The organism is Burkholderia vietnamiensis LMG 10929, from assembly GCF_000959445.1.
GTDB classification, from domain to species: Bacteria; Pseudomonadota; Gammaproteobacteria; order Burkholderiales; family Burkholderiaceae; genus Burkholderia; species Burkholderia vietnamiensis.
The window spans coordinates 850470-906502 of the sequence record NZ_CP009632.1 but is presented as its reverse complement, the minus strand read 5'-3'; the positions used below and the strand labels follow the sequence as shown (position 1 = coordinate 906502).

Annotated in this window: 56 protein-coding genes (2 of these 56 cut by a window edge); 29 read left to right on the top strand and 27 right to left on the bottom strand. The window is 67.2% G+C overall.

Annotated features, from left to right (window positions below):
- Together AK36_RS28875 and AK36_RS28870 are read right to left on the bottom strand one after the other, a co-directional pair.
- Positions 1–629, bottom strand: the 5' end (the start) of a protein-coding gene (locus tag AK36_RS28875) for an efflux transporter outer membrane subunit (RefSeq protein ID WP_011880432.1). 805 nt of this gene lie to the left of the window's left edge; the window shows 629 of its 1434 coding nt (coding positions 1–629); the start codon lies at positions 627–629; its stop codon lies beyond the left edge, outside the window.
- Positions 626–1669, bottom strand: a complete 1044-nt coding sequence (locus AK36_RS28870) for an HlyD family secretion protein (protein WP_011880431.1) — start codon at positions 1667–1669, stop codon at positions 626–628. Before AK36_RS28870 ends, AK36_RS28875 begins: the two co-directional genes overlap by 4 nt.
- A gap of 83 nt (positions 1670–1752) precedes the next feature.
- Here AK36_RS28870 and AK36_RS28865 point away from each other — a divergent pair, with 83 nt between their 5' ends.
- Positions 1753–3330, top strand: coding sequence for an MFS transporter (locus tag AK36_RS28865; RefSeq protein ID WP_011880430.1), 1578 nt, complete (start codon positions 1753–1755; stop codon positions 3328–3330).
- Positions 3331–3422: 92 nt separating this feature from the next.
- Here the strand turns inward: AK36_RS28865 and AK36_RS28860 are convergent, their stop codons facing one another.
- Positions 3423–4403: an alpha/beta fold hydrolase gene (locus AK36_RS28860; protein ID WP_011880429.1), complete on the bottom strand. Its 981-nt coding sequence runs from the start codon at positions 4401–4403 to the stop codon at positions 3423–3425.
- A gap of 417 nt (positions 4404–4820) precedes the next feature.
- On the opposite strand from AK36_RS28860, the gene AK36_RS28855 reads away from it, so the two are divergent.
- The 3 genes from AK36_RS28855 to AK36_RS28845 all read left to right on the top strand — a co-directional run bounded on the left by AK36_RS28855 (position 4821) and on the right by AK36_RS28845 (position 7992).
- Complete coding sequence (locus tag AK36_RS28855; protein ID WP_011880428.1) at positions 4821–5246, top strand: DUF3331 domain-containing protein; 426 nt, start codon at positions 4821–4823, stop codon at positions 5244–5246.
- Positions 5247–5566: 320 nt separating this feature from the next.
- Positions 5567–7363 (top strand): ATP-binding protein, encoded by a 1797-nt coding sequence (locus AK36_RS28850; protein ID WP_045579817.1) that lies wholly within the window; start codon positions 5567–5569, stop codon positions 7361–7363.
- Between the two features lie 191 nt (positions 7364–7554).
- Positions 7555–7992, top strand: a complete 438-nt coding sequence (locus AK36_RS28845) for a DoxX family protein (protein WP_011880426.1) — start codon at positions 7555–7557, stop codon at positions 7990–7992.
- Between the two features lie 360 nt (positions 7993–8352).
- Here AK36_RS28845 and AK36_RS28840 read toward each other — a convergent pair whose 3' ends face one another.
- Positions 8353–9261 (bottom strand): LysR family transcriptional regulator, encoded by a 909-nt coding sequence (locus AK36_RS28840; protein ID WP_011880425.1) that lies wholly within the window; start codon positions 9259–9261, stop codon positions 8353–8355.
- A 328-nt stretch (positions 9262–9589) separates the two neighbouring features.
- Positions 9590–10405, bottom strand: coding sequence for a response regulator transcription factor (locus AK36_RS28835; protein ID WP_045579816.1), 816 nt, complete (start codon positions 10403–10405; stop codon positions 9590–9592).
- Positions 10406–11391: 986 nt separating this feature from the next.
- On the opposite strand from AK36_RS28835, the gene AK36_RS28830 reads away from it, so the two are divergent.
- Positions 11392–14769 carry a YadA family autotransporter adhesin gene (locus tag AK36_RS28830; RefSeq protein WP_011880423.1) on the top strand — a complete coding sequence of 1126 codons (3378 nt, stop codon included), beginning with the start codon at positions 11392–11394 and terminating at the stop codon, positions 14767–14769.
- Positions 14770–15076: 307 nt separating this feature from the next.
- Positions 15077–15967, top strand: coding sequence for an amino acid ABC transporter substrate-binding protein (locus AK36_RS28825; protein ID WP_045579815.1), 891 nt, complete (start codon positions 15077–15079; stop codon positions 15965–15967).
- Between the two features lie 85 nt (positions 15968–16052).
- Here AK36_RS28825 and AK36_RS28820 read toward each other — a convergent pair whose 3' ends face one another.
- Positions 16053–17444: a PAS domain-containing sensor histidine kinase gene (locus tag AK36_RS28820; RefSeq protein WP_014726061.1), complete on the bottom strand. Its 1392-nt coding sequence runs from the start codon at positions 17442–17444 to the stop codon at positions 16053–16055.
- A 103-nt stretch (positions 17445–17547) separates the two neighbouring features.
- Between AK36_RS28820 and AK36_RS28815 the strand changes: the two genes are divergently transcribed.
- Entirely contained in the window at positions 17548–17925 is a 378-nt protein-coding gene (locus tag AK36_RS28815) for a hypothetical protein (protein ID WP_224056605.1), read from the top strand.
- A 19-nt stretch (positions 17926–17944) separates the two neighbouring features.
- On the opposite strand, the gene AK36_RS28810 is transcribed toward AK36_RS28815, so the two are convergent.
- A complete protein-coding gene (locus AK36_RS28810; RefSeq protein ID WP_224383424.1) occupies positions 17945–19138 on the bottom strand; it encodes a Crp/Fnr family transcriptional regulator in 1194 nt (397 codons plus the stop codon).
- Between the two features lie 109 nt (positions 19139–19247).
- The gene (locus tag AK36_RS28805; RefSeq protein ID WP_045579814.1) at positions 19248–19463 is read right to left on the bottom strand and encodes a hypothetical protein; all 216 of its coding nucleotides are present in this window, start codon (positions 19461–19463) and stop codon (positions 19248–19250) included.
- Between the two features lie 560 nt (positions 19464–20023).
- On the opposite strand from AK36_RS28805, the gene AK36_RS28800 reads away from it, so the two are divergent.
- The 5 genes from AK36_RS28800 (at position 20024) to AK36_RS28785 (ending at position 22907) form a co-directional block, all read left to right on the top strand.
- Positions 20024–20473: a CBS domain-containing protein gene (locus tag AK36_RS28800; RefSeq protein WP_014726054.1), complete on the top strand. Its 450-nt coding sequence runs from the start codon at positions 20024–20026 to the stop codon at positions 20471–20473.
- Positions 20474–20539: 66 nt separating this feature from the next.
- A complete protein-coding gene (locus tag AK36_RS28795; protein ID WP_224023938.1) occupies positions 20540–21016 on the top strand; it encodes a hypothetical protein in 477 nt (158 codons plus the stop codon).
- Between the two features lie 48 nt (positions 21017–21064).
- Complete coding sequence (locus tag AK36_RS33555) at positions 21065–21247, top strand: hypothetical protein (RefSeq protein ID WP_131754558.1); 183 nt, start codon at positions 21065–21067, stop codon at positions 21245–21247.
- A 517-nt stretch (positions 21248–21764) separates the two neighbouring features.
- Positions 21765–22229, top strand: coding sequence for a hypothetical protein (locus tag AK36_RS28790; RefSeq protein ID WP_014726050.1), 465 nt, complete (start codon positions 21765–21767; stop codon positions 22227–22229).
- A gap of 228 nt (positions 22230–22457) precedes the next feature.
- The gene (locus AK36_RS28785) at positions 22458–22907 is read left to right on the top strand and encodes a CBS domain-containing protein (protein WP_011880413.1); all 450 of its coding nucleotides are present in this window, start codon (positions 22458–22460) and stop codon (positions 22905–22907) included.
- A 39-nt stretch (positions 22908–22946) separates the two neighbouring features.
- Here the strand turns inward: AK36_RS28785 and AK36_RS28780 are convergent, their stop codons facing one another.
- On the bottom strand, positions 22947–24548 hold the full coding sequence (locus AK36_RS28780) for a bifunctional aminoglycoside phosphotransferase/ATP-binding protein (RefSeq protein ID WP_045579988.1): 1602 nt from the start codon (positions 24546–24548) through the stop codon (positions 22947–22949).
- A gap of 373 nt (positions 24549–24921) precedes the next feature.
- On the opposite strand from AK36_RS28780, the gene AK36_RS28775 reads away from it, so the two are divergent.
- The 4 genes from AK36_RS28775 to AK36_RS28760 all read left to right on the top strand — a co-directional run bounded on the left by AK36_RS28775 (position 24922) and on the right by AK36_RS28760 (position 26897).
- Entirely contained in the window at positions 24922–25362 is a 441-nt protein-coding gene (locus tag AK36_RS28775) for a hypothetical protein (RefSeq protein WP_034193567.1), read from the top strand.
- A 131-nt stretch (positions 25363–25493) separates the two neighbouring features.
- Positions 25494–25964, top strand: coding sequence for a universal stress protein (locus tag AK36_RS28770; RefSeq protein WP_045579813.1), 471 nt, complete (start codon positions 25494–25496; stop codon positions 25962–25964).
- 41 nt (positions 25965–26005) lie between these two features.
- Entirely contained in the window at positions 26006–26281 is a 276-nt protein-coding gene (locus AK36_RS28765) for a DUF1488 family protein (RefSeq protein ID WP_045579812.1), read from the top strand.
- 181 nt (positions 26282–26462) lie between these two features.
- The gene (locus tag AK36_RS28760; protein WP_034193566.1) at positions 26463–26897 is read left to right on the top strand and encodes an Hsp20/alpha crystallin family protein; all 435 of its coding nucleotides are present in this window, start codon (positions 26463–26465) and stop codon (positions 26895–26897) included.
- 128 nt (positions 26898–27025) lie between these two features.
- Here the strand turns inward: AK36_RS28760 and AK36_RS28755 are convergent, their stop codons facing one another.
- Positions 27026–27691: a nitroreductase family protein gene (locus AK36_RS28755; protein ID WP_014726045.1), complete on the bottom strand. Its 666-nt coding sequence runs from the start codon at positions 27689–27691 to the stop codon at positions 27026–27028.
- A 229-nt stretch (positions 27692–27920) separates the two neighbouring features.
- On the opposite strand from AK36_RS28755, the gene AK36_RS28750 reads away from it, so the two are divergent.
- The 4 genes from AK36_RS28750 (at position 27921) to AK36_RS28735 (ending at position 30889) form a co-directional block, all read left to right on the top strand.
- Entirely contained in the window at positions 27921–28571 is a 651-nt protein-coding gene (locus AK36_RS28750) for a BON domain-containing protein (protein WP_045579811.1), read from the top strand.
- A gap of 227 nt (positions 28572–28798) precedes the next feature.
- Positions 28799–29476 (top strand): hypothetical protein, encoded by a 678-nt coding sequence (locus tag AK36_RS33550; protein WP_131754557.1) that lies wholly within the window; start codon positions 28799–28801, stop codon positions 29474–29476.
- Positions 29477–29775: 299 nt separating this feature from the next.
- On the top strand, positions 29776–30168 hold the full coding sequence (locus tag AK36_RS28740) for a DUF4304 domain-containing protein (protein ID WP_045579809.1): 393 nt from the start codon (positions 29776–29778) through the stop codon (positions 30166–30168).
- A gap of 202 nt (positions 30169–30370) precedes the next feature.
- Positions 30371–30889: an Abi-alpha family protein gene (locus AK36_RS28735; protein ID WP_059862385.1), complete on the top strand. Its 519-nt coding sequence runs from the start codon at positions 30371–30373 to the stop codon at positions 30887–30889.
- 146 nt (positions 30890–31035) lie between these two features.
- On the opposite strand, the gene AK36_RS28730 is transcribed toward AK36_RS28735, so the two are convergent.
- Positions 31036–32130 carry an IS5 family transposase gene (locus AK36_RS28730; protein ID WP_080938796.1) on the bottom strand — a complete coding sequence of 365 codons (1095 nt, stop codon included), beginning with the start codon at positions 32128–32130 and terminating at the stop codon, positions 31036–31038.
- Between the two features lie 197 nt (positions 32131–32327).
- Here AK36_RS28730 and AK36_RS28725 point away from each other — a divergent pair, with 197 nt between their 5' ends.
- Both AK36_RS28725 and AK36_RS33545 read left to right on the top strand, forming a co-directional pair.
- A complete protein-coding gene (locus AK36_RS28725; protein ID WP_233426605.1) occupies positions 32328–32573 on the top strand; it encodes an Abi-alpha family protein in 246 nt (81 codons plus the stop codon).
- 85 nt (positions 32574–32658) lie between these two features.
- Positions 32659–33462, top strand: a complete 804-nt coding sequence (locus AK36_RS33545; protein WP_131754556.1) for a hypothetical protein — start codon at positions 32659–32661, stop codon at positions 33460–33462.
- 412 nt (positions 33463–33874) lie between these two features.
- Here the strand turns inward: AK36_RS33545 and AK36_RS28710 are convergent, their stop codons facing one another.
- From AK36_RS28710 to AK36_RS28695, 4 genes are read right to left on the bottom strand one after another with little or no spacing between them, the layout of a single operon-like run.
- Positions 33875–34615 (bottom strand): SDR family oxidoreductase, encoded by a 741-nt coding sequence (locus AK36_RS28710; protein ID WP_034193952.1) that lies wholly within the window; start codon positions 34613–34615, stop codon positions 33875–33877.
- A complete protein-coding gene (locus AK36_RS28705; RefSeq protein WP_034193951.1) occupies positions 34612–35544 on the bottom strand; it encodes an SDR family oxidoreductase in 933 nt (310 codons plus the stop codon). Before AK36_RS28705 ends, AK36_RS28710 begins: the two co-directional genes overlap by 4 nt.
- Positions 35545–35559: 15 nt before the next feature.
- Positions 35560–36504, bottom strand: coding sequence for an NADP-dependent oxidoreductase (locus AK36_RS28700; protein WP_014726041.1), 945 nt, complete (start codon positions 36502–36504; stop codon positions 35560–35562).
- Positions 36505–36551: 47 nt separating this feature from the next.
- Entirely contained in the window at positions 36552–36998 is a 447-nt protein-coding gene (locus tag AK36_RS28695) for an ester cyclase (protein WP_045579804.1), read from the bottom strand.
- A gap of 112 nt (positions 36999–37110) precedes the next feature.
- On the opposite strand from AK36_RS28695, the gene AK36_RS28690 reads away from it, so the two are divergent.
- Positions 37111–38022: a LysR family transcriptional regulator gene (locus tag AK36_RS28690; RefSeq protein WP_045579803.1), complete on the top strand. Its 912-nt coding sequence runs from the start codon at positions 37111–37113 to the stop codon at positions 38020–38022.
- 140 nt (positions 38023–38162) lie between these two features.
- Here the strand turns inward: AK36_RS28690 and AK36_RS28685 are convergent, their stop codons facing one another.
- From AK36_RS28685 to AK36_RS28660, 6 genes are all read right to left on the bottom strand, one after another.
- Positions 38163–39326 carry a GGDEF domain-containing protein gene (locus AK36_RS28685; protein ID WP_045579802.1) on the bottom strand — a complete coding sequence of 388 codons (1164 nt, stop codon included), beginning with the start codon at positions 39324–39326 and terminating at the stop codon, positions 38163–38165.
- Positions 39327–39728: 402 nt separating this feature from the next.
- Positions 39729–41486: a SulP family inorganic anion transporter gene (locus AK36_RS28680; protein WP_045579801.1), complete on the bottom strand. Its 1758-nt coding sequence runs from the start codon at positions 41484–41486 to the stop codon at positions 39729–39731.
- Positions 41487–41687: 201 nt separating this feature from the next.
- Positions 41688–41909: a hypothetical protein gene (locus AK36_RS28675; protein ID WP_045579800.1), complete on the bottom strand. Its 222-nt coding sequence runs from the start codon at positions 41907–41909 to the stop codon at positions 41688–41690.
- A gap of 140 nt (positions 41910–42049) precedes the next feature.
- Positions 42050–43090 (bottom strand): LOG family protein, encoded by a 1041-nt coding sequence (locus AK36_RS28670; protein WP_106919355.1) that lies wholly within the window; start codon positions 43088–43090, stop codon positions 42050–42052.
- Between the two features lie 22 nt (positions 43091–43112).
- Positions 43113–43448 (bottom strand): c-type cytochrome, encoded by a 336-nt coding sequence (locus tag AK36_RS28665; RefSeq protein WP_014726033.1) that lies wholly within the window; start codon positions 43446–43448, stop codon positions 43113–43115.
- Positions 43449–43467: 19 nt separating this feature from the next.
- Positions 43468–44469, bottom strand: coding sequence for an Acg family FMN-binding oxidoreductase (locus AK36_RS28660; RefSeq protein WP_045579799.1), 1002 nt, complete (start codon positions 44467–44469; stop codon positions 43468–43470).
- 176 nt (positions 44470–44645) lie between these two features.
- On the opposite strand from AK36_RS28660, the gene AK36_RS28655 reads away from it, so the two are divergent.
- On the top strand, positions 44646–45635 hold the full coding sequence (locus AK36_RS28655) for a zinc-dependent alcohol dehydrogenase family protein (RefSeq protein WP_045579798.1): 990 nt from the start codon (positions 44646–44648) through the stop codon (positions 45633–45635).
- A 125-nt stretch (positions 45636–45760) separates the two neighbouring features.
- Here the strand turns inward: AK36_RS28655 and fnr are convergent, their stop codons facing one another.
- Together fnr and AK36_RS28645 are read right to left on the bottom strand one after the other, a co-directional pair.
- Positions 45761–46534 (bottom strand): fumarate/nitrate reduction transcriptional regulator Fnr, encoded by a 774-nt coding sequence (gene fnr, locus AK36_RS28650; protein WP_014726030.1) that lies wholly within the window; start codon positions 46532–46534, stop codon positions 45761–45763.
- Positions 46535–46915: 381 nt separating this feature from the next.
- On the bottom strand, positions 46916–47563 hold the full coding sequence (locus AK36_RS28645) for a response regulator (RefSeq protein WP_014726029.1): 648 nt from the start codon (positions 47561–47563) through the stop codon (positions 46916–46918).
- 612 nt (positions 47564–48175) lie between these two features.
- On the opposite strand from AK36_RS28645, the gene AK36_RS28640 reads away from it, so the two are divergent.
- Complete coding sequence (locus tag AK36_RS28640; protein ID WP_011880394.1) at positions 48176–48646, top strand: universal stress protein; 471 nt, start codon at positions 48176–48178, stop codon at positions 48644–48646.
- Between the two features lie 60 nt (positions 48647–48706).
- On the opposite strand, the gene AK36_RS28635 is transcribed toward AK36_RS28640, so the two are convergent.
- The 4 genes from AK36_RS28635 to AK36_RS28620 all read right to left on the bottom strand — a co-directional run bounded on the left by AK36_RS28635 (position 48707) and on the right by AK36_RS28620 (position 52157).
- A complete protein-coding gene (locus AK36_RS28635; protein WP_014726026.1) occupies positions 48707–49540 on the bottom strand; it encodes a universal stress protein in 834 nt (277 codons plus the stop codon).
- A complete protein-coding gene (locus AK36_RS28630) occupies positions 49537–50040 on the bottom strand; it encodes a universal stress protein (protein ID WP_011880392.1) in 504 nt (167 codons plus the stop codon). The genes AK36_RS28635 and AK36_RS28630 overlap by 4 nt, the downstream gene beginning before the upstream one ends.
- A gap of 69 nt (positions 50041–50109) precedes the next feature.
- Entirely contained in the window at positions 50110–51309 is a 1200-nt protein-coding gene (locus AK36_RS28625; RefSeq protein WP_045579797.1) for an acetate/propionate family kinase, read from the bottom strand.
- 8 nt (positions 51310–51317) lie between these two features.
- Positions 51318–52157 (bottom strand): universal stress protein, encoded by an 840-nt coding sequence (locus AK36_RS28620; RefSeq protein ID WP_011880390.1) that lies wholly within the window; start codon positions 52155–52157, stop codon positions 51318–51320.
- 188 nt (positions 52158–52345) lie between these two features.
- Here AK36_RS28620 and AK36_RS28615 point away from each other — a divergent pair, with 188 nt between their 5' ends.
- The 4 genes from AK36_RS28615 to AK36_RS28600 all read left to right on the top strand — a co-directional run.
- Positions 52346–52876, top strand: a complete 531-nt coding sequence (locus AK36_RS28615; RefSeq protein WP_045579796.1) for a hypothetical protein — start codon at positions 52346–52348, stop codon at positions 52874–52876.
- On the top strand, positions 52866–53612 hold the full coding sequence (gene phbB, locus AK36_RS28610) for an acetoacetyl-CoA reductase (protein WP_011880388.1): 747 nt from the start codon (positions 52866–52868) through the stop codon (positions 53610–53612). Before AK36_RS28615 ends, phbB begins: the two co-directional genes overlap by 11 nt.
- Positions 53613–53745: 133 nt before the next feature.
- Positions 53746–55560 (top strand): PHA/PHB synthase family protein, encoded by a 1815-nt coding sequence (locus tag AK36_RS28605; RefSeq protein ID WP_045579795.1) that lies wholly within the window; start codon positions 53746–53748, stop codon positions 55558–55560.
- A gap of 19 nt (positions 55561–55579) precedes the next feature.
- On the top strand, positions 55580–56033 hold the 5' portion of the coding sequence (locus tag AK36_RS28600) for a zinc-dependent alcohol dehydrogenase family protein (protein WP_014726021.1). It continues 587 nt past the right edge of the window; 454 of the gene's 1041 nt are visible here — the first part of the coding sequence; the start codon lies at positions 55580–55582; its stop codon lies off the right edge, out of view.

The window sequence follows — 56033 nt, the reverse complement described above, 5'->3', positions numbered from 1 at the left end:
CTCGCCGCGCCGGCCCGCACGCGGGCGGCGATCACGTCCAGCGCGGTGCGGCGCAGCCCGATTGCGCTGTCGAGCGTCGCGAGATCGTCGTCGACGTAGCGCAGCGTCAGGTAGTCGACGGCAACCTCGGTTGCCACCCGCAGCCGAACCGCATCGCGATCGGCCGCGGCTTGCAGCACATTCTGCGCACCGACATCCGCGTCGCCGCGCAGCCGGCCCCACAGATCGACTTCGTAACTCGCGGCGACGGGCACCGACCAGTTGTGCATGATGCGCTTCGGCAACGCGTTGTCGACGGTGCCTGATACGCGCGCGTGGCTGAACGACGGATCGACGCGCACGCTCGGCCACAGCGCGGCGTCGCGCATGCCGAGCAGCGCTTGCGCCTGCGCGACGCGCGCGGCGGCGGCGCGCACGTCGAAGTTGCGCGCGAGCGCGGCGTCGACGAGCGAGTGCAGTTGCGGGTCGCCGAACCATGCGGGCCATGCTTGCATCGATGGCGCATGCTCGGCCGACGCGTCGGCATGCTGAAACCCGTCGTGCCCGAGCGCCACCGGCGCGAGCGGCTGCGGTGCGATCGAGCACGCGCTCAACAGGCTCGCGGCGAGCAGGGCGGATGCGCGCTTCATCGTGCGTCAGGGCTGCGCTGCAGCGTGACGACGACCGACAGCCCGGGCCGGATGCGCGGCTCCGTCGCCGCCGGGCCGTCGAGCAGGATCTTCACCGGCACGCGTTGCGTGACCTTCGTGAAATTGCCGGTCGCGTTGTCGGGCGGCAGCAGCGCGAACTGCGCGCCGGTCGCCGGCGACAGGCTGTCGATGCGGCCGCTGAAGGTGCGCTGCGGCAGCGCGTCGAAGCGCAACTGCACGGCGTCGCCGGTGCGCACGTTGCGCAGCTGCGTCTCGCGGAAATTGGCGACGATCCACGGATGCGGTTCGACCAGCGTGAGCAGCGCCTGGCCGGGCGCGACGTGCTCGCCGGTCTCGACGGTCTTCTTGCCGACGTAGCCGTCCGACGGCGCGACGACGGTCGTATAGCCGAGCTGAAGCTGCGCGTCGCGCAGTTCGGCGTCGTTCTGGGCAGCCGCGGCATCGGCGGCCTGCGACGCGGCGAGGGCGCTGCGCCGTTGCGCGTCGGCCGCCGCGACGCGCGCCCGCGCGGACTTGCGCGCGGCATCGGCCGCGTCGAACTCCTGCTTCGACAAACCGCGCGGCGTCTCGTGGGCCAGCTCGCTGGCCCGCGCGTAATCGAGCTCGGCCTTCTCGGCATCGGCGCGCGCGGCAACGAGCGCCGCGTCGGCCTGCGCGATCAGCGCGACGGCGCGGCTCGCATCGGCGCGCGTCTGCGCGACGCGCGCGCGCTGCGCGGCGACGCGCACGTCGAAGTCGCGCCGATCGATCTGCACGAGCGCCTCGCCCGCGTGGACGAACTGGTTGTCGTCGACGAGCACACGCTCGACCGTGCCGGCCACGCGCGGCGAGATCACATGCAGGTGGCCGGTCACGTACGCATCGTCGGTGCCCAGGTCGCGCGTATCGAACGCGTACAGCAACGACCCGACGAGCAGCAGCGCGAGCACCGCGATCGCGACGATCGCCGGCGCGCGCGCACGCGACGGCGCAGGCGCAGACGATGCAACGGGCGGGGTGGGGGACGGGGGCGGCGTCATATTCGGCAAACTCCATCGTACGGGCAGGTTTCGGCGCATCGCGTTATGCTTGCGCCAGCTTGACAGGCGGGAGCCGCTCGACGATGAACACCACGTTCGCCCCCGGTAGTGCCGCGGCGCCGGCAGCCGGCCCCGCTTCCGACATTCCGACGTTTCGTTCGATCGCGGCGATCGCGGCCGTGCTGCTCGGCGCGATCATCGCGACGCTGACGTCGCGCATCACGTCGCTCGGCCTCGCCGACGTGCGCGGCGCGCTCGGCGCGGGCTTCGACGAAGGCGCGTGGATCAACACCGCATTCACCGCATCGCAGATGTTCGTCGGGCCGCTCGCGATCGCGGCCGCGTTCCTGTTCGGCACACGCCGCGTGCTGCTCGCAGGCGCCGCGGTGTTTCTGTGCGCGGAGACCGCGCTGCCGTTGTGCACGCAGTTCGGCGCGTTCATCGTGTGCCAGGCGATCGCCGGGCTCGCGTCGGGCGTGTTCGTCCCGCTGACGATCGGCTTCGTCGTGCGCACGCTGCCGCCGCGGCTGATTCCGTTCGGCATTGCCGCGTACGCGATGAATCTCGAGATGTCGCTGAACCTGTCGGCCACGCTCGAAGGCTGGTACAGCGAACACCTGAGCTGGCGCTGGCTGTTCTGGCAGAACGCGGCGCTGACCGTGCCGTTCATCGCGTGCCTGATGGTGTCGCTCGCCGACGAGCCGGTCCGCCGCTTCGCATCCGGCATCGACGCGCGCGGCATGCTGCTCGGCGCGGGCGGCTTCACGTGCCTGTGCATCGCGCTCGACCAGGGCGAGCGGCTGTTCTGGCTGCAGTCGCCGCTGATCGTCGCGCTGCTCGCGATCGGCACGCTGATGATCGCCGCGTTCCTGATTCACGAGCTGGTGTCGCCGCGCGCGGGCATCGATCTGAGCTATCTCGTGCGCCCCAACATCGCATTGCTGATCGTGCTGGTCGGCCTCGTGCGCTTCACCGTGCTGAACACGAGCTTCATCCCGTCGCTGTTCCTGGCCAGCACCTACGGGCTGCGTCCGCTGCAGATTGGCGATACGCTGCACTGGATCGCGATACCGCAACTGCTGTTCGCGCCGTGCGTCGCGCTGCTGCTGCAACGCGTCGATCCGCGCCGGCTGATCGTCGCGGGGTTCGTGACGGTGGCGATCGCGTTCGCGCTCGGCGCGCAGCTCACGCCGGTGTGGGCCGAGCCCGACTTCATTCCGTCGCAATTGCTGCAGGCGCTCGGGCAGACGATGGCGCTCACGTCGGTCATCGTGTTCTTCGGCCGGCACGTGATGGCCGAGCATGCGCTGACGTTCGGCGCGGTCGTGCAGACCACGCGCCTGCTGAGCGGTCAGCTCGGCACGACGGCCATTGCGGTGATCCAGCGTATCAGGGAGGCAACCCATTCGAATCTCGTCGGTCTGCACGTGTCGCTGTCCGATCCGGAGACGCTCGAGCGGCTGCGGGCCGGGGCGGCGTCGCTGGTGGCGCACGGCGCGACGTTCGCGACCGGCAACCAGGCCACCTACGCGCTCGTCGATCGCGCGGTGCGCGTGCAGGCCACCACGCTCGCACTCGCCGACAACTTCCGCGTCGCGATGGCGTTCGCGCTCGTCGGCGCGGCGATCGGCCTGGTGCTGCGCCCGGCGCGTGCGCCGTGAGCGCGCGGCCGCGCATCTGAAAATTCCTGGAAAAATCTGTGGCGGCGTGCGTCGTCGCGGCGGGTTCGCCGCCGCGACGACGCACGTCACGCTTACGCCTGCAGGAACGCGAGCAGCTCCGCGTTGATGCGATCGGCGTTGACGACGCACATCCCGTGGGCGCCGCCTTCGATCACCTTCAGCACCGCGTGCTTGACGATCTTCGACGACAGCCGGGCCGAATCGTCGATCGGCACGATCTGGTCGTCGTCGCCGTGCAGCACGAGCGTCGGCACGTCGAACTTCTTCAGGTCGTCCGTGTAGTCAACTTCGGAGAACTCCTTCACGCACAGGTACTGGCCGTGAATGCCGCCCATCATGCCCTGCGACCAGAACGCGTCGATCGTGCCTTGCGACACCTTCGCGTTCGGACGGTTGTAGCCGAAGAACGGCACCGCGAGATCCTTGTAGAACTGCGAGCGATTCTCCGCGACGTTCTTGCGGATGCCGTCGAACACGTCCATCGGCAGGCCGCCCGGATTGGTCGGCGACTTCACCATCTGCGGCGGCACCGCGCCGATCAGCACGGCCTTCGATACGCGCTTCGTGCCGTGGCGGCCGATGTAACGCGCGACTTCGCCGCCACCTGTGGAGTGGCCGACGAGCGTGGCTTCGCGCACGTCGAGCGCGTCGAGCAGCGCGGCGAGATCGTCCGCGTACGTGTTCATGTCGTTGCCGTGCGACGGCTGGCTCGACCGGCCGTGGCCGCGGCGGTCGTGCGCGATCACGCGATAGCCGTGCTGGACGAGGAACAGCATCTGCGCATCCCACGCGTCGGCGCACAACGGCCAGCCGTGCGAGAACACGACCGGGCGACCCGCGCCCCAGTCCTTGAAGTAAATCTGCGTGCCGTCTTTCGTGGTGATCGTGTTCATCGTATGAGCTCCTGGGTGGGCTGAAGAGGCGTTGCCGGCCGGCTTGCCGGCCGCGGCCGCCATCGTGGGCAGCGCGGCTGCCGCGACGGCCGTGGCCCCCGCAAGCAGCATGTCGCGGCGGCGCGCCGACGGTACGGCATCGGTTTGTTCGGGATGCATCTGGACTCCTGGGATATGCGGCGGCGGTGCCGCACGGGATGGTGAATCGGTGCGACCAGCCCCCGCCATCCCGTCGTGCGGCCGGTCTGCGCCGCCACGTGCCGGCCGAGGCGGCGCGGACGAGCGAATGCCGTCAGGAGCGTATCCCGGCGCCGCGAGCGCCGTACTGAAATCCGGCTGAATTTTCTTGAACGCGCCCGCGCGCGAGCGAGAGGCCGCGCTGCAGAACAATTCAGTCCGTCACCGAGACTCTTCAGCGGACGGCGACTATCGTCGACATCGGGCCGCCCGGCGCACGTCGCGTCGGCTGGCGTCAGCTGGCGTCGGCCGCAACCCGCGCCGCGCGACGCGAACGAGCCCGGATCGCCCGGATCACCGAATCGCGGGCCCGCCCGTTACTTGCCTGGATATGCCGCCATGGACGCGTTCACTCGTTGGGAGCTGATGATCACATCGCTCGGGCCGTCGCCCGTCGCAGGGCTGCGGCCGATGCCGCGCGCCGCGCAGACGGACGGCCGCAGCCGCCTTCATCGGGACGACCCGCCGATCCCGTCGAGCGGCGACGCGCGGCGCCGCAGCGCGATCATCGCCGCCGAACGGCAGACCGATTCGTCGGTGCTGGTGTCGTGGAGCGACTCGACCCACTGCCGCTACGACGAGCAGCGCTGGATCAGCGCGAAGGCACGCTCGCGCGGCCGCTGCGCGCTCACCGGGCTGCCGATCGCGACCGGCGACGCGATCTACAAGCCGCAATGGCGCGGCGCGAAGCGCCCGGCCAACTGCCGCGAGATGATCCTCGCGGCGGCGCTCGACCGCTTCGCCGTGCGGCAGCCGCACGCGTGACGCGACGCTGGGGAGCCGATCGACCGGTATTCGTTGGACGAATAAAAATCGGCATTCGGCCGAATGCCTTTTCATCGCATATTGGCCGATAAATTCATCGACGCAGCCCCGCTTTCATGCGTGAAACGCGCCTGCGCGAGGCGCTGGCCGATTCGGCGAATCCAATACCGGTATTTACCAATTTCCGGTCATTTCAAAAAATGCGATCGTTCCATTCGGATAATTTGAATCATTCGATCATGCAAATACCGTAGCATTGACGCCGGATACGCGCGCTGCCCCCGCGGCGCGCGGTTGACCGTCACCAACGCGAAATTCTCATGATCCGGATTGGAACACTTCACGTTTTTCTCGACAGACGTGAAATTCGTTCGAACGGCACGCTGCTGCGTATCGGCAGCCGCGCATTCGAAATTCTCGAATTATTGATTCGGGCGGACGGGGCGCTAGTATCGAAAGATGAAATCATGCAGCGCGTCTGGCCGCATACCGTGGTCGAAGAAAACAACCTGCAGGTGCATATCGCGTCGCTGCGCAAGGCGCTGGCCGCCGACCGCAACCTGATCGTGACGGTGCCGGGCCGCGGCTACCGGCTGGTGGTCGAGCGGGACGACGCCGAGCCGCCGGTGCGCACGGAGACGCTGCGCCCGGCCATGGTGCCCGGTGCGCTGTTCGGCCGCGAAACGATGCTGGCCGACGTGCAGGCCGCGCTGCAAGTCGCGCGCGTCGTCACGCTGGTGGGCGCCGGCGGGATCGGCAAGACGCGCGTCGCGATCGAGGCGGCCGCGCGTGCGCAAGAGCGGTTCCCGGAAGGGACGGTGTTCGTGTCGCTGGCCACGGTGGCCTGCTCGAACTTCGTGCCCGACGCGCTCGCCAGCGCGTTCGGCATCGCGCAGCCGGCCGGCTCGCTGACACTCGAAGCCGTGCTGGCCAGTGTCGCGCGGCGCCGGATGCTGCTCGTGCTCGACAATTGCGAACACCTGCTCGACGCCGCCGCCCGGATCGCGAGCGCGCTGACCGATGCCGACGACGGGCTGAGCGTGCTCGCGACCAGCCGCGAGGCGCTGCGCATCCATGGCGAGCGCGTGTGCCCGGTGCCGCCGCTCGACGTGCCCGCTGCCGACGCCGACCCGCGCGATGCGATGAACGCGAGCGCCGTGCAGTTGTTCGCGGCGCGCGCGCGTGCGGCCGATCCGCGCTTTCCGCTGGATGAACGCAGCCTCGCGCTGATGGCATCGGTGTGTCGCCGGCTCGACGGGCTGCCGCTCGCGATCGAGCTGGCGGCCGCGCGCGCCGCCGTGCTCGGCATCGACGTGCTGGCCGCGCATCTCGACGATCACTTCAGGCTGTTGACCGGCGGGTTTCGCACGGCGTTGCCGCGCCACCAGACGCTGCAGGCGATGTACGACTGGAGCTACCGGCTGCTCGGCGACGACGAGCAGCTGCTGTTGCGCTGGCTCGGCGTGTTCCGCGACAGCTTCACGATCGAGGCCGTGCGCGAGGTCGTCGGCGCGAACGGGCCGTCCGGCACCGATCTGCTCGATACGATCGCCGGCCTTGTGTCGAAGTCGCTGCTGATCCTCGAGACCTCGCAAGGCGGCCCGCGCTACCGGCTGCTCACGACCACCCGCGCCTATGCACGGCAGCAGCTCGAGGCGCACGGCGAGTATGCGGCAGCGGCGCGCTCGCATCTGTGCTACTTCCTGAAGTTGTTCAGGCACGCGCCCGGCGGGCGCGGCAACGGCGCGGGTGGCAGCGTGCGGCTCGAAGTCGTGCGGCGCGAGCTCGGCAACCTGCGCGCCGCGCTCGACTGGGCATTCTCGACGGGCGGTGACCGCGCGCTCGGCATCGACCTCGCCGCGGTGGCGGTGCCGTGCCTGTTCGACCTGTCGCTCGTCGACGAATGCCGCGAACGCGCACGCGTGGCGCTCGACGCGATGCAGGACGCCGACGTGACGCCGGCCTGCGCCGATGCGCGCGTGCGCTTGCTCGCCGCGTACGCGGCGGCGCTCGCTCATACCGGCGGCTCGACGCAGGCGGCACATCACGCATGGCTGCAGGTGCATCGCCTCGGCCACGATGCGCTCGACGCCGACGCGCAGTCGCGCGAACCGTAACGCCGCGCAGGCTTCAGGACGTTTCAGTCCGGCTACAGGACGGCGCCGGTTCGCGCGCGTAGATTGTGCGAACGGCGCACGCAGGCCGCATGTCGGCGTGCGTGCCGCGATCGCCCGCGTTCGCTCGCGGTGGCGTGACGCCACCGAACGGGCGCGTCGGCGCCTCATCCGCCCATCCGGACGACCGTTACATGAATCCTGCTCAATCCGCTCCCGCTCCCGCTCCCGCTCCCGCTCCCGCCCGCATGGCCGTCGATCTCGGCCTGCTGTTCCTGCGCGTCAGCGCAAGCCTGCTGTTGCTCGTCGTGCACGGCTTGCCGAAGCTCGTCCACTACACGGCCGAAGCGGCCGCGATCGAGGACCCGTTCCATCTCGGGCGCACGCTGTCGATCCTGTTCGCGATCTTCGCGGAAGTCGTGTGCCCGATCTTCATGATCGTCGGCCTGTGGCCGAGGCTCGCCGCGTTGCCGGTGATGATCATCACCGTCGTCGCGCTGGTGTTCGTGCATCCCGACTGGTCGCTGCGCGACGGGCAGTTCGCGTGGATGCTGCTGATCCTATTCGGCACGATCGCGATCGCCGGCGCCGGCCGCTATGCGCTGCCGCGCATCCCGCTTCGACGCGCGTAGCGCGAGCGCAGGCGCGGCTGCGAAACATAACGCTGCCGAGGAGAGGATGCTGGTTCCGCCGGCCGAGAAGCCCCACGCGTCGTTCAGCCTGATCGGGTGGCTCGAGAAGGAGATGAAGCGCCTGCACGATACGCTCGGCTGACGCCGGCAGGGTCGCGCGGCGCTGTCGGCCGGGCACACGCGGGAGCTGAGAGCAGCGTGATGCAGCTGGGGCAGAGGTCACGCCGATTAAAGCCCTGAGCGGCGTGTCAGACGATCGGCATGGGGCGCACGAGGCCGTGCGTGGAAGCGGGCGTGGTCGCGCATCATGCGTGCCCCGCAGGGCGAACGCGCCCGCGTGCGGGCCGTCGAACGGCAGCGTCAGTGCGGCGCCGTGAAGCAATCGACGAGGTGGGGTTTGTCGAGTTGCTCGACCCACCAGTGCAGTGCGCGTCCGGCTTCGTCGCCGCGCCATGCGAGATAGCAGTGCGTGGTATCGCGCATGCCGGTCACCTCGCGCGCGACGAGCTTGCCGCTGGCGATCGCGGGCGCCGCGATGCATTCGGGCAGCGTGCCGACCGCGAGGCCCGCGCATTGCGCCTCCAGTTTGGCGGTAAGCGTCGGCACGGCGAGGTACGGCTGGCCGGGGTCGATCCCGATCGACTGCGGCTGCAATTCGCGCGACGTATCGCTGATCACCGCGCCGCGATACTGGACGACCGAGGCCATCGACAGCGGTTCGGGCAGCGCGGCGAGCGGATGCGATGGCGCGACCGCGAACACGTGCTTGAGCGAGCCGATCGGCCGCGCGATGATGTCCGGCAGCTCGGGCGGCTCGCCGGCCGCGCCGACGACGAGATCGGCGCGACGCGAAATCAGCGCGTCCCACGCGCCGCCGAGCACTTCGGTCGACAGCCGCAGCCGCGTGTCCATCCCGAGCGCATAGAAGCGATGGACGTACGGCCACAGCGAGTCGAACGGCAGGATTTCGTCGATGCAGACGCGCACTTCCGTTTCCCAGCCCTGTTGCACGCGCAGCGCCTTCAGCTCGAGCTGTTCGGCCGCGCGCAGCAGGCGCCGGCCTTCCTCGACGACGACGCGGCCCGCATGCGTGAGCTTCGCGCGTCGTCCGCTGCGGTCGAACAGCGCGATGCCGAGGTCGCTCTCGAGTTTCTGCACTTGATAGGTCAGCGCGGACGGCACGCGGTGCAGCAGCTCCGCCGCTTCGGCAAACGTGCCGGTGCGGTCGATCGCGTCCAGGGCTTCGAGCGCTTCGAATGACAGCTTCATCGCGGGTTCCGGTAGAGAGGCTGGCGTATGGTACCAGCGCCAGCGCGGCGCGGGCAGCATCGGGCGTCGTGATTCATGGGGCTGGTGCGCGTCGTCTTCGGCTCGCTTGATCGGACACTTCTTCATACGACTTCATTCGGCCGATGGCGGGCGCAGGTGTGCACTACGAGCTATGCCAACGGCGCTTCGCGATGAAAGTCGCCAACTTGTTCGCGCGTCTCGTCGTGAGCGGCTATCACTCGTTCGCGGTGTGGGGATTCGGCAATGCACGCACGGGCTGCCAAGGGCGAAACAGGGCGGGCAGCCGCGGCCGTCGTTGCTGCCGCGGTTACGCGTCGCGTTCCCGCTTGCGGCCGGTCGCGGGCGCTGCCGCGACGCGCTGCCTGCGCCATTCGGTCGGCGTGATGCCGAACCGTTCGCGGAACGCGGTGGCGAAATTCGCGGGCGTCGCAAAGCCGATCTCCTTCGCGATGTTGGCGATGCTGAGCGACGTCGAATCCAGCAGATCGCGCGCGACGCGCAGCCGCTCGTGGCGCACGTATTCGAACACCGTCTGCCCGAGATTGTCGCGAAACGCGCGCGACAGGCGCTTCTCGTGCGTGCCGACCGCGCGCGCCAGTTGCTCCACCGTCGGCGGCTCGTGCAGTGAGCGCGACAGGTGGCGGATCGCCGCGCGCACGATGATGCCGTCGTCCCTGCCGGCCGCAGCCACGGTGGGCGCGGCCGATGCCTCGCCCGGCAGCGGGCGCCGCATCCGCATCAGCTGCACGCGGATCCGCGCGATGACTTCGGCGGGCTCGAACGGCTTGACGATGTAATCGACGCCGCCGATCTCGAGCCCTTCGATGCGCTCGTGCAGTTCGCCGGCCACCGTCAGGAAGATCACCGGGATCGCGCTCGTCAGCGGGTCGGCCGCCAGCCGCCGGCACGCGGTGAACCCGTCCATGCGCGGCATCCGCACGTCCATCAGCACGAGATCGGGCAACAGCGCCTGCGCGCGCTGGCACGCCTGCACGCCGTCGTGCGCGATGCTGATCCGGCACCCGGTGTCGCGCAGAAGGTCGACCAGCAAGCGCAACTGGTCGGGCTGATCGTCGGCGATCAGGATATGGGCATTGCTCAATACGGATGTCGAGGGCTGCATCGTTTACCTGTTCGGGAAGTGCCGCGGGCTGCGTTGCCGTGCGTATCGATTCCACTGCGGGAAAATCGTCGGAAGCTGCGACATGGCTTCACGAACGGGCGCGGCACGCGCGCATCGACAAACAGAATCGGCCGGTCTGCACGGCAGGCAGTATCTCGGCCCAATACCCGGCGTTGTCTCTTTCTATTGCTGACGCGATAAAGCGGCAGATCATGGTCGCGACCGGAATCGATGCGAATGGAATTGTAGGGGGAGATTCGAATCCTCGCCAGAGTAACGGCATGGATTATTCGGACGCGTAGCGAAAGTACCGCAGGAAGGTCTTTCGGTTTTACGTTTTTTAACTTGATTGCGTTTCCCTCGGATTCGCTCCGGCAAAGTATTTGTCCGCTTCAGAAAACATTTTTATTGATCGCGGAAATGCGCAATCGTTTGCGCATGCCGTTTTTGTAACGTAAGGCATTGAAAATTAAGGATTTGTCATTTTATAAAGAATGGCATCTTCTCGAACGCAAGGTGCTGTCCCATAATTCGTCCGAACTTTGGATGGCGAATCGATTCACCGGGTCGGTCGGTCTGGCAAAGGAGTCCGGCGCTGAGGAAACCAAATCGGTTCCGCTTATCGGTGTGTACCACGATACATATTCGGCGCGGCAATCTTCGCATCTGCATTAGCGGTGCAGAACGAATTGCCTTGGTAACAATGTGTCGCGTAAAGCAGTCGGTCGGGGCGCGACGGATGAAATAGAAAATACGGGGTTAGTCGCGCCGCGCGGTGCGTCCCATTCGGATTGTCAATTGCAGCAGGCTGAATCGCGAGAATCGGCCGGGACGAACTCGTCCATAACCTGAACTTCGCATTACTGATGTTCTGGTAAAGGGTGAAACACAGACCGGTGCGCCGCCCGAGCAACGAGAAGTCGGATTCGACGGTGTGAATGAACGTAAGTAGTCCATAAACCATAAGCCACATAACGGAGCAGAAAATGCAGAGGAACCAGATCTCGGCGCTCGTCGCCGCCATGTTCGCAAGCGCAGGTGTGCTGGTCGCGGGGGCTGCCCACGCCGACAACTTCGTCGACCGCGGCAATCCGGACAACGCGTTGACCGGGCAATGCATCGACGGCACGAACCCGTTGTGCGTCGCGACGAAGAGCGGCACGTACGTCGCGACCAGCAGCACGAACTTCACGTCGGGCGCGAACGCGAAGGCCGGTTCCAGCGGCATCGCGATCGGCGACCAGTCGAACGCCGGCAGCCAGGGCGGCTCGAGCAGCGGCGGCGGTATTGCGATCGGCGTCGGCGCGCAGGCGCTCGCGAACTCGGCGACCGCGATCGGCACGGTGGCGCTCGCGCAAGGCAACACGGCGCTCGCGATGGGCCGCCAGTCGGCCGCGATCGGCGACTACTCGATGGCGCTGGGCAACGTCGCCGACGCGCACGGCACGAGCTCCATCGCGCTCGGTCACTCGGCGCTGGCGAGCGGCGATCGTTCGATTGCGATCGGCGGCGCGAATCCGACCACCAGCGACGGCGTCTCGAACGGCGCTTCCTACGACGCGGCGACGCAGACACGTGCGGGCGGCACGCAGTCGGTCGCGATCGGCGCGGGCGCGCAGACGAACGACAACAACCAGGTGGCCATTGGCTCCGGCAGCATCGGCGCGAACAACGGCGGTACGCCCGTGTTCGGCGGCACCGCCGCGCCGGTCGGCGGTGCGGTGTCGTTCGGTTCGGTCGGCCATGAACGGCAGATCCGCAACGTCGCGGCCGGTGCGGCCGATACGGACGCGGTGAACGTCGAGCAGCTGAAGAACGTCAACGGTACGCTGAGCACCGGCATCGCGAACGTCGATGCGCGCGTGACCTCCGTCGGCAATACGCTGTCGACGTCGATCGCCAGCGTCGACCAGCGCGTGACCAATGTCGGCAACAGCCTGAGCACCAGCATCGTCACCGCGACGCAGAACGTCGTCAAATACACCGACGATTCGCATGCGGCGATCGCGCTCGACGGCGCGAGCGGCACGACGATCAGCGGGCTCGCGGCCGGCGTTGCCGATACCGACGCGGTGAACGTCGGGCAACTGAAGGGCACCGTCGCGCCGCTGCAGACGTCGCTGTCGACCGCGGTCGGGAACATCACGAACCTGCAGAACAACGTGACCGGCCTGAGCGCGTCGCTGAGCACCGCGGCGTCGAACATCGGCGGCCTGCAGGCGGCCGACGCGCGCAACGTGAAGTACGACGGCGCGAGCGGCTTCGATTCGGTCACGTTCGCCGGCCCGAACGGCACGACGCTGCACAACGTCGCGGACGGCGTGGCCGCGAACGACGCGGTCAACGTCGGCCAGCTCGGCAAGGCGACCGATACGCTGAACCAGTCGATCGCCAACGTCGGCAACAGCGTGACGAAGCTCGGCGATCAGGTGAACGTGAACACCGGTAATATCGCCGCGCTGCAACAGGACGCGCTGCAATGGAACGCGGGCCTCGGCACCTATGACGCGAGCCACGGCGGCAACGGGCCGCAGCGCATCGGCAACCTCGCGGCCGGCCGAGACGGCACCGATGCGGTGAACGTCGACCAGCTGAATGCGGCGATCCACGACGGCACGAGCCAGCTCGACGCGCTCGCGGTGAAGTACGACGATGCGAGCAAGCGCCAGGTGTCGCTCGGCGCGGGCAACGGCGGCGTGCCGGTGCGCGTGACCAACGTCGCGGAAGGCAGCGTGTCGGCCGGCAGCACGGACGCGGTCAACGGCGCGCAGTTGCGCCGCGCGACCGACGCCACGGCGGCCGCGCTCGGCGGCGGTGCAACGGCGAATGCCGACGGCTCGCTCGGCGCGCCGTCGTACCGGGTCGGCGGCGACGCGTTCAACAACGTCGGCGACGCGCTGACGAACCTCGACGGCCGCGTCGGCAGCAACACGACGACGCTCGAGAATCACGAAACGCGCCTCGGCGACGCCGAAACCCATATCGCCGGCAATACGACCGCGATCGCCGGGTTGCAGAAGGACGCGCTGCAGTTCGACCCGACGCTCGGCGCCTACAGCGCCGCACGCGACGGCGCGCCGACGCAGCTGACCAACGTCGCCGACGGCCGGATCGCGGCCGGCAGCACGGATGCGGTCAACGGTGGCCAGCTGTACGGCGTGAAGACCGATCTCGAGCAGCAGATCACCCAGGTGTCGAACCAGACCGGCGAGGCCGTGAAGAACGTCGTCAAGTACGACGTCGACGGCAACGGCAACCGGCTGAACTCGGTGTCGCTGGTCGGCGGCAACGCCAACGCGGCGGTCGTGCTGAAGAACGTCGCGGCGGGCACCGACGATACGGATGCGGTGAACGTGAAGCAGCTGAAGTCGGTGCAGTCGAACCTCGACCAGCTCGGCGCGCTCGCGGTGCAGTACGACGATGCGTCGAAGAGCTCGATCACGCTCGGCGGCGCGGGCGGCACGCGCATCACCAACGTGAAGGCCGGCGCGCTCAATGCGACCAGCACCGACGCGGTGAACGGCTCGCAACTGTACGCGACGAACCAGCAGGTCGCACAGAACACGACCGACATCTCGAACCTGCAGAGCAACGTGACCAACATCGCGAACGGCCGGGCCGGGCTCGTGCAACAGCAGGACGCGAACGGCGCGATCACGGTTGGCAAGGACTCGGGCGGCACGAGCGTGAACTTCGCCGGCACGTCGGGCGACCGCGTGCTGAGCGGCGTCGCGGCCGGCGTGAACGCGAACGACGCGGTCAACATGGCGCAGTTCAACAGCGCGCTGAACACCGCGGCGGCCAACGACCGGATCCGTGCGGCGGCGACCGATGCGAACACCACGTGGATCGCGCGCGCCGATGCCGGTTCGATCGGCTCGACGGCGACCGCGACCGGCAAGAACGCGGTGGCGGTCGGGCAGGGCTCGGTGGCCGATCGCGACAATTCGTTCTCGGTCGGCGCGCAGGGCAACGAGCGGCAGATCACCAACGTCGCGGCCGGCACGGCGCCGACCGACGCGGTGAACGTGCAGCAGCTGAACGACAACCTGAACGCTGCGTCGACGCAGGCGAAGGGCTACACCGATCAGCGCGTCGGACAGGTGTACAACGCGTTCAACGATCTGAAGAAAGACATGTACGGCGGCGTTGCCTCGGCGATGGCCGTGGCCGGCTTGCCGCAGCCGACCGGCGCGGGCCGCTCGATGGTGTCGGCGGCGACGTCAAACTATCACGGGCAGCAAGGGTTCGCGGCCGGTTATTCGTACGTGACGGAGAGCAACCGCTGGGTCGTCAAGGCGTCGGTGACGGGCAATACGCGCTCCGACTTCGGTGCGGTCGTGGGCGCCGGCTACCAGTTCTGATGCGGGCGCGAGCCCGTTGAACGGCGGCGCGCGGCGGGCAGGCGGGATGCCCGGCGCGTGCGCGGCCCGAGGTCGTCGATCGACCTCGGGCCGTTTGCATTGTCGATCGGGAAAATCCGGACGGCCCTGCGCCATGGCGCCGCCGCGCCGTTGACTTGCGTCAAGGGCACGCGAGGGGCGGCGCCTACAGTGAATTCACGTCGGGTCTCGAACACGCGCGGCGACGGATGCGGAATGCGTTCCGCCCGTGGCCGCGACGGCTCGCGACACCGCGCCCGCGGGGTGCCCATCGTGGAAAGGGGGAGTCATGAGACATCGGTCCTTTGCCGTGCTCGCCACATTGCTCGCGGCGTGCGTCGCGTCGACGGCCGCATGCGCGCAGACGCTCGACAAGATTTCGCGGTCCGGCCGGATCGTCGTGTCGTACCGCGAAGCCGCGGTGCCGTTCAGCTATCTGCTGACGCCGCACAAGGCCGTCGGCTTTTCGGTCGACGTGACCGAGGCCGTCGTCGACGACGTCCGCAAGACGCTGCGCAGGCCCGACCTGCGGGTCGCCTACGTGCCGGTGACCGGACAGAACCGCATTCCGCTGCTGGTCGACGGCAGCTACGACCTCGAATGCGGATCGACGACCAATACGTCGGCGCGCGGCAAGGACGTCGCGTTCTCGATCAACTACTTTTATGCCGGCACGCGGCTGATGGCGAAGCGCGCGTCGCACATCGGCGACTACGCGGACCTTGCGCACCAGGCCGTCGCGACGGTTGCCGGAAGCACGAACGAGAAGACGTTGCGGCGCGAACTCGCCGCGCGGCACATCGATGCCGACGTGGTGCTCGCGAAGGACTATGCGGATGCACTGCAGATGGTCGCGACCGACAAGGCCGCCGCGCTCGCGCTCGACGACGTTCTGCTGTACGGACTGCGGGCGAATGCCGACGATCCCGGCAGTTGGGTCGTCGCCGGCGACGCGCTGCAGGTCGAGCCTTACGCATGCATGGTGCGCAAGGACGATCCGGCGTTCAAGCGGCTCATCGACGGCACGCTCACGCGGCTCATCGGAAGCGGTGAGTTCGCGCGGCTCTATGCGAAGTGGTTCGAATCGCCGATTCCGCCGCGCGGCGCGAATCTCGACATGCCGATGAGCGCGGCGCTGAAGACGAATCTCGTCACGCGCAGCGATCGGCCGGCCCAATGATCGACGAAGGCGACGTGCGCGCAGCGGTCGAACGCGCAACTGCCGCTACGCTCGCCTCACCGTCATGAACGGCCTCCGGTGTGCGCTAGCGGCGCGACAACGACGACAAGTGCACGACGAGTTCCTGCCCGCCCGTGGCGAGCGTCTTCCAGTCGGCGTCGCCGCCGATCGTCGCGACCTGCTCGCGTATCGCGAACAGCGCCGGAGGGCGCTGCCGGTCGACGAAGGCGTCGTCGAGCGCGCCGTCCTCCCGGATCGTCAACCTGACGAAACCGCTGGCCTGCCGCAACTGCACGCCGATGCGCGCAACGGGCACGCGCAGCCGCGCGGATTCGAGCGCATCGCGTGCGATCCGATAAAGCACCGACGCGGCCGCATCGTCCACCACGGTCGCGCTGAGGTCGGTGTCGATCTTCACGCCGTATCGGGCGAACAGATCCTGCGCGAGCCACTCGAGCGTGGCGGCGAGCCCGAACTCGTCGAGCATCGGCGGCCTGAGGTCGGCGGTAAGTTGCCGCACGTGCGCGGCGAGATGGTCCAGATGCGCGTCGATCTTCCGGCTGGCTTCGTCCGCGGTTCCGTCTCGCTGCATCAGCTGCGCATAACGTGCGTTCAGCGCGGCGATCTCGATCTTCAACGCGTCGAGCGGTTGTGCGAGCCCTTCGTGAAGCTCGCGGGCAACGCGTGCGAATTCGGCCTCGCGCTCACGCTGCACGCCGCGCGCGAGCTCGCGCAACGCATGGCGCGATTCGCGCAGCTCGCGCTCGGTCGCATTGCGGCGCGTGACGTCGTGGAACGTCAACAGCACCGGCGCATGAACTGCGTCGCTCGATACGGTCGCCAACACGTCGACGTCGCGGGTCCGACCGTCGCGGCGCGTGAGGACGCCAGCCGTCGGCTCGGTCCGCCCGTGCGGCGCGACTGGCGCCATCGCCAGTTGTCGACGCACGCCTTTCAGGCCGTCCGCGTCGAGCCACGCGGATGCCGCTGTGGCGATCACGTCTGCCGGCGCGAGCGCGCCGAGCAGCGCGAGGCATGCGTCGTTCACCCCGACGATCACGCCGTCGCGCATCAGCCACGTCGCAACGGGGTTGTGTTCGGCACATGCGCGCGGGTGCGCGGCGCGCGCCGGCGATGCGTCGATGGCGCGAACGCACGTCGCGATGCCGGCGGCGTTTGCGAGCGGTGCCGAGTCCGGTTCGATACGGCGCGCGTGCTCTGTTTCAGCGGATCGACACGTCGCGATGGTAGGGTGGGCCGGCATGCGCGCGCTGCGTCCGACCATGCGTTCGGCTGCCGGATTGAACAGAACGACGTGATCGCGATTGCTGGACGCGACGGGCGTATCGCACGCGGCATTCGTCTGATGGTCCGTGGCGGCGACGCGCTGCATTTTGCAGAAAACCCAGGCCCAGGTTCCGAGCGTGACGAACAGCCCGGCGACGGTCAATACGTCCATCGAATCGTTGTGCATCATCTTCGCGAGTCTCCGAGTGTCAAATATACTTGACGAAGGGATCGCCGCGGAAGAAAAATGGCGAGCCGGCGGGGTCCGGCGAAAGTTTCAATGGCAGAGAGGGGTGTCGCAGGCGCTCCGGCCTAGCGGTCCCTTCTCATTCGAGGCCAGTGGTATGAACATGTTTTTTCGTCTGCCCATCGCGCTGCAGGGACACGCGCACGAGCGTTTCGAGGTCGACGCGCAGGACGATGAATCGTTTGCGGCCCATCAGGTCGATTTCATCTGTGCGCTGTATGGGCGCGCCGAGTACCTGCGCGCGTGCGGCCGCGAGGATCCGGTCGGGGACGCGTTTCTGGCCGGCATCGTCAACGTGCTCGAAGCGCTCGAACTGAACTCCCCGGGCGATGCTCAAGGCTGCCTGATGCGGTTGCAGCAGATCATCGACGCGGTGTTCGCGGCACGCGGGCACAGTGCGGTGCGCGACACGCCGCCCGCCTGAACGCGTTTTCCGTCTTGGGTCAGCGCGTGGCGAACACGCGTGCGTCGTTGCGACACAGGATGCGGTGGCACTCGCACGCGTGGTGCTCGATCGCGTCGCGATCGACGATCGTGATGAGGCCGGGACGATAGCGGATCGCGCCGTCGGTCTCCAGTTTGCGCAGCGTATTGCGGGCGAGCGCGCCGTCGAACGCCAGCACCCCCGGAAAGACTTTCCTGCTGAACTGGATCGCGTTGCCGTCCAGCCGGTCGAGCGTTTGCAGCAGCCAGCGGCACAGCTGCTCCAGCGGCGAATGGTGATGCCCGCACACGGTGAGTTGCGACATCTGCGCGAGCAATGCCTGCGTATAGCGCAGCAGCAGTCGCTGGAACGTGCCGCCGAGCGAGAATTCCTGTTTGGCGACGTCGGCGTCGAGCCGGTATGCATGGCCCGCGCCCTGGACGACCACGCGGTTGGCCGCGCGCGGCTCGCCGATACATGCGGACAAGCCCACGAGCCCGTCGTTGCCGATCATGGCCAGGCCGAGCGGTGCGCTCGCTTTCGTGGAATGGAAGACGACGCAGGCCGCGGTAGTCGGCAGATACAGGTGGCTCAGGCTGTCGCCTTGCTTGTGGAGCACTTGTCCGGGCGCGAGATCGACCGGTACGAGATGCGGTGCTAGCCGGTCGAGTTCGTCGGCCGGCAGCGCACGCAGCAGCCGGTTGTCCGAAGGCGCGGCACCGGTTGCGCGCGCGCCGTCGCGACTGCCGCGATCGGACTGCGTGCCTTGCGCCACGCGCGCGACGAGTTCGAGATGCTGACGGATCAGGATGTCGCGGTTGCTTTCCGGCAGGAGACTCAGGACCGCGGAGCGCACGTCGTCCTGACCGAGCGCATCGAGGATGCGCAGCTTCGACAGCGTGCCGAGGTCGCTCTTACCGGTGCGCCACGCGGATATCTGGGCGCGGGTCAACGCGAGCGCCTCCGCGAGTTGGGCGTCGCTGGGATAGCCGCCCAGCTTCTTTACTTCGTCGAATAATGCATACCAGTCGTGCACGATGTTCAGCCTGCGACGCAGTCCCGTCGCGAGGGCAACAGGGGATCGGATCAGGCGCCCATTTATAGCATAAATGACGCATGAATCCGCGATCGCGAGCGCGCGAATGGTCGGCGCGGTCGACCGGGACGCGAATCGTGTGATGGCGGCGTCGGGCCGGGGGCGGCTTCGTTCCACCGTGCGTCTATACCGGCTTTCATGTGTCTTTCGCACAGCTTTCGCGGTGCGCGCACGCGCGGTGCGCAAACGCCGGACGGCGACGCCGTGATCGACTCGCGCGTCGCGCTCAAAGGCGGTCGAGCAGCGCGAAGATCTCGTCGGTGCGGCGCAGCAGCGCATTATTGCGCTCGACGGTCTCCCTGACCGCGTTCAGTCTCGCGCGCCAGTACGCGGGATCGCTCACGGATGCGCTGCTCGGGAAGTAGGAGCGTGTCTGCTCGAGCAGACGAATGGAACCTTCGATATGGGACAGCTCGCGTTCGACGTCGCAGTACCAGTTCATTCGTGGTCTCCCGAGGTTGACCGGTGCATGCTGAGCCTCGCGACGCGGTCGTGTCTTGATGCCGCTCAACGCAGCGATTCATCCGATTTTTCGCGGCGACGTTCAGCCGAATCGGCATGCTGCATCGCCGCAGTGCTCGGCTGTCGTCGCGTCGGATCCGTCGTTGACCGCTTCGATTGCTTCGATCGCCGAAGCTCGCCGGATGACCTGCGTCAAGGTCGATCGGCACGCCGGAGCGAAGATCGACGTTCCCGCATGTCGATCGCGATCCGCGTCGGCATGTCGGGTGCCGTCTTCCCATGCACGTCGACGAGGCGGCAGGGATCGTGCGCGCGTTGCTCGCGAATGTGCCGAATCGCCCGACGATTTCGCGTTCCGACGCCGCCGTGTCGCGCTGACTAGCATCAATCCGCGGCGGCGACGCCGCATGTACCGTTGTTCGTATCCGATGCGGACACGAGCCGGTGGCCATCCAATGCGACAGCGAGCCGAAGCAGGGCGTCGTGCGTCGCGACGGGCATCGACCGGTGTTGCGCTGAACTGCTGACGGGAGAATCGACATGAATGCCGCGATGCTTTGCACCCGCGATGTCGCCACGTGTACGACGCAGGCTACCGTCGTCGAGGCGGCCGCCATGATGCGCGACGCCCACGCGGGCGATCTCGTCGTCGTGAGCGAACAGGACGGGCGGCGCGTGCCGGTCGGGATGGTCACCGATCGGGACATCGTGCTGACCGTGGTACGCGCCGACGCGGCGCCCGGCGCGCTATTCGTCGGCGACGTGATGTCGGCGCCCGTCGCGCTCGCGAACGCCGACGACGACATCTGGTTGCTCGCGAAGCGGATGCGCCAGCACGGCGTGCGTCGCTTGCCGGTCGTTGGCGCCGATGGGGAACTGGTCGGTGTCGTGTCGCTCGACGACATGCTGCGCGCGGCCGCGGCGCTGCTCGATGAATTGCGTCTCGTCGCTGCGCGTCAGGTGTATTTCGAGGAGAAGCAGCGTGGGTGAGCGGGAACGGTGCGCGGTGTGCGGCGCAGCAGCCGGCTCGATAACGGCGCGCCTCATCGACCGTGCGTGCGCGATGCGATGACGCGCGATCCCGATCCCGATACGGAGGCCGATACCGCTACGCCCGCCCGGCTGCGCTGGTGGCTCGGCTGCGTCGGTCTCTGCGTGCTGCTGTCGGCAGCCATCACATGGCTCGGTGCGATCTACGACCATCCTGTACGCGAAGGTGTCGTCGCCGGCATGAACGCGTCGGAATGTGCGCGCGTGGGCGTGCGCCCGGCCGGCTCGCTGCTGACCACACCGCTTCCGGAAAATGACTTGTGCATGCCGTTGTTCGTGTATCGCGCGTCGTATCCGGACGCCGCGAGCGACGTCGCGTCGTACCGCACGTGGGTACTCCAGCAGCGCATCGCCGAATTCCGGTATCTGGTCGGCTATGTGCTGTTGCTGTGCGCGACGATTCTGGTCGTCGTCGCGGGGACGGTCATGCTGATCCGGCGGTGGCTGCGGCGTTTTGATCGCGGCGCAGGTATCGATACGTGAGCATCGCCGCTGTGGCATCGGCCAGACGGCACGAACGCCGGAACGACCGTGACGATTTCAGCTGAATTGCACGACGCGCATTGCTTGATGGCGATCGAGACGAGCATCGTCGGGGCGGGACGTTATCGCTGCCGCATCCGTGTGATGCGTCCCACGCCAAACGGCAAGTACGACACGTCACCGATATTCAAGGCCGAGCGCGGCGCTGAAGACCTTGCGCAACTGCCATGACGTGGTGCGAGACGAAGAAGTCCGACGCCTTCACGTTGTAACGCATCGGCACGCGCGTTCCAGCGCGTTCGAACACGCGCGCGGCATGCGGGTCGGTACATTGACCTCCGTCAAACCCCATCGCGCGGCGCGATCGAGAATGATCGCAGCGTTCTCGCGCAGTAGCGGCGACATGTGCGGTTCCTGCCAACGCAGCCGACGGCGGCCCGCGCCGAGCGTTCGTCGACGGCTTCGTTCAGACACCCGCTCGACATGTCGGGCCGAAACCGCATACGCATATGAGGTCACGGTGGAACTGCGCATCATGAATGCCGGCCGCATCGATCCGCAGCGAAAAGAGCGAGAGCAACGAAGAGAGACGCAAGGATGAGTAGGTGCGGATACGTCGTTGCAGCGCGTTCGAACGCCGCTTCCCGATGCCCGAAGCGTCGATGCACGCGAGCCTCACTGCATCGTTCGACGACGGCGCGTCGTCCGCGCCATCCGATTCCAATAACCGCCTACGGGAGGAATGATCATGAACTGGCTTGCCGAATACTTCGCGCAGCGCACGAGCCCGCTGGCGCTTTCCATGTGGGCGCATCCGCCGCTCGCGCTCGGGCCGGACGGCCCGGTCTGTCGCGAGCCGTACCGGTTGCCCTATCCGGGCGTCGAACTCGTGTACACGCCGGGCGAAACGGTCGAGCGCGACGGCAATATCTATACGCTGCCGGCGCGCTACGACGCACGCGGGCTGTTCGCCGCGCGCAGCACGGCGCGAGACGACGCCGCATCGTTCTTCCATGAGGTGACGATCTTCGCGCCGTCGCCGTTCAACTCCGACTTCGTGATGACCGTCAACGGCGAGTTTTCGTTCGTGCCGACGTTCTGGCAGGACGGTTCACCGGGCTTCTCGGGAATCTGCGCACCGACAGCCAGCGGCCGCGCGACAGGCGAGCGAAGCGGCCCTCCGTGGCTATTCCAGGGCTATCTCAGCATCTAGGCCGCACCGGGCGGAGCGCGTGCGTGGCCGACGACACACGCCGCGCACATCCGTCGCGCGAGGCGTCGCAGCTGCCGCATCGCCACCCGAACCCCGCCAAAACCCGCACGCCGGACGCACGTTGACGTGAGTCAACCCGGCCGCGGGTGTCGCGCTTACTCTGAATTCGTGGGCACGCGTCGTCGCGGCGCGGGGATCGTCCATGCATCGGGCAACGGGAGCGTAATCATGCACATCGGAAGAATCTGTACCCAGCCGGTCGAGTCGTGCACGGCCGAATGCAGCGCGTTCGAACTGGCCGACCGGATGCGGCACGGGCATGTCGGCGATATCGTCGTGATCGAGTACCGCAACGGCGAGGCCATCCCGATCGGTCTGGTGACCGACCGCGATCTGGTGGTCGAGGTGATGGCGCGCGGTGACGATCCGGCCGACGTGACGGCCGGGCAGATCATGTCGCGCGGTCTGGTCGTGGTGGCGGAGACCGACGAGATCGGCGTCGCGCTCGAGGAGATGCGCCGGTCCGGCATCCGCCGGCTGCCGGTCGTCGACGACGCAGGCCGCCTCGTCGGCATCGTGACGCTCGACGACCTCGTCGAGCATCTCGCCGGATTGCTCGGCGGCGTCGCGGAAGTCGGCAAGCTGCAGCAGATCGAGGAGCACCGGTTCCGCACGTGAGCCACGCGTAAACCTTGCGGCGGCGCGCGCAGCCCGCTTTTACGCGTGCAGCGCCTCGAACAACGGCGCCCAGAACTCGCTGCTTTCGTATGCCGCGGCATCGCAGTCGGTGTCGAAGCGAATCGCGATCGCAGTCTCCGCGTCGGTCAGCGCGTCCGCATGCTCGAGCTGCCGCGCCAGCACGGCGGTGTCGGCATCGGAAGAATCGTTCCCGCGTGCTGCCCTTGCGGCCACGCGTGCGGCGAGCGTGGCCGGGCTCGCGGTGAAATCCAGAATCGCGATGCGCACGCCGCGCCGTGCGGCGAGCGACACGAATGCCGCGCGGTCGGCTTCGCGCAGGAACGTCGCATCGACGATCGTCGTGTAGCCGCTGTCGATGACGGTCGCGGCCGCTGCCAGCAGCCGTTCGTAGATCCGCTCGATCGCCGCGTCCGAATAGGCGCTGGCGGACAGGCGCGTTTCGTCCGGTACGCCCGCGCGCCGCTTGCGCTCGACGTCGCTGGACAGCCGGATTGCGCCGAGCCGCTCGGCCAGCGCGCGGCTGGCCAGCGATTTGCCAGAGCCCGACACGCCGTGACACAGGAGCAGCAGCGGTTGCGCGTCGCGGCGTGTGTCGGCCATCGCCGCTGCAATGCGCAGATAGCGGTCGCGCGCTGCATCGTCGCCCCGCAGTCGCGCGGTCAGGGCGCGCACCAGCGCGCGATAGACGAAATAGCACGGCACCACGCCGAGCGCCGCGTAGTCGCCGGTGCGCGCGAGCCACCCGGACAGCAAGCGGTGCGCGCAATCGTCCCGACCGTGTGCGGAGAAGTCCATCAGCGCGAACGCGAGATCGCTCGCCACGTCGATCCAGCGCAGCGTGTCGTCGAATTCGATGCAGTCGAACATCAGGATGCGGTTGCGCCAGCGCACGATGTTGTCGAGATGCAGATCGCCGTGGCATGCGCGCACGAAACCCTGCGCGTGCCGCTCGGCGAGCAGCGGTGCGATGCGCGTCAGTTCCGCTTCGTACCACGCGTGCAGCGCGGCTTCGCGCGGCAGCGCGACGTCGAGCGTATCGAGCAGCGGCCGGCACTGCGCGGCCACGCTCGCCGCGCTGCCGAAGTGGCTGCGCGGGGCGCGGCGCGGCGCGTGCAGATGATGGCCGGCCAGCGTGGCGGCGAGCGCATCGGCATCCGCGAGGCCGGCGTCGTGCACCGCGCTGCGAATCGACAGCATCGCGTGCGCGTCGAACCGGCGCATGCGTACGAGGTACTCGCCGGGCGTCGGCTGACGCTGCCGGCGCGTGCCGATCTGCACCGGCTCGCCGAATGCGCAGCGTCGGCCGCGCGCGACGAGCGGCCAGACGCCGAGATACAGCGGGCCGGCGAGCGCGCGATTGAGCGTGTATTCCGCGAGCGCGCAGCGGCGCCGCTGCGCGGGCTGCACGAGATCGACGAACGCGAAGCGCACCGGCTTGATGCGTTTGTACGCGTAGCGTCCGGCCAGATAGACGACGGACAGATGCGTTTCGATCCGCTCGATGCGGCCTGCGGGGTGCGGATAGGTCGCCGGACGGCGCAATGCGCGATCGAACTGGATCGCCTTGCGTCGTGCGTTGGCGCGGCCCAGCGAGAACGATACGTGGCGCGTTCGGGACATGGTGAACGGATCGGTCGGGCGAGGCGCGTGTTCGTCGACGCCCCGCGGGTGGAATTCGCACGCAAGCCGCAACGTGCGCCTGTTGGCCGGACGTCGCCGGATCGAGCGACATCGGGCGACCGGCGACGCGACCTCGCTATTGCAGCCGATCGGCGCGCGATCCGGCTTGATACGGGTCAACGCCGCCGTGCAGAGGCACGCTTGATGCAGGTCAACCGCATTCCGCGCGGCGGCAATACAGTCGGTGCCAGTAGTCGCGCAGCGATGCGCGAGCGTGCACGCCGGCGGCATGTGCGTTGCGTCACGGCCGCGGCCGTACGCGTGCACGCCGCGCGATCGTGTGCGGAATTCCTGGTATGGAGAGGCGTTGGCGATGAAGCGACGGGTATTGGCGATCGGCATGCTGCTCGCGTTGGCCGCGTGTGCGGACACGGAGCAGGCGACCGCGTTCAGGAAGTCGGAGACGCAACTGCTGGCCGCGCGTCAGTCCGCCGCGGTGCAATGTTCGACGGCATCCGAATGCGACCGCGAGTGGGCTCGCGTGCGGCGCTACATCGAAACCCATTCGGCGACGCGGATCACGCGCGCGAGCGCCGACCGGATCGAAACGGCGCAGCCGCATCTGGCCGGCGAAGTCTATCTGTGGGCGTCGCGCACCGCAGCGGGCGACGGCGCGTCGGTGATCCGGCTCAAGGCGATGTGCAAAGGCATGTACGACAGCGCCGGCGGCCCCGGATGGCAATACGATGCATGCGCACGGAAAATTCTCGACATCGAGCGCGGCTTCCGCGCGGACGGGAATCTGCCCGGCTAACGCGCCGCGCTGCTGCCGATCGCTTCACGCTTCCAAACCGTTGACTTCGGTCAACGCCCGCCGGCGGCAAGCGCCGATGATGGAATTGCACCGAACGCCACAGGCGCGTCGGTTCTCCCAGCGAGGTCGGTATGTACAAGAACGTCATGGTCGCCGTGGACGGCAGTCCGTCTTCGAAACGGGCGCTCGACGAAGCGCTGAAGGTCGCTGCGTCGTGCGGCGCGCGCCTGTTCGCGGTGTTCGCCGTCGACAAGTCGATCCTGCTCGCGTATGGCGGGCGCATCGACCCCGACGCGCTGCTCGACGACGTGCGCCGCGACGGCACGGCCGTGCTGCACGACGCGGAACGCGCGATTTCGCATGCGGCCGTCAACGGCGACACGGAGCTCATCGAGACGGAACTCGGGCAGGACGTCGCCGAGCGGCTGCAACGCTATGTCGCCGAGCACGGGATCGACCTCGCGGTCATCGGCACGCACGGGCGACGCGGGGTCCGGCGCTTGTTCCTCGGCAGCGTCGCCGAGCGCTTCCTGCGCGGCTCGAGTTGCCCGGTCCTGCTGCTGCGCAGCGACGATCCCGCGCCGGCCAAGACGGCCGCCTAGCGGCCGCGACGAACTGCGCGCTACCTGGTCAGGTCACCATCATGCAGATCTCGTTTCCATCCGAACATCCGACGTATTCCGGCCTCGATCCCGCGCTGATCTTCCCGGCGCTCGTCGAAGGCCGGCGTGTGCGCTGCGCGATCACCGCGGAAGCGCTGGAAGATCACTTTCGCGCGGCCTCGCCGCGCGAGCAGGATCTGGTCGACGCGTTCGCGCGCCATCGTCCTGCGATCGAGCGCGCCGCGCGCTCGCTGCTCGAGGAAATGGGCGGGCGGCCGATCCTGCTGCACAGCGGCTATTTCAGGTTCTGCAGATGAGTGCCGGCCGCCGCCGTCGGCGCGCTTCGAGCGCGCGCGGCGGCGGGCCGGTACGTTGCGTTTCGAACGATCATTCGTCCCTGGCGCGGCAGCGTCGTCGCGCCATTCGATCTTCAGCGCGGCCGCGCCTGTCGGGACGCAAGCGCCGGCCGCACGTCAACCGTCTCAGGAGTTACGAACCATGAGCAATATGACCCGTTACGATCCGTTTTCGATCGAGCCCGTTTCCGACCTGTTCCATGGGCTGTTCAGGCCGTTGCGCGGCATGACGCTTGCCGACCAGCCCGACCTCGCGTCGATGAAGATCGACGTCACCGAGAACGACGGCGCGTACACGGTCAAGGCGGAGTTGCCCGGCGTGGCGAAGGACGACATCGACGTCCAGGTGACCGGCAATACCGTCTCGATCAACGCGAAGGTCGAACGCAACAAAGAACAGAAGGACGGCGAGCGCGTGATCCGGCGCGAACGCTATAGCGGCGCGATCAGCCGTTCGTTCTCGCTGGCCGCGGACATCGACGACGCGAATGCGACGGCGACGTACCAGGATGGCGTGCTGTCGCTGACGCTGCCGAAGAAGGCGCCGGTCGGGCAGAAGAAGCTCACGATCAGCTGAGCGCAAGCGCGTGGCGGGCAAGCGCATCTGCGCATCGCCCGTCGCGAGCAACGAGAAACGATAAGCGGCGCACGGAGCGATCCGTGCGCCGTTTCGTTTCATTTTCGTTGCAGCGGCCGGCGCATGCGTCACCCGTGTGTCGCAGTGTTGCCGACGTGGAAGCCGACCGTCTGCGCGAGGATCGGCAACTCGTCCTCGTTCAGCCGCAGCGCGTCGGCGAGCGCACGGTGGTTGATCCAGCCGCGCACGACCGTCCCGAGGCCGGCCGACGCGCAATATAGCGACACATTCTGCGAGATGGCGCCGGCCGCGACTGCCGCGAACACGTCGCGTTGCTGCGGCGGCATGTCGAGTATCGCGGAAGTGCGTACGACATAGACGAGGTCGAGCGGCGCTCGGCCGACGAAGTCCTGATAGCCGGTCAGGTTGCGCGCATCGACCGCGTGCTTCAGCACGAGGCGGTGCGCGGGCACGTCGTAGCGATAGACGCCGTACGGCAGCGCGACGTACACGTCGATTTCATTGAACGCGTGCGCGGACGGCGCCGTGCGGCCGCCGCTCGCCGGACGGTTGATCCCGTTCGCGGCCCACAGCATCGTGCCGAGCGTCGCGGGCGGCAGCGGCGCGGCCGCGAATTCGCGGGAACTCATCCGGGTGGCGAGCGCCGCCATCAGCGGCACGTCGTTGTCGAGCATCGGGCTCGGCAGATCGACGATCTCCGGCGATTCCCCGTGCGCGGGGGCCGGCAGTGCAGCGGGCGCCGGCGAGTAGGCCAATCGTTGCGGTTCGGTCATGCGAGTCTCCTTCGGACGTGGGTGCGCGTGCCTGGAACGGCGCGCATCTTCGATTTCACGATACGGCGGCGGGGCGGCACCGCATTGACCTCCGTCAACCGACGCGCCGGCCCGGCGCACGACGCCGCGCGACGCATCCGTTGACCTGCGTCAGCGAGCCGCCGCCGCGCGTGTGCAAATCTGGCTGAGTGCGGCGAACAGGCGCGCCGCGGCTCACAGGAGAGCAACGATGAAAACCGACAAGCAGTTGAAGCAGGACGTCGAGGACGAGTTGGAGTCCGACCCGGCGATCGATGCGACGCGCATCGGCGTCGAGGTGGTCGACCGGGTCGTGACGCTTTCGGGGCATCCGCCGAGCTACGCGGAGAAGCTGGCGATCGAACGCGCGGCGAATCGCGTGGCCGGCGTGAAGGCGCTCGTCGTCGACATGACCGTGCACCTGCTGGACGACGACGTGCGCACCGACGAGGACATCGCGAAGGCGGTGCGGTCGGTGCTGCACTGGACGGTCGGGGTGCACGACGACGCGCTCAAGGTGCAGGTCGAGCGCGGCTGGATCACGCTGTCGGGCACGGTCGACTCGGCGTACCAGAGCCATCTGGCCGTGCGGGCGATCTCGCAGATGCGCAGCGTGACGGGCGTGACCGACCACATTGCGGTGCTGGGTGCGGTCGGCGCGGACGACATCAGCGGCAACATCAAGCGCGCGATCATGCGCCATGCGGAGCGTGAGGCGAAGCACATCACGATCGACGTGCACGACGGCACCGTGCGGCTGTCCGGCAAGGTCGGCTCGTTTTCCGAGCGCAAGGCCGTGCGCGGTGCTGCGTGGTCGGCGCGCGGCGTGCGTGCGGTGGTCGACGATCTGGTGGTCGAGTGACGGGCGTGCTGGTGAAAGGGGGCTCGAGGCGAGGGTACGTTACGTCAGGTGGGGGATGCTTCGGGGCGGGAGGCTTTCGCTGCGGAATATCCATCATCATCGAATCGCATTGGATGAATGGCTCTTGCGAGCCGATGGTTGCGGAAGACACGCTGAGCGCACGAGCGCGGGGCGGCAATCGGCACGCTGCGCGCGCACCGCGCCGATCGCCATGTCGGATCATGTGTATGAGGCTGGACTGGGCCAAACGGACAGCGGCGGATCGTCTGACTCGGTTCGGCCATGAAGGGACGTTCGACCGCGGTGCCGAAATCGTCGACAATTCGGCAATTGACCAAAAAGGCGGCGGATGTATGTTCGGACTCGGAGACGTTTTTGGCAGCAAACGGCGGAGGAGCTCAATCGATGAAAAGCGCTTGGCTTTCTACATGGGTTATGCATTCAGCCACGCGATTCATGTGCAGCACCTTCTCGTGCCCGGCGAGCTTACCGTCCCGTACGTCGTCTACTGGGATAACGAAACTCCCACACCGGTTCCGTATCCTGCAGCGACGCAACACGAAGCAATTGCTAACGCGCAGTCAGCCCGAGATCAAGCTAGCTCCGGCTCGGGATGGTCGTCTGGACGAGAGGGAAACGTCACTCAGAGCAACGGCGTAAAGATGGATGTTCTCGTGATCGAGGGATGGGTGCCAGGACTCGACGTACCGCTCGAAATGTTCGTGTACTACAGATCGGAGCCGTTCAGACTAATTCAAGGATTCTTGTGGAAAGCCCATGCGCAGGCGCGCAAAGATGGGCCATCCTTCATGGCGGAATTCAGACGCGGCATTCTGGCGCAACCGTTTGGCCAACAATGCATGGAATGCATTGACAACGCGGAGCTCGTCCAGTTCGTGAGTTGATAGTCGAACATACCGCCGTGTGACGCACGAAGCCTGACTCGCGCGAAGACACAGTCCGGCCCAGGCTGTGTAAAAACGGGTGCCAGGGCCGGCCAATGGTGAAGGCGCCCCGCCAGAATGCGATATATCGGCCTCGCGACACGTCGGGAAGGGTAAAGCGGCATCCGAAAAACGGGTAACTTCGAGTGTTGACACGGCCTCGGCCAGGAGCGGTCAGTCGACATCACCGCCCGAATTGCTGACAATTGAAGTTGCGGACAGGCGACAACCTAGCTGCCCCATCCTGAGGAGACAAGCCGATGAGTCGTAAGGAGATGGACAGCGCGTTGAAAGCGCGTTTTGTTCCTGCGCTTCGCCAGCGAGGGTTCAAAGGTTCTTTGCCTCATTTTCGACGACAACGAGATGGTCGGGTTGATCTGCTGACGGTGCAGTTCGATCGTCACGGAGGGGGCTTCGTCGTGGAGCTGGCTCAATGCGGGGTGGGGGGTATCACCACCCACTGGGGGAAATTCATCTCCGCCAGTATGGTCACGGCACACGTTCTACATCCTCGCCAGCGCCATAGACTCGGCGCGCTTGGGCCGAATAATGACCACTGGTTTCGATTCGACGACGGCAGTTCGCCGATGGCTGTCGCGGACACGCTATGCGCTCACCTCGACGAGGCTGAGCGGTGGTGGGCCAGCCGCTAACGGTGCCTTTGCGGCGGCCATGACTGTTCGGTCGCCCCCTGTCGAGGCCCGGGCAGCAATCTTCGGCCAATTTCGGCCGCTCGACAGCCTTGCGTGGATCATCGACAATCGATATAAGGCTTAGTCGTATACCGACATGCCTCCTTCCTATATTGCTTCACTAGGCGTAAATCTCGTCGATTCGATAACAAAGGGGCTAAGAATGGTTGACCCGGTATCAACCGCCAAAGGCGGTATTGAAGCAGTGGGCGCATTGATGAAAGTGGCAGGCGATACGCCGGAAGTAAAGGAAGCAGGAAAGAACCTCGGCCAAGCGGCAGTTACTCTGACGAAGACCATTAACAATGCGCTCTTGCCGCTGGCCGCGTTGAATTACGGCATTGAGAAAGCTCGAGCTTACTTTGCTGAACGCTTTCAGAGCGAAATGGCGGCGAAGGCGGCGTCGATTCCGACCGACGAGATGGTTGAGCCCAAAAGCTCGGTTGCCGGCCCCGCGCTGCAGGGTTTGGCGTTCACGCACGAAGAGCCGGATCTGAAGGCCATGTACCTGTCGTTGCTAGCGACCGCGATGGACAAGCGAGTCAGCCGAAGCGCGCATCCCGCGTTTGTAGAGATTATTAGGCAGATTGATGCTGCGGAGGTGCCCTTGCTGCGGCCAATTCTATTAAATCCAGGGCTACAGCCGATTGTCGAGATCCGACAATCACTAGCAGGCTGTTGAAAAGCGCCTCGTTTTGACGACCGGAACGCGGTTTAAAAGGGTTTCGTATGCGATTGGCTGCTGAGTTTCAGACGGATCGTGCCGGATGCCCCGCTGGTGAGCGGGTCGGCCGGCGCGTTGCCGCGCAACGGCAGCGCTTGGGCGGCTCATCGCGCCGCTCCTTGTGGCACCACTGCCAGTATTCGAGCCATTCGAGTCAGGTTGCTCGCCAGCATCGTCAGTTTGAAGTGCTGGTCGACCCGTTTGATGCCGCGATACGCAGTCTGTCGAATCCTGCCGACGGTCTTGCCCCAGCCGAAGTGCTCTTCGATGCGCTTGCGAATGACTTGGCTGATGCCATAGCCGGCGTGTCGCGAAGTGCGGCCGTCGATCGCGCTGCCGCCTTGATGCGTGTCGTTGCGCGCGACGTGTGGCGTCACTTTGCGAGCCCGGCAATCCCGGACAAAGTCGCGCATGTCGTAACCCTTGTCGGCGCCGAGCGTCTTGGCGTGACGACCCGGCACACAGTCGAGCAGGCGCAATGCACTTACACGTTCGCCGAAACCGTCAGCGTGGCTGACCACTGCGCCGACCACCAAGCCCGAGCGGTTCTCCATCAGGATGTGCCCCTGATAACAAAGGATGGCTCCGCTTTGCCGCCCCTTTCGGAACAGACGCGCATCCGGATCGGTACTCGATTCGTGCGTGTCGTTGCTGCGCCGCTTGCCTTTCCAGTCGGTGTCGGCATTGCGGCCACCGCCGGCCGGTGGATCGTCCGAACCGTCCTTGGGTCGGAAGCTCTTGTGGCTGGCCCACGCCTGGATCAGCGTGCCATCGACCGAGAAGTGTTCTCTAGACAGCAGCCCTTGCTTGTCGGCCAAGCTCATGACTTCGGTAAAGAACGCTTCGACCACTTCGTGCTCGAGCAAACGATCGCGGTTCTTCGAGAACACCGAGTGATCCCAGACGGCGTCTTCAATCGCCAGCCCGACGAACCAACGGAACAGCAAGTTGTAGCGCATTTGTTCCATCAGCATGCGCTCGCTACGCACCGAGTAAAACACTTGCAACAGCAGCGCACGCAGCAGTTTCTCGGGCGCAATCGATGCTCGACCGCTGTCTGCATAGATCGTGCTGAACAGCCCATTGAGTCGCTTCAGCGCTTGATTGACCAGCAGTCGAAGCGGCCTCAATGGGTGATCGGCCGGAACAAAATCTTCCAGCTTTACCGTCGTGAACAGCGGTTCTTGCATCTCGTCCATTCCGCGCATCGCTCTCGTCTGCCCAAGATCATGAACACGATATCTCTAACGCACCGCCCTCAGGGCTCGTTTACACCGTATCCAATTTCAACAGCCTGCTAGGTCCAACCGGGCAATTCCGTACCTTGCAGAGGCACTACGTCGCACTGTCCGATGTGCACACCAATGACGATGTGGAACTACCTGAGTTTCCCGCCATGATCGACAATTGGGTTCGGCTCGGTCTCATCGAGGTCAGCTATGATCGATACATAACGGAGGACCGATTCTATGCGTGGGTCGAAAATCGCAAGCTATATCAGGAGTTGAAAGCAACGCACGACAGAGAGGGCCAATCGGTCATTTATCAGAGGGGGTCGATGATTCGCACCGCCTTCGGTGTTCAATTCGCGCGTGCGGTTGGCATGTTTGACTTATCAACGCCAGCGCCAACCGCCGCCTGAAATAACCATCTGCTGGAGACGATTGCCACGCAGGCAATCCGTGTTCCTACTTTAATATCCAGTTGACCGACCATCTTACACGCAAATGAATAGCCAGCTAATTGTCGTCGCACCTGATGAAGTTGTAAAGGCCGCCGAAGAGGCAGAAGCTGCTGCCCGGCAGCCGAAGAAGGGCGTTGACTTTAACAACATCGCTGAAAATGCACTGGGGATTCTCTATGGCGCAACGGTAGTCAACCTGCTCGTTGGCGGGGCGGAGGCCCTGATCGCGTGGAGCAAGGCGCGGCAGAGCGGACTGAATATTACCCAGATCAGTCAGACTCAAGCTAGCGCCCTGACATTCCCACCCGGCCATCCTCGGGAGGGTGTTCTTTATGTGGCACACCCCGCATCAAAGGGTGTCTACTTCACTGTCGCCTCCTTTCATCGTCTCTCTTTTGAACATAAATTTTCGGAGGCGATTGACCTCCTAATGGCCTTAGGTGCCAGCGAAATCAGGGTCGAACACGTCAGGGGGTGGTCCCGAGAATTCGCAGCCAGCTTGTCTGTTCCAATACCGGAGTCAACGGTCGGATTTGATTTATCTGGAAAACAATCAAGCGTATCAGGCTTACTGTATGAAGCGAACCTTCGCGGAAGCACGCGCCCCCAATTGCCGGAATCGCTAGTTTGGTATCCGCACGAACCGACTTGGCAGTCTATTGCAAAAGGAAGGATCAACTTCGGATTGAAGGAGTTTTCGTTAGCCGTGAACTACGAAGACGACTTTGGGATCAACGCGGGCCTCAAATTGACCGCAGGCAAGTCTGGATTGGAATTAGGCGGCTCGTTTGAGGATCATCGAGCCACCACATGGAAAATCCACGGGAAATTCCTGTCCGAATCCTAGATGTGCAATATCGTCTTCGCGGTCATCGTCTTCACAGGCGTAGGGCCGCTTTCGGCAAATCCGAAGGACCGCTCCGGGTCGACAACGAAATATCGACGCAACAGCTCAACGAGCGGAACATGGACCAGAGGCAAACTCCCAGTTTCGGCCGCGGCGGCGCCCCCAAGCATTAAGTCACCCAACCGCCCAGAAACCCGAAGCTGCCCCACCATCGGCCATTCAATGCCGTAAAGCCTCACCCCTTGGCCGAATCAACCGACCGGTTCCCTGGTGCCGCTTAGGTCAAATCTCAGGAGAGCAGATCAAGTCGCACCTCCCGGATTCCATGAGATCCATGAGACGCCCGCCGCACGACGTATGCACGCAGCGGTCCCGACGGCGACACCATACATGCCATGCGTACGACCTTCGGTCACGCAAATCCACCATTAACCCGCACGATCTGCGAATTGATCCACGCTCCGTCCCGACCCACGAGGAACGAGACCGCATTGGCGATATCTACCGGTTGTCCAAGTCGTTCCAGCGGCGCCATTTTCGCGAGCATCGCCACCTGTTCTTCGGTTTTGCCGTCGAAAAACAGTTCGGTTGCGACGGGGCCAGGCGCGATCGCATTGACCGTGATGTTGCGTCCGCGTAGTTCGTTGGCGAGCACGTGGACCAGGCCTTCGACGGCCGCCTTCGAGGCGATATACGGCCCATAGCCCGGCGACGCCTTGGCGATTGCGCTGGTGGACAAGGCTACGATGCGCCCACCATCGCCCAACACCTCGGCGGCTTTGGCGAGTACCAGAAAGGTGCCACGCACGTTGATGGACATCATGCGATCGAACGCTGCCGCGTTGCCGGTCTCGATCTTCGCCATGCTCATTACGCCGGCATTGCTGACGACTGCATCGAGTCGGCCGAAGGCCTGTTGCGCCGCCGAGAACAGGCGCGCGACATCGTCCGCGTCGGACACGTCGCCCTGTACTGCAATGGCCGTGCCGCCGCGCGCCTTGATTGCCGCGACTGTCGCGTCGGCCTGAGCACGGTTGCCGGCATAACCTGCCGCGACGGCGAAGCCGTCGTCGGCGAGCCGCAGCGCGATCTCCTTGCCGATGCCGCGAGATGCGCCCGTCACGATAGCGGCGCGATCGGGTTGCGTCCTCATGCTTTCATCTCCTCGCGTGTTGCGACGGGCGGCGGCAAGATCAGGTCTTCCAGGCCCATCCTGCGCAAAAACGCGACCTGCTTCTCGTGATGAACCGCATCGATTGCTTCGGTACCCTTGCGCTGGCCATCGACGGTTACGCGCAATGGCCGCTGGCCGTGCGGCATCGCCAATACATCGAGCGCCGCCGTACCGACCGCCGATACATCGAGCGCGCCGCCGTTCCCCGCATCGATGGAAGCGAGCTTCTCGCCGAGACCCGCGATTCGCTGTGCCAGCGGGCCGTATTGCCGCTCGATGGTGGAATACGCAGGCGAACCCGCATCGGAGAAATGTTCGGTGCCTGAAGTAAAGGCGCCGGGGACGAGGATCACGCTGTCGATGCCCGACGGCCGCACTTCCATCGCCATGATCTCGGCGAGAGCATCGCCCGCCGCCTTGCTCGCGGTATACGGCCCGAGGAACGGCTCGTGCAGGCGCGACGTGGTGCTGCCCACGTACATCAACAGACCGCGGCCTTGCCGACGCATCGCGGGCAGCGCCGCGCGATTCACTCGCAGCCACGACAGCGCGTTGGTATCGATGATCTGCGCGGCCTGTTCCACCGAGAATGCTTCCGTCAGGCCCACCATCAACATGCCGGCGTTGTTCACGACCACGTCGATGCGTCCCTGCTGCGCGAGGATGAAATCGACGGCGGCACGGCAGGCCGTCTCCGACAGCACGTCCAGTTCGAGCACGTCGAGCGCGAGCGATTCCCGTCGTGCGAGCTGCTGCAGCGCGTCGCTGCGTTCGCGATCTTTCTCTTGCGGATCGCGCATGCTCGCATAGACCCTATGTCCTCCGCGTGCAAGCGAGAGCGCGATCGCCCGTCCGATGCCGGAGCCTGCGCCCGTTACCAGCACCACCTGATTCGTTTCGTATGTCATCGTCCGGCTCCTCGATCAGATGCGCGTGCGGATAAGCACCTTGCCGCGCGTATGACCCGTCGCGAGCTTCTCGAGCGCGGCGCGCGTGTCTTCCAGCGGGAAGATCGAATCGATGACGATCTGCAACTGCCCCGCCCGGAACTGCCTGACCGCTTCGGGAAGCGAAGGCGTCGCGCTTCTGAAGAACACCGCCTCACCGATACGCCCGTTTCGCGACTCGATGCCGAACTCCACCAGCGTCGCGATGCGGCCGCCCTCGCGCAACACCGCCCACGACTTCTCCAGCGTCTCGCCGCCGATCGGGTCGAGCACCAGATCGATATTGCGCATCTGTACAAAGTCCTGCGTGCGGTAGTCGATCACTTCGTCCGCGCCGAGGCTCTTCACCAGTTCGATATTGCCTGCCGATGCCGTGGCAATCACATACGCGCCCGCCAGGTGCGCCTGCTGCACGGCCATGCTGCCGACGCCACCGGCTGCCGCATGGATCAGCACGCGCTGTCCCCGTTGCAGGCGCCCTGAATCGAACAGCGCCTGACGCGCTGTGCCGAATGTGGTCGGCAGCGACGCCGCCTGCTCAAAACTCATTCCGGCAGGAATCGCGCACAGCTCGGCGGCCGCGATCACCAGCTGCTGCGCGAATGCGCCGCCCGCACTCGGCGCGCTGCGGCCGAATACGCGGTCACCCGGCTGCAGATGCGTGACATGCTCGCCGATCGCCTCGACCATGCCGCTGAAATCGGTGCCCGGCGTGTAGGGAAGGGCGACGGGGAAAACCTGCTGCATGTAGCCTGCGACGATCTTCAGGTCCAGCGGATTTGCGGCCGCCGCTTCGATGCGGACGATGGCCTCATCGGGCCGCATGTCCCGCAGTGCGGTCTCGCCGATGCTGACGACATCGGGATGGCCGAAGGTGGTGATGACTGCTGCTTTCATGGTTTGCTTGAGGGCGATGCTCACGGGTCCCGTCCAGGTTTCAGAGGTTCGAGATTTCGGAACGAGGCAGCTCAGGCTTGCGTCGGAAACTGGCCGAGTTGAAGGAACAGGCCGAACCAGTCCTCCATGTGCCACGTGGTGGTTACGCGCTGACCGTCCAGCGCGTGGAATTCGTGCAGGCGGAAGCGGACCTGCTTGCCGGTCGGGGCGATTCCGAACAGTTCGCCGCGATGCGTGCCGGTAATTTCGGCGCGCACCGCGATCTGCCCCGGCACCTGAACGATGTCGTGAATGACGATGCGCACGTCGGGGAAGGCCTGCGCAAAACTGCGGATGATCGGCTTGATGCCGTCCGGTCCAGGACCCTGGCCCGGCGCAAGCGGAATATCTTCCCAGTCAGGGGCGAGCACCGTGTCGACAAGGTCGGGGTCGTTGTCGCTGAACGCGCGGTACAGCGTTTCCACGGCCACGCGTTCGATGCGCAGGCGCTCGGAGAGTTGGGAGTCGATGGCGGTCATGGTTTTGCTCTCGTGGTGGCGTCGTCGTGACGTTGCGGTTGGAGGTGACGAGAGTGTGCGCCGCCGGTAGAATCCATCCAACAAATAACCGATATAAATGATTATTTGATTTATGGATTTTCATGGCATCGATCTGAATCTGCTGGCCGCCTTCGACGTCTTGATGAGCGAGCGCAACGTCACCCGGGCGGCGGCACTGGTCGGCGTGAGTCAGCCGGCGATGAGCGCGGCACTGTCCCGGCTGCGTATCCTGCTCGGCGATCCGCTGTTTCTGCGCAGCGCGGATGGCCTGCTGCCCACGCCGCGCGCGCGCGAGCTGGCCGAGCCCATTTCGCAGGCGCTACGGCAGATCGAAGCGACCCTGGTGAAGCAGCCGGAGTTCGTGCCGGGCAAGGCGGCGCTCGCGTTCAACCTGGGGTTGTCGGACTACCCGGCGTTCGTGCTTCTGCCCGCGCTGCTGGAAGCGCTCGGCGAGCAGGCGCCCGGCATCGCGATCAACGTGCATGCGTTCAACGACCGCGACGATGCGGTGGACATGCTCGATGCAGGCGAGATCGATGCGGCCATCGGCGTACCGCCTACGCAGCCGGTTGGCCGAATCCTCACTCGTCCGATTCTGCGCGACGAGTTCGTGACGATCGTCGCGAGTCATCATCCGGCGGCGCGGCGCGGAATGAGCATGAAGTCTTATCTGTCGCTGCCGCATGCGCTGGTGTCGCCGGAAGGGCAACGGCACGGGCTGGTGGACGAGGCGCTGGCGCAACAGGGCATGCAGCGCACGCTCGCGCTGACGCTACCGCAGATGTTCGCCGTGCCGGCGGTCGTCGCGCGCACGACGATGACCGCGACGGTCCTGAAACGGGTCGCGCTCAATTCGCCCGCAGGCGGCAAGCTGGTGTTGTTTCCGCCGCCTATGCCGCTGCCGGATATCGTCTTTCACGTGATGTGGCATCGGCGTAGCGAAGGCAATCCGGCGCAGCAATGGTTGAGAGCGCTCATCGAGTCGGTGGCGCAAGCGCTATGAAGCGGTATGGCGAAAGCGAGCGGGAACAAGCCCTCGTGAACGCCGCTGACCTTCACTCTTGGGCCATACGAAGCCAATCGGGCTCGTCAGTGCACCGCCGCGATCACACCGAGGTGGATCGGCTTTGACGTGCCAGTAGTTCAATGCGTTTCGAGGTCGCGCTCGTCGACCTCGGACGCCGTCACGACTCGATTGCGCCCTGTCGCCTTCGCCATGTAAAGCGCCGCGTCGGCCCGCGCCAGGGCGCCCGCCAGCGTATCGCCGGGCGTGACGCATTCGACCCCCGCGCTGAACGTGCAGCGCACGCCTTCGTTTGGCGATCGTTCGACCGCAAGCCGCAGTTCGTTCGTCAACGCCGCTGCGTCGGTCATGCCCGCGTCCACGAACACGATCGCGAACTCCTCTCCACCCAGACGCCCGAAAAGGTCGCACGACCGCAGGCGTGCGGACACAACCGACGTGACATGTCTGAGGATTCGGTCGCCGACCGCATGGCCAAAGCCGTCGTTGACGGCCTTGAACTTGTCGATGTCCAGAATGGCGATCGACAGCGGTTTGCCCTTTTCCCGCGCTTCGCGAAGCAGGACGCTCGCCCTCGCCATGAACGCACGCCGCATGAGTACGCCCGTCAGTTCGTCGATACTCGCGAACTGTTCCATCTTTCGGACGAGCCGATCGTGCGCGAGCATCACCATGCCGGTCGACATGCACGGCAACGTGACGATCGCAAGCCCGAGAAACAGGACATTCCAGGGCGACGGTTGCGGAAAGGCCATGTGCGGCATGCCGAAGGCGGCCGCGACGGCTCGCGTGACGTGGAACAACGCACCCAGATAAGCGGCGGCGGCGACGAAGCGATAGGGGTAGCGCGCTCCATCACGCGGCGCGTGACGCAGCGCCAACGTACCCACGGCGATCCGTGCATAGGCGAGGAGGCTCGATGTGAGCGCGACCTTCGCGTCGATGTTCGGCGACACGCACGTGAAGTACACCAACGCAACGCAGACGATGGCGAACGCCGCCGACTCTACGTGCCACGCCGGATCCTTACCGAAAAACTGACGCATCCCCTGCACGAGCAGCAGCACCGCCACAAGCGTGATGAGCGCAGCGCCGAGGGTCACGATCTGTCCTGGCTGAGCGCCTGCGATGAACACCCACGACGATGCAGCGGTAAGCAGCGCGTGAGCCACGCACCAGCGGCCTATGCCCGGCACCGCAGTCCGGAGCAGCGAACCAAGGACGGCGACGCTCATCAGGCAAGACAGGATCACGATACCTATCAGAGCGAGCGGGGTGAGCATGAGATCGGGGTAGGTGACAAGAGAAGGACGCAGCAGGATAAACGAGACGGCACTCGACGAATGAAAGTCATACGAAAACGAATCGACTCGATGGCACCGCTGCGGCGGCGAGTGCGCATCGTATCGCATGTGCGGGTCTGGAAAGTATGCATGGATCATGCGCGGGCATTGCCATCGCTGGAGTGGCGTTCCCTGTCCGAGGCAGAATCAGGCATCGCGCGATCCGGTTTTTAGCAGCCTTCGAGTGATCGCTTGCGCTCGAGTCGAACGGCGGCGCCGGGTCGATCGCGGCCCGTGACGAAGTGACGACCAGGCAATCCCGGACCCGATCTCCCGCTGACCGAGCGATCGAGTCTTGCGTTACGTACATCATGCTCGACGCAGCCGACACCTCCAGCACCCCTAACGCGCCTTCCGCGCCGCCCGCTTGCGCATCGCGCGTTTCTTCTTGCACGCGCGCGCATGCCCCTCTGTTCGCTGAACGTGCCGGGCAACCGCATCGGTGACGGTCGGAAAGAAGCTCGCGGTGCCGAACACGTCGAACAGCCCGTAAGCGCGCAGCCGATCCTTCACCGGCCCCTTCATCTCCGCGAAATCGAGTTCGATGCGTTGCTCCGCCAGTTCGGCGTGCAGCGCGACGAGGCGGTCGGCGGCGCTCACGTCGATGTCGGTAACCGGCTCGGCGGCCACCACGATGCGCGTGACCGGGCTCGCCGAGCGCGCGATCGCGGCGTGCAGGTGTTCGCAGAAGATCTCGACGTTCGCGTAGAACAGCGGCGCATCCCAGCGGAACAGCACGAGCCCCGGCGTCTGCGCCGCGTCGGGATGCCGGCCGACGTCGTGATAGCCGCGCACACCGGTCAGTCGCCCGAGCACCGCATCGTACGGGTGCCACGCGCGCCACACGAACGACAGCAGCGACAGCCCGCTCGCGAGCAGAATGCCCGGCACGACGCCGATCGCGATCACGCCGGCAAAGCACAGCACCGAGATCAGACATTCGCCGCGGCGCATCCGGTACAGCCGCACGACGCTGCGGAAGTCGGCGATCCCGCATGCCGCGTAGATCACCACGGCGGCCAGCGCGGTGCGCGGCACGTACGTGAGCAGCGTCGGCGCGGCGAGCAGCAGGATCGCGATGCACGCCGCCGCGACGACGTTCGTCAGCTGGCTTTGCGCGCCCGCGGCGATCGCGACCGGCGTGCGCGACGCGCTGCTGCTGACTGCGCAACCCTGCGTCACGCCGGCCAGCAGGTTGGCCGCGCCGAGCGCGATCAGCTCCTGGTTTCGGTCCGGCGTGTCGCCCGCGCGGGCGGACAGCGCACGCGACAGCATGCTGATGTCGGCGAACGACACCAGCGCGACGGCGAACGCGCCGGACGCCAGTGCGCCGAGGTCGGCGAGCGACACGGCCGGAAGGCGCGGCGCGGGAATGCCGCCCGGCAGCGCGCCGATCGTCGCGACGCCGGGCAGCGGCCACAGCCGCGTCGCGACCGTCGCGCCGATCACGGCGAGCAGCACGCCGGGCCAGCGCGGCAGCGCGCGCTTCATCAGGAAAATGGCCGCCAGCACACCGGCGCCGAGCAGCCCCGCCGCGACGGAAAACCGGCCATCGACGAGCGCATGCGCGATGTGCTGCACGCCGGCGAACACGTCGTCGCCCGACGTTTGCATGCCGAGCAGCTCCGGCAATCGGCCGATCGCGAGCGCGACGGCGATGCCGTTCAGGTAGCCGTACTGGATCGGGCGCGACAGCAGATCGGTGACGAAGCCGAGACCGAGCGCACCGAGCAGGATGCAGATCGTCCCAGCCGACAGCGCCAGCGCGCCGGCCAGCGCGATCGCGCGCTGCGGATCGTGAGCGGCGAGCGGCGTGATCGCGCTGGCGATCAGCGCGGCCAGCGCGGAATCCGGCCCCAGCACGAGGATGCGGCTCGGGCCGAACAATGCATACGCGAGCAGCGCGGCGATCGACGCGTAGAGCCCGGTGATGGCGGGCAGGCCGGCCGCCTGCGCGTAGCTCATGCCGACCGGCAGCAGCACGGCCGACAGCGCGAGGCCCGCGTACAGGTCGCGCGACAGCCACGCACGCTGGTAGTGGGTAAGCAGTGCGAGGCCGGGGAGCATGCGCACGACGCGCGCGGACCAGGGCCGGTTCATCGCGGTTTGGACGGGCGGGAATGGGCGTGCAATGGGATACGTGCTCCGACGGTCCGTCACATCAGCGCGACGCGGCCCGCGCCGCGCAGCGGAGCCGGCGCCAGCTTCCGCGCGCAGGTCGACGCGTGCGCGCACGCACGTGGCGCGCGGCGCCATCGCGCGGGTCGTGGAGGCCGCGGCGCGGCAGCGTGAAGCGCGGCATCACGTCGCCTCGAGCACTGACCGCCGCAGCGCCTGCGCGAACCGCGCCAGCGTCGCGATCGAACCCGTCACGCTTTCGTAGCGCTCGCGCCCGATCTGTCCGTCAAGGGTCACGAGCATGCCGGCGTCGCGCGCGAGCGCGACGAGCGCGGCCGTGTCGAGCGCAGCCGCGCGCGTGTCGGCCTGCATCGCAGAATCGGAACGATAGTCGGCGTATGACATGGCGTCTCTCCTGGTTGCCGTGCGAGCGGGGTGCCGGGCGGCCGGTATCCTTGAATTCAGTATCGGCGCCGCGCGTGCGCGATTCAATCAGCGCGCCCCGAAGTGGCGGTAGGAATCGTGCCCGGCGCGTCGGCCGATTCCTACACGGCCCGCGGCTTCGGCGCAGCCCTGCGCCGCACCGCGCGTGTCGGCCTGCGCTGCGCGTACCAGCTGCCGATCGCATGCCAGATCTCGGGCGCAGTCTCGCAGTAGGTGAACAGCTCGAGATCGCGGCGATCGATCATGCCTTCGTCGGCGAGGAACGGCAAATCGACCGCGCGACGCCAGTACGCCTCGCCGACGAGAATCACCGGCAGCGGCGCGATCTTGCGCGTCTGCAGCAGCGTGAGCACCTCGAACAGCTCGTCGAACGTGCCGTAGCCGCCCGGGAAGAACACCGCGGCCTTCGCACGCTCGAGCAGGTGCAGCTTGCGGATCGCGAAATAGTGGAAGCTGAAGCAGAGCGACGGCGTGATGTACGGATTCGGCCGCTGCTCGCGCGGCAGCTCGATATTGAAGCCGATGCTCGGCGCGCCGCGCTCGTAGGCACCGCGATTGGCAGCTTCCATGATGCCGGGGCCGCCGCCGGTGACGACCGCGAGCCGCGCGCTGCGCGCGCACCGGTCCGCATGGGCGACGATGCGTCCGAACTCGCGGGCGACGCGGTAGTACGCGCTGTGTTCGACGAGCCGGCTGGCGGCCGTCACCGCGCGGCGCCGGACGGCGTCGTGCGGCCGCGCCGCGAGCAGCCGGTTGGCCTCGTCGAGCCGCGCGTTCGCGACCGACGGCGCGACGATGCGCGTGCTGCCGTAGATCACGACCGCATGGCCGATGCGCTCCATCTGCAGCCGCTCCTCGGCCTTCCAGTAGTCGAATTGCAGCCGGATGCCGCGCATGCCGGCGCCCTGCAGCAGCGTCGCGTCTTCGTCCACGGGCGTACGCGCCGCGCGCTTCGTGATGCGCCGGACCTGGCGCGCGATGCCGAGCCGATCGTCGTGGCCGACCAGCGCGCCGGGGCGCCGGCATGCGCGTTTGCCGCGCGCCTTCGCGGCAGGCCGGTCGCGCGGCGTGCGGCGCGCGGTCTTGCTCTGCACGGCAGCGGCGGACCCGCGTTTGAGCGGGGGTTTGACTACGGTCGACATGAGCGGAAGGGCAATGCGAAGGTCACTGGCTCAGCACCCATTGCACGAGCCGATGCGCGTCGTCCGCGGACAACGGGCCGCCGCGATCGATCGCCGACGGCATCGGCGTGTCGCCCCAATGCGCGCGGCCGCCGACGCGCAGCTTGCGTTCGAGTTCGGCGGCGGCGTGCGGATCGTCGCGGTAGCGCTCGGCGATCGCGTGGAACGACGGCCCGAGGAACGCCATGTCGCCCGTGTGGCAGAACATGCAGTGCTGCGCTTCGACCAGCTCGGTCGGCTCGGGCACGGCCGTCTGCGCGGCGGCCAGGCCGGCCGTCGCGGCGAACACGCACAACGCTGCGCTACGCAGGAGTTTCATCTGGTGGTCCTTGCAGGAATCAGGAGATCACTTCGTCGAGCGGGCGGCGCGGTGAACGCGGCGCCTGCGGGCCGCGCCCGACGCGCAGCAGCAACTGCGGCTCGCCGTGCAGCCCCAGCACGTGGCACAGGTGCGCGCGCAAAGCGGGCGTCTCGATCGGCTGGTTCAGGTACGACGCCGTGTAGCCGGCGCGCGTCGCGACCAGCAGGATCCGCTCGAGCGCCTGTCCCGCGGCGAGCCACGCGTCGCGGTCGTCGCGCGCGGTCGCGATGCAGACGATCAACGGCGACGCGTCGACGAGCTGGTGATGCAGCGCGGCGAGGCCGTTGCCGATATCGAAGGTCCGCACCGCCATCGTGACGACCGGCGCGGCGAAGTCGAGCAAGGTCGGCACGCCCGCGGCAAAAGCCGGCATCCCGTCGGTATGCCGGCGCGGATCGATCCAGCTCGCCAGCTCGCGGCGAAAGCGCGGATCGGCGAACTGCTGACGATCGGCTTCGGCGACCAGCTCGGCCACTCGGGCGCGATTCGCGAGCGCATCGATGCACGCGACCTCGGCGCCTTCCGCGACGCCGGCCGTGATCAGCGCTTGCTGCAGATCGTCGGGCACTGCGCTCGATTCGAACGGTGCACGCGTCGTCACGCGCTCGGGGATCGCATCGAACAGCGCGCCGAGCGCGGCGTCCGAATAGCCGTCGTCGCAGACGCGCACGAGCGCCAGCAGATCGGGATCGACTTCCGACGGAAACGTCGTGATCGTGTGCGCGAGGCCGGCGTGGTCGAGCGCGACGCGCAGATTGAGCAGCGCCGCGCCGCAACTGATGATCAGCTCGCGGTCGAACGGATCGACCACCGGCAACGCACGCATGCGATCGGCGCACACCGAGATCGTCGCGCCGTTGACGACGAAGCGCCACGGCTGCGAGTTGTGGCTCGACGGGGCCAGCACTGCATAGGCCAGCAGCGCCTTCAGCTGGTCTTCGGGATGGGCGCTCGCGGCAAGGGGGGGAACGGATATCATTCGGTCATCTCCAACGCGTCGCTCGGGCGGCGTCACGCCACTTCATCGTGTCAGGAACGGCCGGGTGCCCGTTGACCCACGTCAAGCGCGCGTCACCACGCCGTGCAGACCGGCTGCGCTGCGATTAGCGTTGCAACACGAAGCGCGCGAAAGCGATTCGCGCGAAGGAGAAAAGCATGCTTGCGATGATGTTCGACGGCACGACGCCCACGCTGCGCGAGGCGCGCGTGCCCGACCCGGTGCCCGCAGCCGGCCAGTTGCTGATCGACGTCCATGCGTGCGGCGTATGCCGGACCGATCTGCATGTGGTCGACGGCGAGCTCGCGCATCCGAAGCGGCCGCTGATTCCCGGGCACGAGATCGTCGGCACGGTGCGCGCGCTGGGCGCGGGCGTCACGGGCTTCGCCGTCGGCGATCGCGTGGGCGTGCCCTGGCTCGGCGCGACGTGCGGACACTGCGCGTATTGCGCGTCCGGCCGCGAAAACCTGTGCGACAGCCCCGGCTTCACCGGCTATACGATCGACGGCGGCTATGCGGAACGCACCGTGGCCGACCATCGCTATTGCGTGCATCTGCCGCGGCGCTATTCCGACCTCGAAGCCGCGCCGCTGCTCTGCGCCGGGCTGATCGGCTACCGCACGCTGCGCATGGCCGGCAACGCGCAGCGCATCGGCATCTACGGCTTCGGGGCGGCCGCCCATCTGGTCGCGCAGGTCGCGTTTTTCGAAGGACGCAAGGTGTTCGCGTTGACGCGCCCCGGCGATGCCGCAGCGCAGCAGCTCGCGCTGTCGCTCGGCGCGGTGTGGGCCGGCGGCAGCGACGAAATGCCGCCCGAGCCGCTCGATGCCGCGCTGATCTTCGCGCCGGTCGGCGCGCTGGTGCCGGCAGCACTGCGCGCGGTGGACAAGGGCGGGATCGTCGTGTGCGGCGGCATTCACATGAGCGACATCCCCAGCTTTCCGTACGCGTGGCTGTGGGGCGAGCGCCGGATCGCGTCGGTGGCGAACCTCACGCGTGCGGATGCGGTGGAATTCATGCGGCTCGCCGACGCGATGCCGCTGCGCGTCGAGGCCGTGCGCTATGCATTGACCGATGCGAACCGCGCGCTCGACGATCTGCGCGCCGGCCGCGTGTCGGGCGCGGCCGTGCTCGGGATGGGCGGGTGAGCGGTTGAGTGGCCGAATGGGCTGAGTGGGCCGATTGGTTGAACGGCGCCGCGCGCGCCGTTTCGGTCCGCTCCGAGTGGTTCGGCGCCGTTGGGATCCTCGTGGATCCGTTTGGCGCCGCGCGCTCAGATTTGCCCGAGGCCTTCCGAATCGACGATCCGGATCTGCTTGCCTTGCGCGGCGACGAGCCCCTTGTGCTGGAACTTCGACAGCATGCGGCTGACGGTCTCGAGCTTCATCCCGAGATATTCGCCGATCTCGTCGCGCGTCATCCGCAGCACGAATTCGGCGGCCGAGTAGCCGCGCGCCTTGAAGCGGGCCGACAGGTTCAGCAGGAACGCGGCCACGCGCTGTTCGGCGCTCATCGTGCCGAGCAGCAGCATCTGCGACGATTCGCGGACGATTTCGCCGCTCATCATCTGGTACAGGTGGTGCTGCATCGGCCGGACTTCGCGGCACATCTGCTCGAGCTGGCCGAACGGGATGATGCAGACCGTGCTGTCTTCGAGCGCGATCGCGTCGCCGTTGTGCTGCCCCGCGTGTAGGCCGTCGAGCCCCAGCGATTCGCCGACGATCTGGAAGCCGGTGATCTGCTCGTCGCCGTCGCGATGCATGACGATCGTCTTGAACGACCCGGTTCTCACCGCATAGATGCTGTTGAACGCGTCGCCGGCGCGGAACAGCGTCTCGCCGCGCTTGACGTTGCGCGTCGTGCAGATCATCGCGTCGATGCGTGCGAATTCTTCGGTCGACAGGTCGGCCGGCATGCATACGGTGCGCAATGCGCACGACGAGCAGCGGGACGTGGCGCGCTTCGGCTGGTCGGCAGGCTCGACGCGGTGCAGCGGGATGAACGGGCGGGACGGCAGGTTCGTCGCAACATTCGCAATGGTTTGCATGATCGGCTCCAGTTGGGGGCAGCGTCGGCCCGCCATCGGGCGGACTCGCGCTGACCGTTGTACCGGCGGCCTTGGTTTCTGCCGCCTTCCTGTGGGGACGCCTCGCTGACGCGTCCGGCGCGCCGGGAGACCGCTACGCCGGTCTCCTCGATGCCGCCCATGCTCCGCGAGGCACGTTCGGTGTTTTTGTTGAAATGGAGTATGGATGTTGCGCGACGTCAAGGAAATCAGCCGGAATTGAAGTTGCGGTAGGCGAGATGGAAGCCTTGTAGGGCGTTTCCTACACGCGCGCGGCGCGTTGCCGCGCGGGTCGCCGCCGCGGCGTCGGGAGCCGCGCCGTCGCGGAAGGCGCGCGCCGGCGCGGGCGGCCGGCGCCGCCCGTCAGAGTTCGTCGGGGTCGTCGAACAGCTTGTGGCGCATCGCATAGCGCACGAGCGCCGTGTCGTTCGCCATCTGCATCTTCTCGAGGATCCGCATCTTGTAGGTGCTGACCGTCTTCACGCTGACGTTGAGCGCGTGCGCGATTTCGGAAATCGACTCGCCGGTCGTCACGCGCCGGAACACGTCGAATTCGCGGTCCGACAGGCGCTGGTGCGGCAGCAGATCGGTCGGCTCGTTCAGGCTCTGCGCGAACTGCTCGGCCATCGTCAGGCTCACGTAGACGCCGCCGGCCGCGATCTTGGTCAGCGCCGCGACCAGTTCGGCGCTCGCGCTTTCCTTCGTCATGTAGCCGGCCGCGCCCGCGCGGAACGCGCGCACCGCGTATTGCTGCTCCGCGTGCATCGTCAGCACCAGGATATGCAGCGCCGGCTTCTCGTCCTTGATCTGCTTGATGAGTTCGACGCCGTTGCGGCCGGGCATCGACAGGTCGAGCACGAGCACGTCCGCGTCGCGGTCGCGCACCAGCGCGATCGTCGACGCGCTGTCCCGCGCTTCGCCGACCACCTCGAAGTCGCTGGCGTTCTTCAGGATGTGCCGCAGGCCGTCCCTGACGAGGGCGTGGTCGTCGGCGATGAGTACCGTGATCATGTCGGCGCGTCCTCCTGCCGGATATCGTTTGCGGCCGGCGCCGCCGGGCGCGTTCGCGCCGTGCGCGGCAGCCGCCGCATTGACCGGGCGTCGGGCGCATCGCCCGGCTGCGAAGTGCCGATGTGGACAATTTCGCGCCGTCCATCCGAAGCGAGACTCACGAACCGGCGGCGTGATGCGGCCCCGGATCGCGGCCCGACGGGCGGTAACACGGAAGCACGCGTGCCGCCTCCCGATACGGCAGCGGCGAGGCGGCACGTGCTTGGAAGATGGCGCGCTGCGAGCGTCCGCGGCGCGGCCGTCGCGGCACGTCGGGCGGGCCGGGCACCGGGCATAACCGGTCCGGCCCTGAAGGCGCGGGGATTCACTGTCATTGCCGTTCATCCTGACGGAGCGGGTCGTCGGCGGGCTGGCGGCGCGTGGCACGATACGCGCCACCGTCCGGAACTGCGATGTCGTCGGAATTATGCGCGTCACGGTGACGTTCGCCAATCGGGACCGACGGATACGGGCGCCGCCGTATCTGCTTGACCGGCGTCAATCGCTCGCCGCCGGCCGCGATCAGACTGGCTTCACGAATCCATCGAACCCGCATGACGGCAGGGAGGCACCATGTATCGAAGAATTTTCGCGGCGCTCGACGGCAGCCGCGGCTCGCGGCTCGCGCTCGACGAGGCGATTTCGCTCGCGCGCGAGTCGGGCGGCCTCGTCATCGCGATGTGCGTGGTGTCGGATGCGCCGCGGCTGACCGACGTCGACAGCGGCTATGTCGAGCAGCGCGACCCGGCCGGGCTGGATGCGGACAAGGCCGCCATCGCGGTCGCGGACGCCGAAACGGCGTTTCAGCTGTCCGGCGTGCGCGGCATCGCGCAAACGGTCGAAGCGAACGGCCAGGACATCTCGGACGTGTTGGCGCGCGCGGCCGCCGAATGCGATGCGGATCTGATCGTGATGGGCACGCACGGCCGTCGCGGCGTGCGTCGGGCGGTGCTCGGCAGCGTCGCGGAAGCATTGCTGCGCGACGCGGACCGGCCGGTGCTGGTGGTACGGGAAGGGCCGGGTGCGGGCGCCGGCATGCTGTGACGGCGACGTTTCGTCAAAGGAGAGACGGGCGGCCAGCAGACGGCCGCCCGATAAACCCGCTCAGTGGGACAGCAGAACCGGCACCGTCATCGTCTCGAGGATCGTGCGCGTCGCGCCGCCGAGCACGCGCTCGTGCATGCGCGTATGGCTGTACAGGCCCATCACGAGCAGATCCGCATGCAGATCGGTCGCGCGGTTCAGCAGCGTCGCGCCGACGCCGACCGACGGTTCGCGCGGCGTCGTCGAGAACGACGCGCGCACGCCGTGCCGTTCGAGATAGGCGGCGACGTCCACGCCGGCGGGCGTCTCGTCGGTAGCGGGCTGCCCGTGGCTGACGGTCTCGACGTTGACGAAGCGCGCGCGGGCGAGCAGCGGCACGGCGTCGGCCACGGCGCGCGCGGCTTCGCGCCCGCCGTCCCAGCCGATCAGCACGTTCTCGCCGAGCGTGCGCACGTCGCCCGCGTAAGGCACGACGATCGCGGGGCGCCCGCTGCCCATCACCACATCCTCGACGAAATTACGCGCGACATAGGTCAGACGATCGTCCGGATCGACCTGGCCGAGGACCAGCAGATCGGCGTGGCGCGCATGCAGGATCGCGGCTTCCGTCGCGTTGCCGGTCGGCGCCTGCCATTCGACGCTGCGCCCGGCGCGTTCGGCGGCCGTCAGAAAGCGCTGCTCGGCTTCCTTGCGGCGCTCCTCGCACAGGCGCTCGTAGACGGCCAGCTTCAGCGGCTCGTCGGGCCGCCGCAGCGGCTCGAACAGATCCTGGCAGACGACGTAGAGCCCAATCAGATGCGCGTTCCAGCGTCCCGCGAGTTCGAGCGCGAGGTCGACGCGCGTCGCGCAGCGCGCGCTATCGTCGAGATGGACGAGCAGGGTCTTGTAGCTCATGACGGCTCCTTTTCGGTCGATGCGGTGGCGGTTTCGGCCGGGTGGTTCGACATGCAACCGGCCGGAATCATCAGAACCGGGGTTTTCGCGTGGCGCAGCACGCGCTCGGCGACGCTGCCCAGCACGAGCCGGCGAAAGCCGCGCCGGCCGTGCGTGCCGAGCACGATCAGATCGGCGCCGATCTCGCCGGCGACCGTCACGATCCGCTGCGGGATGTCGTCGCCCTCGGGCGCGACGTTCGAGATCTGCGGCGTGCCGGCCACGTTGCGCGCCTTCATGCGCCGGGCTGCGTCGTCGGTGACGCGCAGTCCTTCTTCACGGAACGCGTCGACCAGGATCGACGGATCGTAGCCGTAGGTGTCGTACGCGGGCACCAGGAAATCGACGACGTAGACCGGCGTCAGCCGCGCACCCGTTTGCGCCGCGAGATCCAGGGCGGCGTCGAGCGCGCGGGACGACGTGTCGCTGCCGTCGAGCGCAACCAGGATGTTCGAGTACATGGCGTTTTCCTTGAACGGAGATCGATGCAATCATCATCGGCGCATGCACGCCGGTCGCGCTGATCTGGATCAACCGTCGCGATTGCCGCGCAGCACGCGCACCGCCGCGCGCGCCGCGACCCACGCCTCGTTGGTCGGCTCGACCACGACCGTGACCGCGCTCGCCGCCGTCGACACCACCTGCGCATGGGCCGCATTCGCGCGCGTGTCCAGCTCGACGCCGAGCCAGCCGAGCGCCGCGCAGATCCGCTCGCGCAGCACCGCCGCGTGTTCGCCGATGCCGGCCGTGAAAACCAGCATGTCGAGCCCGCCGAGCAGCGCGGTGAGTGCGCCGACCTCGCGCACGATCCGGTGGACGTACAGCGCGAGCGCGTCGTGCGCCCGCGCGTCGCCGGCCGCCTCGCATGCGAGCAGCACGCGCGGATCGCCGGATGCGCCCGACACGCCCTTGAGGCCCGACTCGTGATAGAGCAGCTGACCGAGCGCGTCGCCGGACAACTGGCCGGCGTCGAGCAGGTGCAGCACGACGCCGGGGTCGAGCGTGCCGCAGCGCGTGCTCATCATCAGCCCGTCGAGCGCGGAGAAGCCCATCGTCGTCGCGACGCTGCGGCAGTCGCGCATCGCGCACAGGCTCGCGCCGCTGCCGAGGTGCGCCGCAATGACGCGCCCGTGCGCCTGCGCGCCGAACGCTTCGTCGAGCGCGACGGACAGATATTCGTACGACAGCCCATGGAACCCGTAGCGGCGCACGCCGCGGTCGAACCATTCGTGCGGCAACGGCAGAAGCTGCTCGGTGCGCGGCAGCGTGCGATGAAACGCCGTGTCGAACACGGCGACTTGCGGCACGCCGGGGAACGCATCGCGCAGCGCGTCGATCGCGTCGAGGCTGTGCGGCTGATGCAGCGGTGCGAGCGGCGTCAGCGTGCGCAGCGCGTCCAGCACGTCGTTGTCAACGATCACCGGCTCCGCGAAGCGCGCGCCGCCGTGCACGACGCGATGCGCGATCGCGGCGAGCGTGACGTGCGGCAAGCGTACGCGGATCCACATCGCGACCTGCGCCAGCACGGCGCGGTACGGGTCGCCGGCGCCGAGCGGCAGCGTGCCGTCCCGATCGGCGTCGAAGCGGATCGCGATGCCGTTGCCGGCCGCGACCGCCTCGCCGTCGTGCAGCGGCCGCCGTGCGGGATCGCCGTGTGGTGGATACGCGAAGAGCGCGAACTTCACGCTCGACGAACCGGCGTTGACGACCAGCAACGCAAGCGTGCGCATCGGCCGGCTCAGTGCGACATCAGGACTGGCACGGTCATCGACGCGAGCACCGTGCGCGTCGCGCCGCCCATCACGAGCTCGTGCCAGCGCGGATGGCCGTACGCGCCCATCACGAGCAGGTCGGAGCCCGTCTCGTACGCGCGCGACAGCAACGTGTCGCCGATCGCGCGGCCGTCGCCCGCATCGATGTCGAGCACGCTCACGTCGCGGGCATGGCGCGCGAGCATCAGCGCGGCATCGGCGGCCGGAATGCGCATGGCCGCCGCCGCCGAATTGCCGTCGACCACCGCGGCGACCGTCGTGCGCTTCGCATGAGCGAGAAACGGGATCGCGTCGTGCGCGGCGCGGACCGCTTCGCGGCTGCCGTCCCACGCGACGAACACGCGCTCGCCGATCGACGTGAAGGCGCCGGCATACGGCACGAACAGCACCGGGCGGCCGGCCGACAACACGAGGCTCTCCGGAAACTGGTTGTCGACGAAGCTCTCGGGATCGTTCGGGTCGCTCTGGCCGACGATCACGAGATCGGCCACGCGCGCGGCGCGCGGCACCGCGACGTTGGCGCGCGCGTCCGCCTCGACCCACGCGGCGTGCACCTTCGCGCGCGCGGTCTCGGCATGGAACAGCCGCTCCAGCGCGGCGCGGCGCTCGTCGCGCTGCGCGCGATGCTCGCGGAAGTAATCGGCGGACCCGGCCATCACGTAGAACGAATGCGGCTCGGCCGTGTAGACCGAGAACAGGCCCGTCAGATGGGCGCCGAAGCGCCGGGCGACGCGCAGTGCGAACTCGAGGCGCGCATGCGCACGGACGCTCGTATCGAGGTGCACGACTATGCTCTTGTAGCTCATCGGAATCGCTCCATCGACGGGTGATCCGCCAGTGCAATCCAGTCTACGGAGCGGGCTTTCCGCGTGCTTGACTCAGATCAACGGGCGCTGCGCGGCTTGCCCGCACAGTTAGGCGGTCGCGCCGCCGAGGCCACGTACAGGCACCGGGCGCATGCCAACCGATTGACCGGACCGAACGAGGGAAGCCGATGAGCACCTACGCTTTGACGACACCGATTGACGTTTGCCGCGCGAGCTGCGATCTCGCGCTGCGGATGGCGGCGCTGAACCGCGACTGGCAGCACGAATGGCACGCACTGGCGGGCCGGGGCATCGAGCGCGACCGCGACGCGGTGCGCCGGTTGCAGCAGGCGCTCGCCGGCAGCGGCGAATGGACCGCGTTCGGCGAAGCGAGCCGGCAGGTGATGAGCGATTACGCGCTCGCGAGCGTCGCGCTGTGGCAGGACGCCAGCGAGCTGTCGATGCGTGCGCAGTTCGAGCATGCCGGCGTGTGGCGTACCTGGCTGCGCGAATACGGCGCGGGTGTGCTGTCGCGCAGTCAGACCGACTGGCTGCCTGACCTGGAGCGGCTCGCCGCCGTCAACGAAGCGAGCATGCCGTGGGCGGAATGGATGACGGCGCTCGAGCACGGGATCGAGGACGCGACCGACGGCGCACCGACTGCCGTACGCCGCCTGAAGGGCAAGGTCGACGCACCGGAGAGCGGCCATGGGCGCTGAACGTGTTGCGTTCGTCACCGGCGGGACGGGTGGCCTCGGCACCGCCATCGCGCGGCGCCTGCACGATGCCGGCATCACCGTGGCCGTGTCGTACATGAACGGCGACGCTCAACTCGCGACGTGGATCGCACGCGAGCGCGAGGCGGGCCGCACGTTTCATGCGTTCGAGGTCGACGTGGCCGACTACGATTCGTGTCAGCACTGCGCGGCGCGCATGCTGGCGGAGTTCGGGCACGTCGACGTGCTGGTCAACAACGCGGGCATCACGCGCGACGCGACGTTCGTGAAGATGACCAAGACCATGTGGGATGCGGTGCTGCGCACCAATCTCGACAGCATGTTCAACATGACCAAGCCGTTCGTGCCGGGCATGATCGCGGCCGGCTTCGGGCGGATCGTGAACATCGGCTCGGTGAACGGCTCGCGCGGCGCGTTCGGGCAGGCCAACTATGCGGCCGCGAAGGCCGGTATTCACGGCTTCACGAAGGCGCTGGCACTCGAGCTGGCCCGCCACGGGATCACGGTCAACACGGTCGCGCCCGGCTATCTGGCGACCGCGATGCTCGAGTCGGTGCCGAAGGAAGTGCTCGACTCCAAGATCCTGCCGCAGATTCCGGTCGGCCGGCTCGGCCACCCGGACGAGATCGCCGAGCTCATCGCGTTTCTGTGCTCCGACGCCGGCGCTTTCTCGACCGGCGCGGAATTCGACGTCAACGGCGGGATGCACATGCATTGACGTGTGCCTGCGTCCGCGGACGCAGGCTTTCCTCATCCGGCGATGCGCGTGCGCCGCGTTGAAGGTCCGGCGCGATACGCGCTCCACTGCACGCGTCTTGCGACCGGCAGGCCGGTTTCCCGGAGCAAATCTGATGAATGCACCCGCGATGCGCGCGCCGCTCGCGCAGGAAGCGATACGGCTGCCGCAGCCGAACGAACCGGCGCCGTGTGCGCTCGCCACTGCGCCGGCCGATGCGACGCCGGCCGAACAATGGAATCGCGCGGCGCACGCGAACGTGGCCGCGCTGACGCTCGGCCTGTCTCCGGTGTCGATGGCGCTCGCGATGCTCGACTGGGGCGCGCATCTCGCGGTCGCGCCCGGCAAGTGCTTCGAGCTTGCGGCACAGGCGTGGCAGGCGGCCGTCGCGCCGTCGTCGCAGGTGCGCGACGCCGCTGCGGCCGACCCCGGCGGCCTGGCCGTGCACGCGGGCGACGCCGATCCGCGGTTCGCCGCGCCCGCGTGGGACGCCTGGCCGTTTCACGTCTATCGCGACAATTTCCTGGCGATTCAGCGCTGGTGGCGCGACGCGACCACCGGCGTGCCGGGCGTCGAGCGCCATCACGAGGAGCTGGTCGGGTTCGCCGCGCGGCAGTGGCTCGATGCGTGCTCGCCCGGTAACTTTCTCGCGACCAATCCGGTCGTGCTCGACACTACGATGCGCAGCGGCGGGGCGAATCTGGCGACTGGTCTGCGGCACTGGGCCGACGACGCGCGCGCGTTGTTCGAGCACACCGGCGAGCAGCGCGCGCACGATGCGCGTCCCTATCTGCCGGGCCGCGACGTCGCGGTCACGCCGGGCCGCGTCGTGTGGCGCAACGCGTTGTGCGAGCTGCTGCAATACGACCCGACGACCACCGACGTCGCACGCGAGCCGATCCTGATCGTGCCGTCGTGGATCATGAAGTACTACATCCTCGATCTGCAGCCGCACAATTCGCTGATCCGCTTCCTGGTCGATTCCGGCTACACGGTGTTCGCCGTGTCGTGGCACAACCCCGGCGCCGAAGCGCGCGGGCTCGGGCTCGACGATTATCTGCGCGACGGCTGCATGGCTGCGCTCGACGCCGCGCGGTCGATCTGCGGCGAGGCCGTGCATGCGGTCGGCTATTGCCTCGGCGGCACGCTGCTCGCGATCGCCGCGGCCGCGCTCGCGCGTGACGGCCGGCAACACGAGGCATTGCGCTCGGTGTCGTTGCTGGCTGCGCAGACCGATTTCAGCGAACCCGGCGAGCTGGGGCTGTTCATCGATGCGAGCGAGCTGTCCGCGCTCGATGCGCTGATGTGGCGGCAGGGCTATCTGGACGGCGCGCAGATGGCCGCGACGTTCCAGTTGCTGAATGCACGCGACCTGATCTGGTCGCGCATGATGAGCGAATACCTGCTCGGCACGCGCACCAAGCCGAACGACCTGATGTCGTGGAACGCCGACACCACGCGCATGCCGTACCGGATGCATACCGAATACCTGACGCGGCTCTTTCTCGACAACGATCTCGCGGCCGGCCGCTACTGCGTCGACGGGCGGCCGGTCGCGCTGTCGGATCTCGACGTGCCGACGTTCGTGGTGGGCACCGAACGCGATCACGTGTCGCCGTGGCGTTCCGTGTACAAGCTCCATCTGATGACGCACCACGCGCTGACGTTCGTGCTGACGTCGGGCGGCCACAACGCCGGCATCGTGTCCGAACCGGGCCATCCCGGCCGCCACTACCGCTGCGCGACGCGCGAGCACGGCGCGCCTTACCGCAGCGGGCACGACTTCGTGCGCGACACGCCGCCCGTAGAAGGTTCGTGGTGGACCTGCTGGAGCGGCTGGTTGCGCACGCATTCGTCGGGCGACGTGCCGGCTCGCGTGCCAGCCGCCGGCTTCGCGGCGGCGCCTGGCGCATACGTGCTAGAAACCTGATTTCCATGGAGGAATACCGATGAAAGCACTCGTCTATCACGGCCCTGGGCGCATGGCGCTCGAACAACGTCCGAAACCCGAGCTGCAGTCGCCGACCGATGCGATCGTCCGCGTGACGCGCACGACGATCTGCGGCACCGACCTGCACATCCTGAAAGGCGACGTGCCGACCTGCGAACCGGGGCGCGTGCTCGGCCACGAAGGGGTGGGGGTCGTCGAGCAGGTTGGCGCTGCGGTCGATGCGCTGAAGCCGGGCGACCGCGTGCTGATTTCCTGCATTTCGTCGTGCGGCCGCTGCGAATACTGCCGGCGCGGCCTATATTCGCACTGCACCACCGGGGGCTGGATTCTCGGCAACCGGATCGACGGCACGCAGGCCGAGTACGTGCGCATTCCGCATGCGCAGACGAGCCTCTATCCGATCCCGGCCGGCGCCGACGAGGACGCGCTCGTGATGCTGTCCGACATCCTGC

Excerpts from the sequence above, each read along its gene's own strand:
- AK36_RS28870 (WP_011880431.1), bottom strand. The coding sequence starts at position 1,669 with ATGACGCCGCCCCCGTCCCCCACCCCGCCCGTTGCATCGTCTGCGCCT.
- AK36_RS28865 (WP_011880430.1), top strand. The coding sequence starts at position 1,753 with ATGAACACCACGTTCGCCCCCGGTAGTGCCGCGGCGCCGGCAGCCGGC.
- AK36_RS28860 (WP_011880429.1), bottom strand. The coding sequence starts at position 4,403 with ATGCATCCCGAACAAACCGATGCCGTACCGTCGGCGCGCCGCCGCGAC.
- AK36_RS28855 (WP_011880428.1), top strand. The coding sequence starts at position 4,821 with ATGGACGCGTTCACTCGTTGGGAGCTGATGATCACATCGCTCGGGCCG.
- AK36_RS28850 (WP_045579817.1), top strand. The coding sequence starts at position 5,567 with ATGATCCGGATTGGAACACTTCACGTTTTTCTCGACAGACGTGAAATT.
- AK36_RS28845 (WP_011880426.1), top strand. The coding sequence starts at position 7,555 with ATGAATCCTGCTCAATCCGCTCCCGCTCCCGCTCCCGCTCCCGCTCCC.
- AK36_RS28840 (WP_011880425.1), bottom strand. The coding sequence starts at position 9,261 with ATGAAGCTGTCATTCGAAGCGCTCGAAGCCCTGGACGCGATCGACCGC.
- AK36_RS28835 (WP_045579816.1), bottom strand. The coding sequence starts at position 10,405 with ATGCAGCCCTCGACATCCGTATTGAGCAATGCCCATATCCTGATCGCC.
- AK36_RS28830 (WP_011880423.1), top strand. The coding sequence starts at position 11,392 with ATGCAGAGGAACCAGATCTCGGCGCTCGTCGCCGCCATGTTCGCAAGC.
- AK36_RS28825 (WP_045579815.1), top strand. The coding sequence starts at position 15,077 with ATGAGACATCGGTCCTTTGCCGTGCTCGCCACATTGCTCGCGGCGTGC.
- AK36_RS28820 (WP_014726061.1), bottom strand. The coding sequence starts at position 17,444 with ATGATGCACAACGATTCGATGGACGTATTGACCGTCGCCGGGCTGTTC.
- AK36_RS28805 (WP_045579814.1), bottom strand. The coding sequence starts at position 19,463 with ATGAACTGGTACTGCGACGTCGAACGCGAGCTGTCCCATATCGAAGGT.
- AK36_RS28800 (WP_014726054.1), top strand. The coding sequence starts at position 20,024 with ATGAATGCCGCGATGCTTTGCACCCGCGATGTCGCCACGTGTACGACG.
- AK36_RS28790 (WP_014726050.1), top strand. The coding sequence starts at position 21,765 with ATGAACTGGCTTGCCGAATACTTCGCGCAGCGCACGAGCCCGCTGGCG.
- AK36_RS28785 (WP_011880413.1), top strand. The coding sequence starts at position 22,458 with ATGCACATCGGAAGAATCTGTACCCAGCCGGTCGAGTCGTGCACGGCC.
- AK36_RS28780 (WP_045579988.1), bottom strand. The coding sequence starts at position 24,548 with ATGTCCCGAACGCGCCACGTATCGTTCTCGCTGGGCCGCGCCAACGCA.
- AK36_RS28775 (WP_034193567.1), top strand. The coding sequence starts at position 24,922 with ATGAAGCGACGGGTATTGGCGATCGGCATGCTGCTCGCGTTGGCCGCG.
- AK36_RS28770 (WP_045579813.1), top strand. The coding sequence starts at position 25,494 with ATGTACAAGAACGTCATGGTCGCCGTGGACGGCAGTCCGTCTTCGAAA.
- AK36_RS28765 (WP_045579812.1), top strand. The coding sequence starts at position 26,006 with ATGCAGATCTCGTTTCCATCCGAACATCCGACGTATTCCGGCCTCGAT.
- AK36_RS28760 (WP_034193566.1), top strand. The coding sequence starts at position 26,463 with ATGAGCAATATGACCCGTTACGATCCGTTTTCGATCGAGCCCGTTTCC.
- AK36_RS28755 (WP_014726045.1), bottom strand. The coding sequence starts at position 27,691 with ATGACCGAACCGCAACGATTGGCCTACTCGCCGGCGCCCGCTGCACTG.
- AK36_RS28750 (WP_045579811.1), top strand. The coding sequence starts at position 27,921 with ATGAAAACCGACAAGCAGTTGAAGCAGGACGTCGAGGACGAGTTGGAG.
- AK36_RS33550 (WP_131754557.1), top strand. The coding sequence starts at position 28,799 with ATGAGGCTGGACTGGGCCAAACGGACAGCGGCGGATCGTCTGACTCGG.
- AK36_RS28740 (WP_045579809.1), top strand. The coding sequence starts at position 29,776 with ATGAGTCGTAAGGAGATGGACAGCGCGTTGAAAGCGCGTTTTGTTCCT.
- AK36_RS28735 (WP_059862385.1), top strand. The coding sequence starts at position 30,371 with ATGGTTGACCCGGTATCAACCGCCAAAGGCGGTATTGAAGCAGTGGGC.
- AK36_RS28730 (WP_080938796.1), bottom strand. The coding sequence starts at position 32,130 with ATGGACGAGATGCAAGAACCGCTGTTCACGACGGTAAAGCTGGAAGAT.
- AK36_RS28725 (WP_233426605.1), top strand. The coding sequence starts at position 32,328 with ATGATCGACAATTGGGTTCGGCTCGGTCTCATCGAGGTCAGCTATGAT.
- AK36_RS33545 (WP_131754556.1), top strand. The coding sequence starts at position 32,659 with ATGAATAGCCAGCTAATTGTCGTCGCACCTGATGAAGTTGTAAAGGCC.
- AK36_RS28710 (WP_034193952.1), bottom strand. The coding sequence starts at position 34,615 with ATGAGGACGCAACCCGATCGCGCCGCTATCGTGACGGGCGCATCTCGC.
- AK36_RS28705 (WP_034193951.1), bottom strand. The coding sequence starts at position 35,544 with ATGACATACGAAACGAATCAGGTGGTGCTGGTAACGGGCGCAGGCTCC.
- AK36_RS28695 (WP_045579804.1), bottom strand. The coding sequence starts at position 36,998 with ATGACCGCCATCGACTCCCAACTCTCCGAGCGCCTGCGCATCGAACGC.
- AK36_RS28690 (WP_045579803.1), top strand. The coding sequence starts at position 37,111 with ATGGATTTTCATGGCATCGATCTGAATCTGCTGGCCGCCTTCGACGTC.
- AK36_RS28685 (WP_045579802.1), bottom strand. The coding sequence starts at position 39,326 with ATGCTCACCCCGCTCGCTCTGATAGGTATCGTGATCCTGTCTTGCCTG.
- AK36_RS28680 (WP_045579801.1), bottom strand. The coding sequence starts at position 41,486 with ATGAACCGGCCCTGGTCCGCGCGCGTCGTGCGCATGCTCCCCGGCCTC.
- AK36_RS28675 (WP_045579800.1), bottom strand. The coding sequence starts at position 41,909 with ATGTCATACGCCGACTATCGTTCCGATTCTGCGATGCAGGCCGACACG.
- AK36_RS28670 (WP_106919355.1), bottom strand. The coding sequence starts at position 43,090 with ATGTCGACCGTAGTCAAACCCCCGCTCAAACGCGGGTCCGCCGCTGCC.
- AK36_RS28665 (WP_014726033.1), bottom strand. The coding sequence starts at position 43,448 with ATGAAACTCCTGCGTAGCGCAGCGTTGTGCGTGTTCGCCGCGACGGCC.
- AK36_RS28660 (WP_045579799.1), bottom strand. The coding sequence starts at position 44,469 with ATGATATCCGTTCCCCCCCTTGCCGCGAGCGCCCATCCCGAAGACCAG.
- AK36_RS28655 (WP_045579798.1), top strand. The coding sequence starts at position 44,646 with ATGCTTGCGATGATGTTCGACGGCACGACGCCCACGCTGCGCGAGGCG.
- fnr (WP_014726030.1), bottom strand. The coding sequence starts at position 46,534 with ATGCAAACCATTGCGAATGTTGCGACGAACCTGCCGTCCCGCCCGTTC.
- AK36_RS28645 (WP_014726029.1), bottom strand. The coding sequence starts at position 47,563 with ATGATCACGGTACTCATCGCCGACGACCACGCCCTCGTCAGGGACGGC.
- AK36_RS28640 (WP_011880394.1), top strand. The coding sequence starts at position 48,176 with ATGTATCGAAGAATTTTCGCGGCGCTCGACGGCAGCCGCGGCTCGCGG.
- AK36_RS28635 (WP_014726026.1), bottom strand. The coding sequence starts at position 49,540 with ATGAGCTACAAGACCCTGCTCGTCCATCTCGACGATAGCGCGCGCTGC.
- AK36_RS28630 (WP_011880392.1), bottom strand. The coding sequence starts at position 50,040 with ATGTACTCGAACATCCTGGTTGCGCTCGACGGCAGCGACACGTCGTCC.
- AK36_RS28625 (WP_045579797.1), bottom strand. The coding sequence starts at position 51,309 with ATGCGCACGCTTGCGTTGCTGGTCGTCAACGCCGGTTCGTCGAGCGTG.
- AK36_RS28620 (WP_011880390.1), bottom strand. The coding sequence starts at position 52,157 with ATGAGCTACAAGAGCATAGTCGTGCACCTCGATACGAGCGTCCGTGCG.
- AK36_RS28615 (WP_045579796.1), top strand. The coding sequence starts at position 52,346 with ATGAGCACCTACGCTTTGACGACACCGATTGACGTTTGCCGCGCGAGC.
- phbB (WP_011880388.1), top strand. The coding sequence starts at position 52,866 with ATGGGCGCTGAACGTGTTGCGTTCGTCACCGGCGGGACGGGTGGCCTC.
- AK36_RS28605 (WP_045579795.1), top strand. The coding sequence starts at position 53,746 with ATGAATGCACCCGCGATGCGCGCGCCGCTCGCGCAGGAAGCGATACGG.